The following is a 56,739-nucleotide window of genomic DNA, read 5'->3' as shown; positions in this document are numbered from 1 at the left end:
CTCGTCGACGGGCACGGACAGGTTGGCGAGACCGATGCGCTCGGCCTCGTCCGCGTGGACGAAGCGGCCGGTGGCGCAGATCTCGAGCGCGCGGGCGTAGCCGACGAGCGAGACGAGCGGGTGCGTCCCGGTGAGGTCCGGGACGAGACCCAGGCTGGTCTCGCGCATGGCGAACTGCACGTCCTCGGCGACGACCCGCAGGTCGCACGCGAGGGCGAGCTGGAAGCCCGCGCCGATGGCGTGGCCCTGGACGGCCGCGATCGACACGAGGTCGCTACGGCGCCACCAGGTGAACGCCTCCTGGTACTCGGCGATGACCGCGTCGAGGTCCTCGTCGGAACCGCGCGCGAGGTCGAGGAAGGACGGCTCTCCGTCGAAGCCCTCGGGCGTGAACGCCTGCCGGTCGAGCCCGGCGGAGAAGGACTTGCCCTCACCGCGCAGGACGACGACCCGCACGCTGCCCGGGAGTGACCGGCCGGCTTCCGTCAACGCCCGCCACAGAGCGGGAGACTGAGCGTTGCGCTTCGCCGGGTTGGTCAGGGTCACCGTGGCAACGGCGTCTTCGACGGTGAGCCGTACACCGTCCTTGTCGAATACGAGCTCAGAGTCTTCGAGCGTAGTCATGGGGGCGCCTCCGGTTCCGGTGCAGCACTGCATGCGAAATGCTAAGTGACTGCACAGTAACCACCCGGCCGACCGCAGGACCGACCGGGTGGCCACCGAGAGACCCGGTGGCCCGGTCGAGCCGCCCCGATGTCAGACCGAGGCCGCCTTCTTGCCCCGTGTCGCTCCACCACGTCCACGCAGAGTGACTCCGGACTCACTGAGCATCCGGTGGACGAATCCGTAGGAGCGGCCGGTTTCCTCGGCCAGCGCCCGGATGCTCGCACCGGAGTCGTACTTCTTCTTCAGGTCTGCCGCGAGCTTGTCGCGCGCGGCGCCGGTCACCCGGCTGCCCTTCTTCAGAGTCTCGGCCACCCGTGCCTCCTCATGGGAAGTGCGCTCTGGACTTCTCATGATCACCCCTCCCCGGCCTCCTGGCCACCCATTCGACAAGGTCCGTGCCGCCGGGTTTGCGGAGGAGTACGGCGTCATCACAGACGGAACCATTCATTCCGCAGGGGTGGGGCGGCTCATCCGTACCGGTCGGGACGGGAAGTGCCAGGTCAGCGATGCCGTGGGAACACACGTGCGGCGCGGGTCTGCCGGAAGGATTCCGCAGAGCACCGCGCCGGGATGTACCAGAGACCCTCACTCAGATGAAGGATCACCGATGAGCCGAATGATCCAGCTCCACATGATCGATCCGGTCCCCGGAAGCACCCCTTCGGGCGCATCCGGGGCCGCCGACGGGGTCAGGCCAGGGCCACCAGGTCCGCGTAGTCCGCGCCCCACAGGTCCTCGACGCCGTCCGGGAGCAGGATGATCCGCTCCGGGTCGAGCGCCTCGACGGCGCCCTCGTCGTGGGTGACGAGGACGACGGCGCCCTTGTACGTCCGCAGGGCACCGAGGATCTCCTCGCGGCTGGCCGGGTCCAGGTTGTTGGTCGGCTCGTCGAGCAGCAGCACGTTCGCCGAGGAGACGACCAGGGTCGCGAGCGCGAGGCGGGTCTTCTCGCCGCCGGAGAGCACCCCGGCCGGCTTGTCGACGTCGTCGCCGGAGAACAGGAAGGAGCCGAGCGTCTTGCGCACCTCGACGAGGTCGAGGTCGGGCGCGGCCGAGCGCATGTTCTCCAGGACGGTCCGCTCGGGGTCGAGCGTCTCGTGCTCCTGGGCGTAGTAGCCGAGCTTCAGGCCGTGGCCGGGGGTGACCTGGCCCGTGTCGGGCTGCTCCACGCCGCCGAGCAGCCGCAGCAGGGTCGTCTTGCCGGCGCCGTTGAGACCGAGGATGACGACGCGGGAGCCCTTGTCGATGGCGAGGTCCACGTCGGTGAAGATCTCCAGCGAGCCGTAGGACTTGGAGAGCCCCTCGGCGGTCAGCGGGGTCTTGCCGCAGGGCGCCGGCTCCGGGAAGCGGAGCTTGGCGACCTTGTCGGAGACGCGGACGGCGTCGAGGCCGGAGAGCAGCCGCTCGGCGCGCTTGGCCATGTTCTGCGCGGCGACGGTCTTGGTGGCCTTGGCGCGCATCTTGTCGGCCTGCGAGTTGAGGGCGGCGGCCTTCTTCTCGGCGTTCTGGCGCTCGCGCTTGCGACGCTTCTCGTCGGCCTCGCGCTGCTGCTGGTAGAGCTTCCAGCCCATGTTGTAGACGTCGATCGTGGAGCGGTTGGCGTCCAGGTAGAAGACCTTGTTGACCACGGTCTCGACGAGGTCGACGTCGTGGGAGATGACGATGAAGCCGCCGCGGTAGGTCTTCAGGTAGTCCCGGAGCCAGACGATGGAGTCGGCGTCGAGGTGGTTCGTGGGCTCGTCGAGGAGGAGCGTGTCGGCGTCCGAGAAGAGGATCCGGGCGAGCTCGACGCGGCGGCGCTGACCACCGGAGAGGGTGTGCAGCGGCTGGCCCATGACCCGGTCGGGCAGGCCGAGGGCGGCGGCGATGGTGGAGGCCTCGGCCTCGGCCGCGTAGCCGCCCTTGGTGAGGAACTCGGTCTCCTGGCGCTCGTACTGCCGCATGGCCTTGTCGCGGGTGGCGCCGGAGCCGGTGGCGATGCGCTCCTCGTTCGCCCGCATCTTCTTGAGGAGGGTGTCGAGGCCGCGGGCGGAGAGGATGCGGTCGCGGGCCAGGACGTCGAGGTCGCCGGTGCGCGGGTCCTGCGGGAGGTAGCCGACCTCGCCGGAGCGGGCGATGGCGCCGGCGGCCGGCTGGCCCTCGCCCGCGAGGCACTTGGTGAGGGTGGTCTTGCCCGCTCCGTTGCGGCCGACGAGGCCGATGCGGTCGCCCTTGGCGATGCGGAACGAAGCGGATTCGATGAGGATGCGGGCGCCGGCGCGCAGCTCGATACCGGAAGCGGTGATCACGGACAGACTCCAGGGCGGTGGGAAACGGCGGAAGGACGACTGGTGGCGGGCTTCGACGCCGCTAATGCACCCAAAGGAGAATGGCCATACAGCCAGTCTAACGGGCTTCTGCAACTGGTTTTCGGCCATGTGGGGCATGGGAGCACTTCAGGATCTTCTTCATATACCGCCGATGCCGCCCAAAAGGAGCGATGCGTTCGAGATCATCCGATACTCGGCGCAGGGCGGCGGCCACTGCCGCGGCAGTGACGCGGAGGGTGGTGGACCGTGCAGTTCGACGACGACGCCGACCTGGACACATCGGAGGTGCGGGACGTCCGCGGCAGCCGCGTCCCGGGCGGCAAGGCGACCGTCGGCGGCGGCGTCATCGGCCTCATCGCGCTGATCCTGGGCATCCTCTTCGGCGTGGGCCCCGACCAGCTCGGGCTCTCCGGCGGCGGAGACCAGCCGGTGGCGAGCTCCTCGTCCGCGACGCAGGTGAACCAGGCCTGCCGGAAGGGCTCGGACGCCAACACCCGCGAGGACTGCCGGATCGTCGCCGTCGTCAACAGCCTCCAGGACTTCTGGCGGACCGAGTACGCGCGCCGCGGCGGCACCTACGGGAGCGCCGCCACCGTGATGTTCACCCAGCGAGTCGGGACCGCGTGCGGCTCGGCGACCTCGGCGGTGGGGCCCTTCTACTGCCCCGGCGACCGGCAGGTCTACCTGGACCTGGGCTTCTTCGAGGAACTGCGCGCCAAGTTCGGCTCGACCGGCGGGCCCTTCGCCCAGGCGTACGTGGTCGCGCACGAGTACGGCCACCACGTCCAGAACCTGATGGGGACCCTCAGCCGCGCCCAGGACGGCCGGACCGGCGCGAACTCCAACGCCGTACGCGTCGAGCTCCAGGCCGACTGCTACGCCGGCGTCTGGGCGCGCCACGCGACGACCACCCCCGACGACAGGACGGGCCGACCGCTGCTGACCCGGCTCACCGACGACGACATCCTGGACGGCCTGGACGCGGCGGCCGCGGTGGGCGACGACCGGATCCAAGAGCGGTTCCAGGGCCGGGTGACGCCGGAGAACTGGACGCACGGCTCGGCGGCGCAGCGGCAGCAATGGTTCCACCAGGGCTACAGGACCGGCGACATGGCCCAGTGCAACACCTTCCGGTGAGTTGTCGGTGGCGACTGCAAGACTGAGACCCGGGTCACATTCGGCTGGATCGAGAGGGAGTGGTCGGGATGCCCGAGACACCGCACATCTGTCCGACGCTGACGTACGAGGACGCGAAGGCGGCGATCAAGCAGCTCACGGAGGGCTTCGGTTTCTCGGCGACCGCCGTGTACGAGGCCGAGGACGGTCGGGTCGCGCACGCCGAGCTGTCCTTCGGCAACGGCATGGTGATGCTGGGCAGCAAGGGCACCGGCAGCGAGTTCGACAAGCTGATGGCCGGCGCGGGTCCGGTGGGCGTCTTCGTGCACGTGGACGACGTGGACGAGCACCACGCGCGGGCCGTCGCCCACGGCGTCGAGGTCGTGCTGCCGCCCACGGACCAGGAGTACGGGTCCCGGGACTACACGGCCCGGGACGTCGAGGGCAACATCTGGAGCTTCGGGACGTACACCCCCGGCGCCGCGGAGTAGCCCGGCGCCGGGAGGGGGCGTGCGCGGGCCGTCAGGATCCGCCGGTGTGGACCTGGAAGGCGGCCCGGCGGACCGCCTTGGCCAGGGCCGGGTCCGGGTGGGCGGCGGCGAGGGCGACCAGGACCTGGACGGTACGGGGATGGCCGACGGCCCGGACCTCGTCGAGCAGGGCCGGGACCGTGCCCTGCACGGCGGAGTCGAGGTGGCGGACGAGCAGGGCGCTCTCGCCGTGGTCGGCGACGGCGGCCGCGGTGTCCACCCAGAGCCAGGTCGCCTCCTCACGGGTGAGCACCTCCTGGGCGTCGTCGGGGTCGGCGCCGTCGTACTCCGCGAGCCACAGCAGCGCGTACGGGCGCAGCGAGGGCTCGGCGACGGTGGCCCTGACCTCCGCCTCGGCGGGGGCTCCGACGACCCGGAGCGCCTCGAAGGCGAGCCCGCGCAGCAGGGCGTCCTCGCCGCGGGCGACGGCGAGGAGCTCGGTGACGGCGCTGGACAGGGTCCGGGCCGCGAGCCAGGCGCGGTACTCGTCGCGGGCCGGGCCCGGGGTGAGCCGGGCGCAGCCGCGGAGCATGTCCTCGGCGGACTGCTCGATGTTGCCGGCGGGGCTCTGCGCGGCGACGCAGATCTGCTCCAGCTTGACCCAGACCGCCCAGTTGCCGAGCGGGGTCAGGGTGGCGTGACGTCCGTCCGTGCCGGGGTCGAGGGTGAGCGCGCCGACGGCGGCCAGGCCCTCGAGCGCCCAGTCGAGGAGGGTGGGGAGCCCGTGGGTGCCGGGGGCTCCTCCCGTCTCGGGGGCGGGTCCGGCGGCGGGGACCTCGCAGCGCTCCTCGCGGAGTTCCTCGACCCGCTGGCCGAGGAGGTCGAGGAGGGCCGGGACGAGGACCGGGCCCTGGGAGAGCTGGAGCAGCGAGAGGACCTGCGGGACGGCCTCGACGACCTCGGCGACGGCGCTCGGCTCGACCCCCTCGGGGGCCGGGTGGACCAGGGACCAGGCGTCGAAGAGGGCGACCCAGCCGCGCAGCACGGCGGAGTCGTCGCGGTCCCAGGCGTGCAGCCGCCAGCCGGGTCGGACGGCGTCGCCGTGCAGTTCGACGAGGCCGGCCAGCCGGGCGCGGTCCCAGCAGGCCCGGACCTGGCCGGGCGTCAGGTTCAGTGCGGCCGCGGCCCGTTCCCGGGCGGGGGCGGGTTCCGCGCCGGTGCGGAGGGCGGTCTCGGCTCCGCGTTCGACGGCGGCCCAGCGGGCGAGCCGTACGGCGTCGGCGAGGACCTGCCGGGCCTGGCGGGCGAGTTCCGCGCGGGGCGGAGTGCCCTCGGGCGGCCGCGGCGCCGGCCGGGTGCGCCGGGTCGTCACGGCCCGTCGGGCGGTGGCCAGCGCCCGCGGGCGGACGAGTCGGAGTCTGGAGTTGCGCGCCAATGGTTCATCGGGCTTTCGAGACGTCACGGGGGCAGTCTTCCCGCTGACGGCCCGAAAGCCCAATCGGAATCCGCAGCCCCGTCAGAACGACCGCCGAACCGCCGTTCGGGGCGGCCTCCCGGAAGGCTCCCGGGGGCGCCGTCAGAGCAGCGGGGTGAGGAAGCGGCGCAGGGCCTCCTCGTAGCGGACCGGGTCGGCGTTCCACATCGCCGCGTGCGGGGCCTGCCGGATGGTCTGCAGGCTGACGAGGTCGGGGCGGCGAGCGGCGAGTTCGACCGAAGACTCCCAGGGGGCGAGGGTGTCGTCGGGGCCGTGCAGGAGGAGGACCGGGACGCGCAGGGCGTCCGGTTCGGAGGCGGCCCGCAGACGGTCGGCGTGCGGGCCGGTCCTGCCCTGGGCGGCGCGGACGGCGAGCGGCAGCAGCGGGCCGGGGACGTGGCGCGCCGCGGCGAGGTTGCGGACGGTGGCCTCCCAGTCGAGGACCGGGGAGTCGAGGACGAGGCCGGCGATCCGGTCGCGGACCCCGGACTCGGCGGCGGCCCGCAGGGCCATCGAGGCGCCGGTCCCCCAGCCGTGCAGGACGACCTGGCCGGCGCCTCGGCGCACGGCGTAGCGGATGGCCGCGTCGACGTCCCGCCACTCGGAGTCGCCGAGGTGGGCGAGGCCTTCCGGGGACGGGGGCGCGCCTTCGTCGCCGCGGTAGGCGGGGACGAGGACGGGGATCTTGCGCCGGTTGTAGAAGGGGACGAGGTTCAGCGGGTGCTCGCGGGTGACGCCGAGGCCGTGCAGGGCGATCACCCAGATCGAGCGCGGGCCGGGGACGAGCCAGGCGGGCAGGGGGCCGAGCTCGCCGGGGATCTCCAGGTCCTCGTGGGGGAGGCCGAGGGCGGTGGTCGGGGTGCCGCGGTGCAGCTGGGGGGTGAGGCGGACGCGGGCGCCGGGTCCCGGGGTGCCGAGCTCGACCCGCTCCAGGCGCCGGACGACGGTGTCGGCGGTGTGGGGGACGCGGTCGAGGACGGGGCCGACGACGGCGTGCAGGCCGGGGGCCTCGATTCCGTACGTGCCGGGGCGGAGCGAGGCGAGGCTGCGGGTGAGGGTGATCCGTTCGGGTCCCGTGGCGTGCACGGTCAGTCTGGGGTCTCCGGGCAGGGGCCGTCCGGGCGGCGCCTTGAGGGCGACGTCGCTGGCGTACCGGCCGGCCGCTACCGCGGCCGCGCCGACACCGATCAGGGTGGTGACGGCCGCTGCCGTCGCTGTAGCCGGGCGCACGCTCCCAGTGTCGGCAGGGCGGCGGCCGGGTGCCACCGGACGGACCCGGGCGGGGCAGCGGCCGGACGCCGCCTCCGGGGGATCGGGCCGGCTCGCGCCCCCCTGGGGAGTGACGTGGGTCTCCTCGACGGGGTCCCCCGGTCGGATGGTCCGGTCCAGGGAGCGGAACGGGGTGCCGGGGGAGGAAGCGGGGCAGGTCGCATGTGCCCGGCAACGGCCCGGATTACCCGGGGTTGCGGGGCGACCGCATCGTGGACAGCGCCCCCGTCCGGGACCTAAGCGGAATCCCTTGACACCGGATAGGGACACCACCCCGCCCGCCCCAGTTCACCTTCCGTTCACCCAGGTTGCCTACGTTCGACGAGCCACTGACGTCAAACGATTGCCTGGGTAAATGGAACACATCACGCTGCTGCTCGCCATTGTGGTCGTGACAGCTCTCGTGTTCGATTTCACGAACGGTTTCCACGACACCGCCAACGCGATGGCCACGACCATCTCGACCGGTGCACTCAAGCCCAAGACGGCGGTGGCCATGTCCGCCGTGCTGAACCTCGTCGGGGCGTTCCTGTCCGTGGAGGTCGCCAAGACGATCTCCGGCGGGATCATCAACGAAGAGGGCATTCGCACAGAAGTGATCTTCGCGGCGCTCGTGGGCGCCATCCTGTGGAACCTGCTGACCTGGCTCCTGGGCCTGCCGTCCAGCTCCTCCCACGCACTCTTCGGCGGCCTCATCGGTGCCGCGGTCATGTCGGCCGGCTGGTCGGCCGTGAACGCCCCGACCATCGTCACCAAGGTCCTGATCCCGGCCGTCGCCGCGCCGATCGTCGCCGGCCTCGCCGCGATGCTCGCCACCCGGCTGACGTTCAAGATCGGCGCCAAGACCGACGAGAAGCACACCGCCAAGGGCTACCGGGTCGGCCAGATCGCCTCCGCCGGCCTCGTCTCCCTCGCCCACGGCACCAACGACGCCCAGAAGACGATGGGCATCATCACCCTCGCCCTGGTCACGCAGGGCGTCGTGAGCCCCGGCTCGAACCCTCCGCTGTGGGTCGTCGTCTCCGCCGGTGTCGCCATCGCGCTCGGCACCTACCTCGGCGGCTGGCGCATCATCCGCACCATGGGCAAGGGCCTCACCGACCTCAAGCCGCAGCAGGGCTTCGCCGCCCAGACCAGCGCCGCCACGGTCATCCTGGCCTCCTCGCACCTCGGCTTCTCCCTCTCCACCACCCAGTCCTGCTCGGGTGCCGTGATGGGTGCCGGCCTCGGCCGCAAGGGCGGTGTCGTCCGCTGGTCGACCGCGACCCGCATGTTCGTCGCCTGGGGTCTGACCCTGCCCGCCGCGGGCCTGGTCGGCGCCGGCGCCGAGTTCCTCACCAAGCAGGGCACCTGGGGCATCGCCGCCGTCGCGGTCCTGCTGGTCGCCGGCTCCGCCGTCATCTGGACGCTGTCCCGCCGCAAGCCGGTCGACCAGCACAACGTCACCGCCGACGACCTGGACGCCGACGCCGAGCCCGCGGGTCTGGTGACCACCGCGATCGCGGCCGTCACCCCGCCGCCGGCCGGCTCCGTCGCCGCCGTCGCGGACGAGGACCTCAAGACCACCATCCCCGCGCCGGCTCCCATCGACCCGGCCGCTCCCCCGGCCCCCGCCGCAGCGGTGTAAGGAACCAACGACATGAAGATCGACTGGGCAGCTCTCGGCTCCGTCTTCGGAGTCAGCCTCGTGGCGACCGTCGCCCTGGTGGGCCTCTTCACCCTCGGCATCATCGGCCTCTCCAAGCAGGAGCAGGCCGCCGCCCAGGGAGGCTCCGCCACCCTGGCCCGCACCGGCGCCTACGCCTGCTTCGCCCTGTGCCTGGCGGCCGTGACGTACGGCATCTACCTGATCGTCGTCTGACGGTCCCCCGGTACCTCGGCCGGGCGGTCCGCACCTCGGGTGCGGGCCGCCCGGCCGTCGTGTTTGTGGTGCGCCGCACAGTGACGCGACGCAGGTCAAGGGTGAGTTGACGGGTGTTCTCGGGCCGTGGTGGACTGCCGAGGCCATTACGGCGGCAGCAGAGGAAGCCCGGTGCGAGTCCGGCGCGGTCCCGCCACTGTGACCGGATCCGACGGGTCCGGGAGTCAGGAACTCTCGCCGCCCGTCACGTCGATCCAGGGCGCGGACCCTGAGTGAGGACATAGCGCCATGCCCGGCTGCAGCCGCAGCGTCTCCCGAGCCACCGGTGTCTTCGCGTACGGAGCGGCCCTCGGACTCGCCGTCGACCGGCTCGTCGGCGATCCCCGACGCGGACATCCCGTCGCCGTCTTCGGCCGGGCGGCGGCCGGCGTCGAACGGGCCCTGTGGCGCGACCACCGCGGCTGGGGCGCCCTGCACACCGCCGTCTGCGCCGGCGGCACCGTCGCGGCCGGCGCCGTCGCCGCCCGTACGGCGCGGGGCAACCGCGCCGCCTCCGTCGCCCTGACCGCCGCGGCCGTCTGGGCCGTCGTCGGCGGTACGACCCTGGGGCGCGAGGCCCGCGCCATCGGCGGGGCGCTCGCCGCCGGGGACCTGGAGGTGGCCCGTGAGCGGCTGCCCCATCTCTGCGGACGCGACCCGCACTCCCTCGACGGTCCCGCGATGGCCCGCGCGGTCGTCGAGTCCGTCGCCGAGAACACCTCCGACGCCGTGGTCGGCGCCCTCTTCTGGGGCGCCGTCGCGGGCGTACCCGGGCTCGTCGGATTCCGGGCCGTCAACACCCTCGACGCGATGGTCGGGCACAAGTCCCCCCGCCACCGCCGCTTCGGCTGGGCCTCGGCCCGGCTCGACGACGTGGCCGGCTGGCCCGGGGCCCGGCTGACCGCCGCCCTCGCGACCGTCGCCGGCGGCGATCCGCGCGGAGCCGTACGGGCCTGGCGGGCGGACGCGGCCAAGCACCCCAGCCCCAACGCGGGCCCGGTCGAGGCCTCCTTCGCGGGCGCCCTCGGCGTGCGGCTCGGCGGCACCCTCGCGTACGGCGGAAGGGTCGAGCACCGGCCGGTGCTCAACGGGGAGGGGCGGGCCGTCGAGGTCGCCGACATCGAGCGGGCGGTCCGGCTGTCCCGCCGGGTCACCGGACTGACCCTGGCCGCCTGTGTGGGCGGCCGGCTGATCGTGAGCGCGCTGAAGCGGAGGAACGCATGAGGGGTGGCGGACTGCTCGTCGCCGGGACCACGTCGGACGCCGGCAAGAGCGTCGTGACCGCCGGCATCTGCCGCTGGCTGGTCCGGCAGGGGGTCAAGGTCGCGCCGTTCAAGGGGCAGAACATGTCCCTCAACTCCTTCGTCACGAGGGAGGGCGCCGAGATCGGCCGTGCGCAGGCCATGCAGGCGCAGGCGGCCCGGGTGGAGCCGACCGCCCTGATGAACCCGGTGCTGCTCAAGCCCGGCAGCGACCGGTCCAGCCAGGTCGTCCTGATGGGCAAGCCGGTCGGCGAACTGAGCGCCCGCGGCTACCACGGCGGCCGGCAGCAGGAACTCTTCGAGCCCGTCCTGGCGTGCCTGGAGGAACTCCGGGGCATGTACGACGCCGTGATCTGCGAAGGGGCGGGCAGTCCGGCCGAGATCAACCTGCGGCGCACGGACATCGTGAACATGGGCATCGCGCGGGCCGCGAAGCTGCCCGTGGTCGTCGTCGGCGACATCGACCGGGGCGGCGTCTTCGCCCAGTTCTTCGGCACGACGGCGCTGCTGAGCCCCGAGGACCAGTCGCTCGTCGCCGGATACCTGGTGAACAAGTTCCGGGGTGACGTGACGCTGCTCGAACCCGGCCTCGACATGCTGCACGGCCTCACCGGGCGCCGTACCTTCGGCGTCCTGCCGTACGCCCACGGGCTCGGCATCGACGAGGAGGACGGCCTGCGGGTCTCGCTGCGCGGCACCGTCCGCGAGTCCGTCGTCGCGCCGCCGGTCGGCGCCGACGTGCTGCGGGTCGCCGTCTGCGCCGTACCGCTGATGTCCAACTTCACGGACGTCGACGCGCTGGCCGCCGAACCGGGCGTCGTCGTCCGGTTCGTGGACCGGCCGGAGGAGCTCGTCGACGCCGACCTGGTCGTCGTGCCCGGCACCCGGGGGACGGTCAAGGCGCTGGCCTGGCTGCGGGAGCGGGGGCTGGCGGACGCCCTGACCCGGCGCGCGGCCGAGGGCCGGCCGGTGCTCGGCATCTGCGGCGGCTTCCAGGCCCTCGGCGAGCGCATCGAGGACGACGTCGAGTCGAAGGCCGGTGTGGTCGACGGGCTCGGGCTGCTGCCCGTACGGGTGCGGTTCGGGGTCGAGAAGACCCTCGCCCGGCCGGTCGGCGAGGCGCTCGGCGAGCGGGTCGAAGGGTACGAGATCCACCACGGCGTGGCCGAGGTGCTCGGCGGGGACGCCTTCCTGGACGGCTGCCGGGTCGGCTCCGTCTGGGGCACCCACTGGCACGGTTCGCTGGAGAGCGACGGCTTCCGCCGGGCGTTCCTGCGGGAGGTCGCGGCGGCGGCGGGCCGACGGTTCGTCCCCGCCCCCGACACCTCCTTCGGCGCCCTCCGCGAGGAACAGCTCGACCGCCTCGGCGACCTGATCGAGGAGCACGCCGACACCGACGCGCTGCTGCGGCTCATCGAGCGGGGCGCCCCCGCGGGGCTGCCGTTCGTGCCGCCGGGCGCGCCGTGACCGGCCTCGCCTCCCCGACTTCCGTACCTCTCGAAGGAGTGACCCCCCGATGAGCACCCGCTATCCGTTCACGGCCGTCGTCGGCATGGACGACCTGCGGCTCGCGCTGCTGCTGAACGCCGTCAGCCCGGCCGTGGGCGGGGTGCTCGTCCGGGGCGAGAAGGGCACCGCGAAGTCCACGGCCGTCCGCGCGCTCGCCGAACTGCTGCCGTCGGTGCCGGTCGTGGCGGGCTGCCGGTTCAGCTGCGACCCGGCCTCGCCCGACGCCGGCTGCCCGGACGGGCCGCACGACGCCGAGGCCGGAGCGGACGCGCGTCCCGCGCGGATGGTCGAGCTGCCCGTCGGCGCCTCCGAGGACCGGCTCGTCGGCGCGCTCGACATCGAGAAGGCGCTCGCCGAGGGCGTGAAGGCCTTCGAGCCGGGGCTGCTCGCCGCCGCGCACCGGGGGATCCTCTACGTCGACGAGGTCAACCTGCTGAGCGACCACCTGATCGACCACCTCCTGGACGCCGCCGCCATGGGTGCCTCGCACGTCGAGCGCGAGGGCGTCTCCGTGCGGCACGCCGCGCGCTTCCTGCTCGTCGGGACGATGAACCCCGAGGAGGGCGAGCTGCGGCCGCAGCTGCTCGACCGGTTCGGGCTGACCGTGGAGGTCTCGGCCTCGCGGGTGCCCGAGCAGCGGGTGGAGGTCGTGCGCCGCCGGCTGGCGTTCGAGGACGACCCGGCCGGCTTCGCGGCGCGCTGGGCCGGGGAGGAGACCGCCCTGCGCGAACGGATCGTCGCCGCGCGCGAGTTGCTGCCGCGGGTGGCGCTCGGGGACGCGGTGCTGCTGCAGATCGCCGCGACCTGCGCCGCGTTCGACGTGGACGGCATGCGCGCCGACATCGTGATGGCCAGGACGGCGACCGCGCTCGCGGCCTGGGCGGGGCGGACCGAGGTCACCTCGGAGGACGTGCGGCAGGCCGCGCTCCTGGCGCTCCCCCACCGGCGGCGGCGCAACCCCTTCGACGCCCCCGGTCTCGACGAGGACAAGCTCGACGAGACGCTGGAGCAGTTCAAGGGCGAGGAGCCCGACGAGGACCCGGAGCCCGACGGTCCGGGCGACGGGGGACCGGACGACGGGGGCCCCGGCGGGGGCGGCCCGGAGGGCGGTGGCATCCCGCCGCAGGGCGAGGGGCCCGCGCCCGAGGACGTACCGGCGCCACAGGACGCGCCGGCGGCCGACGACGCGCCCGCGCCCGAACCGGCGCCGGCCCCGCAGGGCTCCGGTGCCGCGCCCGGTGAGCGGGCCGCCGTCCAGGCCGCCGAGCCGTTCCGTACGAGGATGCTGAGCGTGCCCGGCCTCGGCGAGGGCGCGGCCGGACGCCGCTCCCGGGCCCGTACCGAGCACGGCCGTACCACCGGCTCGACCCGGCCGCGGGGCGCGCTGACCAAGCTGCACCTGGCCGCGACCGTCCAGGCCGCCGCCCCGCACCAGCGGGCGCGCGGCCGGTCCGGGCCCGGTCTGGTGGTCAGGCGGGACGACCTGCGGCAGGCGACCCGGGAGGGGCGGGAGGGGAACCTGGTGCTGTTCGCCGTGGACGCCTCCGGTTCGATGGCGGCGCGGCAGCGGATGAGCGCCGTCAAGGGCGCGGTCCTCTCCCTGCTCCTCGACGCCTACCAGCGGCGCGACAAGGTCGGCCTGATCACCTTCCGGGGACGGGACGCCGAGGTGGCGCTGCCGCCGACCTCGTCCGTGGACGCGGCCGCCGCCCGGCTCGAACAGCTCCCGACGGGCGGCCGCACACCGCTGGCGGCCGGGCTGCTCAAGGCGCATGACGTGCTGCGGGTCGAGCGGCTGCGGGACCCGTCGCGCCGGCCGCTGCTCGTCGTCGTGACCGACGGCCGGGCGACCGGTGCGAAGACGGCCGGCGACCCGGTGGCGCTCGCCGCCCGGGCCGCGCGGCTGCACGCCGCCGACGGCACGGCGAGCGTGGTCGTGGACTGCGAGACCGGACCGGTGCGGCTGGGTCTCGCCGGGCAGCTCGCCCGCGAACTCGCCGGCACCGCCGTGACCTTGGACGAGCTGCGCGCCGACTCGATCGCCGGCCTCGTCAGAGACGTACAGGCAGCAGGGCAGACAACGCAGACAGCATGGAGGGCCGCTTAATGCCGCAGGGACAGCCGACCGTCGTACCCGACGACGGTCTCACCACCCGCCAGCGCCGCAACCGCGCACTGGTGATGGTGCACACGGGCGTCGGCAAGGGGAAGTCGACCGCCGCGTTCGGCATGGCGCTGCGCGCCTGGAACCAGGGCTGGCCGATCGGGGTGTTCCAGTTCGTCAAGTCCGCCAAGTGGAAGGTCGGCGAGGAGAACGCCCTCAAGGCGCTCGGCGAGACCGGCAAGGGCGGCACGGTCACCTGGAACAAGATGGGCGAGGGCTGGTCCTGGATCCAGCGCGAGGTCGCCGAGGGCGAGCAGTCGCACGAGGAGAAGGCCCGTGAGGGCTGGGAGCAGGTCAAGCGGGACCTCGCCGAGGAGAAGTACAAGTTCTACGTCCTCGACGAGTTCGCCTACCTGCTGCACTGGGGCTGGATCGACGTCAAGGAGGTCGTCGAGGTGCTCCGCGACCGTCCCGGGCACCAGCACGTCGTGATCACCGGCCGCAACGCGCCGCAGGAACTGGTCGACTTCGCCGATCTCGTCACCGACATGTCCAAGGTCAAGCACCCGATGGACGCCGGTCAGAAGGGCCAGCGGGGCATCGAGTGGTAGCACGTCTCGTCATCGCCGCGCCCTCGTCGGGCGCGGGCAAGACCACGGTCGCGACCGGCCTCATGGCCGCGTTCGCCGGCCGTGGCCTGGCCGTCTCCCCGCACAAGGTCGGCCCCGACTACATCGATCCCGGCTACCACGCGCTGGCCACCGGCCGGCCCGGCCGCAACCTCGACGCCTACATGTGCGGTACGGGGCAGATCGCGCCGCTCTTCCTGCACGGGGCGCGCGGCTGCGACCTGGCCGTGGTCGAGGGCGTCATGGGCCTGTACGACGGGGCCGCCGACCAGGGCGAGCTGGCGTCCACCGCCCAGGTGGCGAAGCTCCTCAAGGCGCCGGTGGTGCTCGTCGTGGACGCCTCGTCGCAGTCGCGGTCGGTGGCCGCGCTCGTGCACGGGTTCGCGTCGTGGGATCCGGAGGTGCGGATCGGGGGCGTGATCCTCAACAAGGTCGCCACGGACCGGCACGAGCATCTGCTGCGGGAGGCCCTCGGGGAGTCCGGGGTGCCGGTGCTCGGCGTGCTGCGGCGTGCTCCGGCGGTCGCCACGCCGTCGCGGCACCTCGGGCTCGTGCCGGTTGCCGAGCGGCAGGCGCAGGCCGTGGAGGCGGTGGCGGCGCAGGCGGAGCAGGTGCGGTCGGGGTGCGATCTGGAGGCGCTGCTGGCGTTGGCTCGCAGTGCGCCCGAGCTGCACGCGGAGCCGTGGGTGCCGGAGGTCGGGGAGCGGCTGCACGCCGGTGGTTCCGGTGTGCCCACCCGTTCCGCCCCTGCGGAACGATGGCCCGCACCGCGGGTGGCCGTCGCCGGTGGCGCGGCGTTCACGTTCTCGTACGCGGAGCACACGGAGCTGCTGACCGCCGCCGGGGCGGAGGTCGTGACCTTCGACCCGCTGCGGGACGAGGCACTGCCCGAGGGGACGAGCGGACTCGTCATAGGCGGCGGCTTTCCCGAGATGTACGGGGAACAGCTGTCCGCCAACGAGCCGCTCAGGAAGGCCGTGGCCGAGCTGGCCGCGTCCGGGGCGCCGGTCGCGGCGGAGTGCGCGGGGCTGCTGTACCTGGCGCGGTCCCTCGACGGCAACCCCATGTGCGGGGTGCTGGACGCCGACGCGCGGATGTCGGAGCGGCTGACGCTCGGGTACCGGGACGCCGTCGCGGTGAACGACAGCGTGATCGCTCCGGCCGGGGCGCGGATGCGGGGGCACGAGTTCCACCGGACGGTGATCGAGCCGGGCGCCGGGGCGCTGGCGGCCTGGGGGCTGCGGCAGCCGGAGCGTCGGGTCGAGGGGTTCGTGCAGGGCGGTGTGCACGCGAGTTACGTGCACACGCACTGGGCGGGGACCCCGGAGGTCGCGGCGCGGTTCGTGGAGCGCTGCGGGTGAGTTCAGCCGCCGGAGAGGCCCACCACGAGCCAGATGAAGGCCACGCCCCCCACCGTGCACAGCAGGGTGGAGCGGGCGGGGTGTTCGTGGTGGGCCTCGGGCAGGATCTCGGCCGCGGCGAGGTAGAGCAGGGCGCCGCCGAAGAACCCGAGATAGGCCCCGAGGAGTTCCTCCGGAAGGGTGAACAGCAGGGTGGACGCGGCGCCGACGAGCGGGGCGACGGCGTCCGCGACGAGCATGGCGACGGCCTTGCGGCGCGCGTTCCCGTAGAGGCTCGTGATCGTGTACGTGTTGAAGCCGTCGGCGAAGTCGTGGGTGATGACGGCGAGCGCGACCGTGGCGCCCATGCCGCCGCCGACCTGGAACGCGGCGCCGAGGGCGATGCCGTCCATGAGGCTGTGGCCGACCATCGCGGCGGCGGCGGTGAGGCCGACCTGCGGGACCCTGTCGTGCGGGCCGACGCCGTGCGCCGCGCTGCGGACGGCGAGGAGACGCTCCATCACATGGGCGAGGAGGAAGCCGCCGACGAAGAGCAGCAGGGCCTCCGGCACGCCGAAGACCTCGTCGCCCGCGGCCTCCAGTGCCTCGGGCAGCAGGTCGAGTCCGACGACGCCGAGCATGAGTCCGCCGGCCAGGCCGAGGACGAGGTGGCGGCGGTCGGTGACGCGCTGCGCGACCCAGCCGCCGAAGAGCGTCATCAGGAACGCGCCGAGCGCGACGACCACAGCCATGGGGCTTTGCTATCCGATGGGGCGGCTTCCGTGCACCTCGGCGTCGGGGCCCGGTCGGGCGTGGCGGTTGACGAGGTCCTCCTCCTGGTCGACGCCGTGCTGCGGGAGGCGCGGCTGACGCGCGCCGACGTCCGGTCGCTCGCCACGCTGGACGCGCGGGCGGCGGAGCCGGGGATCGTGGGCGCGGCCGCGGCGCTCGGCGTGCCGGTCCGCGGCTTCGCGGCCGGGGAGCTGGCCGCCGTGTCCGTACCGCATCCCTCGGCGCTGCCGCTGGCCGCGACGGGCACGGCGTCGGTGGCGGAGGCGGCGGCCCTCCTCTCGGCGGCCGCGGGGACGGCCGGGGGGACGGGCGCGGACGCGGGTGCGGTGGCGGGGTCCGGGGCGGACGGGGACGACGGTACGGCCGCGGGCTCCGAGGTGGACGGGGACGACGGTACGGCCGCGGGCTCCGGGGCGGACGGGGGCGCGGGTAGGGGTGTGGCCGCGGGGGCAGGGGGCGGTGGGGGTGCGGGCGTGGGGCCCGCGACGTTAGCGGGCGGCGGCAGCGGGGTCGTCCTGCTCGTGCCGAAACGGAAATCGCGGCGCGCGACGTGCGCAATCGCCATGTACATCCCGTTTCGTCCGAACGAAGATGCCCCAGGCGTACGGTTGTTGCCCTCGGCTCACGGGTACATCGCTCGCGAGCCTGGCTCACCCCCCACCATCCCCACCCCCCACACGACGGCGGCCATGGACACCCACACGGATAGCGACGCCCACGACCTGCGCCACCACGGTGACGCCGAGGTCCGGGACGAGAAACTGATCGATCTGGCGGTCAACGTCCGGACGAACACCCCGCCGGACTGGCTGCGGGAGCGGATCGCCGACTCGCTGACCGGCCTGGCCGCCTATCCCGACGACCGGGCCGCCCGGGCCGCGGTCGCCGAGCGGCACGACCTGCCGTCGAACCGGGTGCTGCTGACGGCCGGCGCGGCGGAGGCGTTCGTGCTGCTCGCGCGGGCGCTCGACGTGCGGCGGCCGGTGGTGGTGCATCCGCAGTTCACCGAGCCGGAGGCGGCGCTGCGCGACGCCGGGCACGAGGTGGGGCGGGTCCTGCTGCGCGAGGCGGACGGCTTCCGGCTGGACCCGGCGGCGGTGCCCGAGGACGCGGACCTGGTGGTGATCGGGAACCCCACGAACCCGACCTCGGTGCTGCATCCGGCCGCGTCGATCGCCGCGCTGGCCCGGCCGGGACGGACGCTGGTGGTGGACGAGGCGTTCATCGACGCGGTGCCGGGCGAGCGGGAGTCGTTGGCCGGGCGGACCGACGTACCGGGACTCGTGGTGCTGCGGAGCCTCACCAAGACCTGGGGGCTCGCCGGGCTGCGGATCGGCTACGTGCTCGCGGAGCCGGAGACGGTCGCGGCGCTGGAGCGGGTGCAGCCGCTGTGGCCGGTGTCGACGCCCGCCCTGGTGGCGGCGGAGGCGTGCATGACGCGGGCGGCGCTCGCGGAGGCCGAGCACGCGGCGCACCGGGTCGGGGTGGAGCGGGCCCATCTGCTCGCCGGCCTGGCGGAGTTCGACGAGGTGCGGACGGTGGCGGGGTCGGAGGGCCCCTTCGTGCTGATCCGGATCGACGGCGCGGACGCGGTGCGGGAGACCCTGCGGTCGCTGGGCTTCGCGGCCCGCCGGGGCGACACGTTCCCGGGGCTCGACCGGAACTGGCTGCGGCTCGCGGTGCGGGACCGGGCGACGACGAACCGCTTCCTCCAGGCCTTGGACCAGGCGCTGCTGATCGGCGGCTGACGGGCGCGTACGCGAGGGTGCGGGGAGGGCGACGACGTCGCCCTCCCCGCACCCCTTCTCTCCCCCGCACCCCCCGGTGCCTCCCCCTCGGGCCGTCAGTCGCGCGAGCGGGCGCGCGAGCGGGTCAGCGCGAGGGCGCCGCCGCCCGCCACGAGCAGGGCGAGGGCGCCGCCCGCGAGGTACGGGGTGGCGGAGCTGCCGCCGGTCTCGGCGAGGTTCTCGGTGGGGACGGCGCCGCCGTTGTTGGTCTTGATGCCGTCCGTGTCGCCGGGCTTGACGGAGGGCTGCTGGGTGGGCTGCTCGGAGGGGCGCTCGCTGGGCTGCTCCGTCGGCCGCTCGGTGGGCTTCTGCGTCGGGGCGGCGCCCTTGGGCGTCTCGCAGGTCGCCTCGGCGAGCGTGACGGTGCCGTTGACCTCGGCGACTCCGAGCTTCAGCGGGTCGACCTCCACCTTGAGTTCGAGGGCGGTGGCGGCGGCGGTGCGGGAGGTCGTGGAGGTACGGGAGAGGTCCAGGGTCACCGCGCCGACGCCGGGGACGCCGACCTGGGTCCGGCCGCCGGTGGACACGGTGGTCTTCTTGCCGAAGACGATGACGTGGCCGAGGACGTTGGACTCGGCGACCGGCCGCTTGCCCTTCTCGCACACCGCCTTGGAGGTGACCTTCTCGACCTCGATGAGGGAGAGCGCGGGGATGCCGGGGACGTGCACCTGCGCCTTGACGAGGTTCACGTATCCCTCGGCCCTGTCCTCGTCGACGGTGGCCTTCGAGGTGGCGACGTCGGCGGCGAGGAGGTCGATCGGTTCCCCGCCCTCGGCCCCCTGCACCTTCACGGAGAGCGCGGTCTCGCTCTCGGTCCGCGGCGCCTCGACCTCGTTGAGGGAGGCCCGGACGGGCACGTCGACCGTCTTGCCGAGGAGGGAGACGTCGAGGCCGGTCCGCAGGACGACGGCGGTGGCACGCCCTTCGCCGCCCGTGGCGTGTGCCGCGGGGGCGGCGAGGAGCACCGGTCCGACGGTCAGCGCGGCGACGGTCGCGGCGGCGGCGGTACGGCGTACGGGCATGCCGAAGGTGTTGCTGTTCAAGATGGTGGAACCCCCACAGGAGACATGGCGTCGCCGGCCGCTCACCACGGGGACGGTGGGTCGGCGCGGCCTCGGCGACTTGAGACACCGGAATCTTTACGCACGGAGAGTGAACTGACAGTCGCCTGACGTGAGTTCACTCCAAAGGGCGGTTTCCGTGTTCATTTTCGATTCTTTAGGACACAACCGTTCCCGCACGCCCCGCTTCTTTCGCACGAACCGGAGGGCATGGATTGGATGAGAACGATCCACGGAGCCCGCACGTCACGGATCGTCAACCCGGTGCACGCCGCCCCACGGGTCTGCTGTAGATTAATTTAGGCCAGCCTAACCTAAGAAAATCTGCGAAGACATGGACGGGATCGGGGTCTCCGTGAGCATCGAGGTCTACCGGGACGCCTGGGGCGTCCCCCATCTGCGCGCCGCGGACCCGGACGAACTCTCCTTCGCCCAGGGCCGGGTCGCGGCCCGCGACCGCGCCTGGCAGCTGGAGGTCGAACGGCACCGGGCCCAGGGCACCACCGCGGCCTTCCTGGGGGCCGCGGAGCTCGGCTGGGACACGTTCGTCCGGCAGGCCCGGCTCGCCGACACCGCCCGGCGCTGCTTCGAGCGGCTCGACCGCACCGACCCGGCGACCGCGGCCTGGGTACGCGCGTACGTGGACGGCGTCAACGACGGCCTCGCGGAAGGGGCCCGGCGCGCACCCGAGTTCGCGGCCACCGGGCTCACGCCCGGCCGGTGGGAGCCCTGGACCCCGCTCGCCGTCTGGCTGTCCACCCACATCCTCTTCGCCGGCTTCCCCACCAAGCTGTGGCGGGACGAGGTCGCCCGGCGGCTCGGCGAGGAGTGGACGGAACTCTTCGCCACGGACGGCCCCGGCACCGCCGGCTCCAACGGCTGGGTGGTGGCCGGCGAACGGACCGCGAGCGGAGCAGCCCTGGTCGCCGGCGACCCGCACCGGTTCATCGAGGCGCCCGGCGTCTACCAGCAGATCCGGCTCGCCTGCCCCGCGTACGACGTGGTGGGCCTCGCCGTGCCCGGCATCCCCGGCCTCGCCCACTTCGGCCACACCGGGTCCGTGGCCTGGGCGATCACCAACGCGATGGCCGACTACCAGGACCTGTACCGCGAGCGGCTGCACCGGCTGCCCGACGGGAGCGTGGAGGCCCTCGGCCCCGACGGCCGGCGGCCGGCGGCCGTCCACACCGAGACCATCGAGGTCGCCGGCGCGGAACCGGTCGTGATCGAGGTGATCGAGACCGACCGGGGCCCGGTGATCATCGGCGTGGACGGCGAGCCCGACGACGACCGCCCCGCCTCCGGCTGGGAGGCGGTCAGCCTGCGGTACCCGCCCCGGGTCACCGGAGAGCTCGGCTTCGGCGTGCTGCCCGCGCTCCTGCGCGCCCGGACCGTCGCCGACGTGGACGCGGCCCTCGACGGCTGGGTCGAGCCGGTGAACGTCGTCCAGGCCGCCGACACCGGCGGCGGCCTGCTCCACCGGGTGGCCGGCCACGTCCCCGTACGGGACCGCGCCAACTCCCTCCGCGTGGTGCCCGCCTGGGAATCCGCGCACGACTGGCAGGCCGCACCCGCCCCGCTGCCCCGCGCCGAGGTCCGCGGCCACGCCGTGATGGCCAACGCCCGGGGGCTCGCCGCGCCCCTGGGCGTCGAGTTCGCCCCGCCGCACCGGGCGGCCCGGATCGCCGAGCTGCTCGACGCCTCGGCGGACTGGACGCCGGAGACGACGGCCGCGATCCACGCGGACACCGACAACCCCTCGGCGGCCCGGCTGCTGGACAAGGTGGCGGGGAACGGCGACGGCCTCTCCCCCGCCGGCTCCGAGGTCCGGCGGCGGCTGCTCGACTGGGACCGCCGGATGGACGCGGAGAGCGCCGACGCGGGCCTGTACGCGGCCGTGCGGGGGGCCGTGGTGCGCCGGCTCGCCGGCCACGAGGCCTTCGCCGCACTGCGCGGACCCGCCCCGTACCCCGAGGTGTTCCGGCCCTGGCTGGCGCTCGGCCCGCGGGTCGCCTACGCCCTGGAGACCCTGCTCACGGCGGGACCCGTACCGGCCGGGGACGTCGACCGGATCGTGCGCGAGGCGCTCGACGAGGTCGGCGCCGGGGAGCCGCCCGCCGCCTGGGGCGTGACGCACCGGCTCGCGCCCTGGCAGGCACTGCCCGACCCGGACGACGAGCGGTGGCCCGGGCTCGGCGGGGACCACGACTGCGTCCTCTCCACGTCCAGCGTGCCCGGCTGGACCGACCGCAGCGCCCGTGCGTCGGCCGCCCGGTACGTCTGGGACCTCGGCGACCGCGAGCGGAGCCGCTGGATCGTGCCGTTCGGCGCGTCCGGCGTCCCCGGCGACCCGCACCACCACGACCAGCTGCCCCTGTGGCTGCGGGGCGAACTCGCCCCCGTCACCACCGACTGGGACCGGCTGACCGAAGAGACCGAAGCGACCGAAGAGGAATCCGCATGACCACCGCCGTCCACGACCAGGCCGTCGAAGGCCTCGGCACCGTCCGCATCGCGCCCGTCGACCCCGACCGGGACGCCTCCCTCATCCACGGCTGGGTGAACGAGGACCGGGCCCGCTTCTGGGGCATGGGCGGCACGAGCGTCGAGCAGGTCCGGGAGATCTACGCGCACCTCGACTCGCTCACCACGCACCACGGCTACCTGGTCACCCGGGACGACGTGCCCGTCGCCCTCTTCCAGACGTACGACCCCGACGCCGACCGGGTCGGCGAGTGCTACGAGGTGCTCCCCGGCGACATCGGCGTCCACCTGCTCCTCGCGCCCAGCGCCGCGCCCGAGCCCGGGTTCTCGGGCCGGCTGCTCGGCGCCCTGATCGACTTCACGCTGCGCGACCGCACCCGGATCGTGGTCGACCCGGACGCCGGCAACGAGAAGGCGATCGCCCGGATGGTCCGGGCCGGCTTCGAACCGGGCCCCGTGGTCGTGCTGCCCGAGGTGGACCTGCCGGAGGTGTTCATCCCGGAGAAGAAGGCCCAGCTCGCCTTCTTCACCCGCTGACGGACCGGAGGGTCAGCCGACGACCCGGCCGTTGACGACGATCCGCCGCGGCGCCGCGAGGACGCGGACGTCCGCGCGCGGATCCTCGCCGTAGACGACGAGGTCGGCCGGGGCGCCCTCCTCCAGGGACGGGCGGCCCAGCCAGGCCCTGGCCCGCCACGCGGTGGCCGCGAGCGCGTCGATCGGCGGGATGCCGGCCCGGGTCAGCTCCTCGACCTCCTCGGCGACGAGGCCGTGCGCGAGGGAGCCGCCCGCGTCGGTGCCCACGAAGACGGGGACGCCGGCGTCGTAGGCGGCGCGGACCGTGTCGTACCGCCGCTCGTGCAGCCTGCGCATGTGGGCCGACCAGCGGGGGAACTTCCCCTGGCCGCCGTCGGCGAGGTGCGGGAAGGTCGCGATGTTGACCAGGGTCGGGACGATGGCGACGCCCCGCTCGGCGAAGAGCGGGATGGTGTCCTCGGTGAGTCCGGTGGCGTGCTCGACGCAGTCGATCCCCGCCTCGACCAGGTCGCGCAGCGAGTCCTCGGCGAAGCAGTGGGCGGTGACCCGGGCGCCGAGCCGGTGGGCCTCGGCGATGGCCGCCTCGACCTCCGGGCGGGGCCAGCAGGCGGTGAGGTCGCCCGCCTCGCGGTCGATCCAGTCGCCGACGAGCTTGACCCAGCCGTCGCCGCGGCGGGCCTCGCGGCCGACGTACGCGACGAGGTCGGCGGGCTCGATCTCGTGGGCGTAGTTGCGGATGTAGCGGCGGGTGCGGGCGATGTGCCGGCCGGCGCGGATGACCTTCGGCAGGTCCTCGCGGTCGTCGATCCAGCGGGTGTCGGAGGGCGAGCCGGCGTCCCGGATCAGCAGGGTGCCCGCGTCCCGGTCGGTGAGTGCCTGCTTCTCGCTGGTGGCGTCGTCGACGGGACCGTGCCGGTCGAGACCGACGTGGCAGTGGGCGTCGACGAGTCCGGGCAGCACCCAGCCCTCGACGGTCACCGCCTCGGCGGCGGGCCGGTCGAAGGTGATCCGCCCGTCGACGCACCACAGTTCGTCGCGTACGTCCTCCGGGCCGACGAGCACCCGCCCCTTCACGTGCAGCACCGCGTGATCGCTCATGCCTGCACTGTACGAGGGCGGCCGCCCGGGCAGGGCGGCAGGCGGGGTCCGGGGGTCGTCCGGGGGTCGCTGGGTACGCTGATCCGGAGCTCCACCCGCACCGAACCGAGTCGAAGAAGGCACCGCCGTGACCGTGACACATCCGCTCCTGGACCTGGCCCCGCTGACCGCCGCGCACTTCGCGTCGATCGAGCGGCGGGTGGCCGCGCTGCTCTCCACGGAGCAGGACGTGGTGATCACCCAGGGCGAGGCGCTGCTGCCCCTGGAGGGGTGCATCCGCAGCGGGGCGCGGGCCGGTTCGACCGCGCTGAACATCGTCACCGGTCCGTACGGGCAGACCTTCGGCAACTGGCTGCGGGACTGCGGGGCGACCGTGGTGGACCTGGAGGTGCCGTTCCACACGGCGGTGACGGCGGCTCAGGTGGAGCAGGCGTTCGCCGAGCACCCGGAGATCGACTTCGTGTCGCTCGTGCACGCGGAGGCGGCGACCGGGAACACCAACCCGGTGGCGGAGATCGGCGAGGTCGTGCGGGCGCACGGCGCGCTGTTCTACCTGGACGCGGTGGCGTCGATCGGCGCGGAGCCGGTGCTGCCGGACGCGTGGGGCGTGGACATGTGCATCATCGGCGCGCAGAAGGCGATGGGCGGGCCCGCGGGCGTGTCCGCGGTGTCGGTGAGCGCGCGGGCCTGGGAGCGGTTCGCCGCCAACCCGGCGGCCCCGCGCCGCTCGTACCTCTCCCTCCTGGACTGGAAGGAGCGGTGGATCGACGGCGGCCGCAAGGCGCTGCTCCACGCGCCGGCGCAGCTGGAGATGCTGGCCCTGGAGGCCTGCCTGGAGCGGATCGAGACGGAGGGCCTGGACGCGCTGATGGCGCGGCACGCCTCGGCCGCGGCGGCGACCCGGGCGGGCGCTTCGGCGCTCGGCGGGGGTCTCGAGCCCTATGTGTACGAGGCCCGGGACGCGGCTCCGGTGGCGACGACGCTGCGCGCGCCGGCGGGTGTGGACGCCTCGGAGCTGGTGGCGAAGGCCCTTGCCGCCGATCCGTCGCTGCCGCTGATCGCGGGCGGCGGAGCGCTGGCGAAGGAGATGGTCCGGGTGAACCACTACGGCGTGGACGCGGCCCCGGGCGCGGTGCAGTCCTCGCTGGCGGCACTGGGCGCGGCGCTCGGCGAGCTGGGCCGGCCGGTGGACCTGGAGGGTGCGCTGCGGGCGGCGACGGAGGCCTGGGGGCGGTAGTCACGGGTGACCCGGTCACGGGTGACCCGGTCACGGGTACGCGGAGGGGGCGGGGTCCGGTGCCGGACGCCGCCCCCTCCGCGTACCCGGGGTCGTGGCCGTGGCCGTGGCCGTGGCTCAGCTGACCGGCTCCAGGGCGGGGTAGTCGATGTAGCCGCGCTCGTCGCCGCCGTACATGGTGGTGGCGTCCAGCTCGTTGTAGGGGCCGTCGGTCCGCAGGCGGGCGGGCAGGTCGGGGTTGGCGATGAAGAGCCGGCCGAAGGCGACGAGGTCGGTGGTGCCGTCCTCGATCAGGGCGAGGGACGCGGCGTCGGTCTCCTCTTCGGTGGCCGGGTTGAGGATGAAGGTGCCGGCGAACCTCTTGCGCAGGTCGAGGACGAGCGGGCGCCGCTCGGGGGCGGTCTCCAGGACGTGGAGGTAGGCGATGCCGACAGGCTCGATGGCGGTGAGCAGGGCGGTGTAGAGCTCTTCGGTGTCGGTCTCGCTGATGTCGTTGTACGTGTTGGCCGGGGAGATGCGCAGACCGGTGCGCTCGGGGCCGATCTCGGCGGCGACGGCCTTGACGACCTCGACGGCGAAGCGGACGCGGTTCTCGACGGAGCCGCCCCACTCGTCGGTGCGGTGGTTGGAGCCGCTCGCGAGGAACTGCTGGATCAGGTAGCCGTTGGCGCCGTGGATCTCGACGCCGTCGAAGCCGGCCTCGACGGCGTTGCGCGCGGCGTTCGCGAAGCCGGCGACGGCCTCGTGCACCTGGTCGCCGGTGAGGGCGCGCGGGGTGACGAAGTCCTTGGGGCCCTCGGGGGTGAAGACCTGTCCGGCGGCGGCGACGGCGGAGGGGCCGACGGGGTGGAGGTCGCCGTCGAGGAGGTCGGGATGGCCGATGCGGCCGGAGTGCATCAGCTGGGCGAAGATGCGGCCGCCGCGCTCGTGGACGGCGTCGGTGACCCGGCGCCAGGCGGCGATCTGCTCGCGGCTGTGGAGGCCGGGGGTGAAGGGGTAGCCCTGGCCTTCGGCTACGGGCTGGACGCCCTCGGTGATGATGAGGCCCGCGGAGGCGCGCTGGGCGTAGTACTCGGCGACGGTCGCGGTGGGGGTGCGGAGCTCGGCGTCGGCCCGGCTGCGGGTCATGGGGGCCATGGCGATGCGGTTGGCGAGCCGGGTTCCGGCGAGGTCGACGGAGTCGAAGGCAGTAGGCATGGCGGTTCCCTCACATCAAATATGTGGTCGGCCAACTAATTGGGCCGTTGTCACTGTAACCCATTCATTGGCCGACCAAGGTAATCTTGTGGGAGAACCTTCCCGAGGAGCTTCGATGCCAGGAAACGACCCCGTCTGTACCGCCCCCGCGGGCGGTCCGCTGCCGACCGCCGCGCGCGGTGGACCCGTCAGCCACGCCCTCGCGCGCGTGGCGCGGATGCACCGGATCGCCATGGGGCGCAGGCTGCGGGACCTCGGTCTCTATCCGGGCCAGGAGCTGATGATGATGCGGCTGTGGGACTGCGGCGCGGTCCGGCAGTCGGAGCTGATCCAGTCCCTCGGCCTGGACCCCTCGACCGTGACCAAGATGCTCCAGCGCATGGAGCAGTGCGGGTACGTGCAGCGCCGCCCGGACCCGGTCGACCGGCGCGCGGTCCTGGTCGAGACGACGGAGAAGGGACAGGCGCTGCGCCTCGGCGTCGAGGGCGCCTGGTCGGATCTGGAGACGGCCACCCTGGCCGGCCTCGGCGAGGCCGACCGGGCGGAGCTCGCCCGCCTGCTCGGCGTCCTCGCCGAGAACCTGGCCGAGGAGGCCGGCGACGAGGGCGCCTGCCCGCCCCCGCCGGGCGCGGCCTGCTGAACCCCGCCCCGCCGGGCGCGGCCTGACGGGCCGGTGCGGGTCGGCGGGTCGGCGGGTCGGCGGGTCGGCGGGTCAGCCTGCGAGGACGTCCAGGGCGCGGTCGACGTCCGCCGTCGTGTTGTACAGGTGGAAGGAGGCGCGGAGGTTGCCCGCGCGGGCCGAGAGCAGGATGCCGGCCTCCCGCAGCGCGTCCGCCCGGTCGCCGAGGCCGGGGATCGCGACGACCGTCGAGTCGTCCATGACCGGCGCGTGGCCGAGGGCGAGGAGTCCGGAGCGGAAGCGGGCCGCGAGCCCCTTGTCGTGGGCCTCGATCCGCTCGATGCCGATCTCCTCCAGGAGGGCGAGCGAGCGGGCCGCCCCGTGGTACGAGAGGAAGGCCGCGGGCTCGTCGAAACGGCGTGCGGAGCGGGCCGGTTCGCGGACCGGGCCGTAGCTGTTCACCCACAGCTCCTCGCCCGTGACCCAGTTGGCGTGGATCGCGAGGAGCGAGTCCTGCGCCTCCTCGGTGACGGTGAGGAAGGACGCGCCGCGCGGGCAGAGCAGGTACTTGTAGCCGCCGGCGACCGTGTAGTCCCACTCCCCCGCGTGCAGCGGAAGCCAGCCTGCGGACTGGGTGGCGTCGAGGAGCGTGCGGGCACCGTGGGCGGCCGCCGCCTCCCGTACCGCCGCGAAGTCGGCCGTCCGGCCGTCCGCCGACTGCACGGCGGAGAACGCGACGAGCGCGGTCTCGGGGCGGACGGACTCGGCGAGCCGTTCCAGCGGCACGAACCGGGTCTTGAGGTCGCCGCGGATCGTGAACGGGGTGATGAGCGAGGAGAAGTCGCCTTCGGGGAAGAGGATCTCCGCACCCGAGGGCATCGACTGGGCGATCATCCCGCAGTGCACGGCGACCGAGCTGCCGACGGCCACGCGCTCGCGGGGGACGTGGGCGATCCGGGCGTACGCGGCCCGGGCCTCGTCGACGACGTCGAAGCTGCCGGCGCCGTCGGGGCGGCCGTCGGCGGTCTCCTCGGCGAGCAGCGTGACGGCCTCGATGGTCCGGCGCGGCAGCAGACCGCAGGCGGAGGTGTTCAGGTAGGTCTTCTTGGGCGCGAACTCGGCGCCGCCGAGCGGCTGGTCAAGGGAATCCATGCACCCACCCTGGGTTCCCCACGATCACCCGTCAATGACGTTTCGACCGTGGGGAGACCCAAGCCGCGCTTATCCGTGCAGGTCGGAACGTGCAGGTCAGGCGGTCAGGCCTGCGGAACCTCGCAGGCGCCGTCCGGGCCGCAGACCTCCGCGTCGGAGCCGACCGGCTGGAGCGCGCGGCCCTGCCAGGCCTGTTCGAGCGCCTGGGTGAAGACCTCGGCGGGCTGGCCGCCGGAGACGCCGTAGCGGCGGTCGAGGACGAAGAACGGCACGCCGTTGGCGCCGAGTTCGGCGGCCTCGCGCTCGTCCTCCCGTACGGCCGCGGCGTACGCGGTCTCGTCGGCGAGGACGGCCCGCACCTCGGTCTCGTCGAGACCGGCCTCGACGCCGAGCGCCACCAGGGTCTCGGCGTCGAAGACGGAGCGCTCCTCGGCGAAGTTGGCCCGGTAGGCGAGGTCGAGGAGCTCGCTCTGGCGGCCGCGCTCCTTGGCGAGGTGCAGCAGCCGGTGGATGTCGAAGGTGTTGCCGTGGTCGCGGCCCTCGGTGCGGTAGCCGAGGCCCTCGGAGTGCGCGTTCGAGGCGACGTGCGCCTCCATGGCGCGGGCCTCGTCGAGGGTGCGGCCGTACTTCTTCGCCAGCATGGCGAGGACGGGCCCGGTGTCGCCCTTGGCGCGGTTCGGGTCGAGCTCGAAGGAGCGGTGCACGACCTCGACGTCGTCGCGGTGGGCGAAGGCCGCGAGCCCCTTCTCGAAGCGGGCCTTGCCGATGTAGCACCAGGGGCAGGCGATGTCGCTCCAGATCTCGACGCGCATGTGACTTCTCTCCGGGGGTTGCCGATGGGGTCTTCCGTACGGTCGAACGCATCGCCCGTACTGCCTCATTCCGCTTCCGGCCCCGATGTGAGCCGGAGCACGAGGCGGCGGCGAACCCGTCAGACGGTCGCAGCGGCCGTCAGGCGGTTGAACGAGGCGCGGTAGGCGCTCGGGGTGAGGCCGGTGCGGCGGGTCAGGTGCCCGCGCAGCGAGTCGGCCGTGCCGAGACCGCTGGCGCGGGCCACCTGGTCCATGGCGAGCGGGGTGGTCTCCAGGAGCTCCTTCGCCCGCTCGACGCGCTGGTGCAGCAGCCACTGGAGCGGGCTGACGCCGGTCTCGGCATGGAAGCGGCGGGAGAGGGTGCGGACGGAGACCCCGGCGTGCCGGGCCAGGTCGGCGAGGCCGAGCGGTTCGTCGAGGTGCGCCATCGCCCACGCGCGCGTGTCGGCGAAGGAGACCCCTCGCTCGGGCGGCAGCGGGGTCTGGGTGAACTGGGTCTGGCCGCCGGGCCGTACAGGCGCGACGAGGGCGAGCCGGGCGACGGTGTTGGCGACGGCGGCACCGTGGTCGGTGCGGATGACGTGCAGGCAGAGGTCGATGCCCGCCGCGTATCCGGAGGACGTCAGGACGGGCCCGTCCTGGACGAACAGGACGTCGTCCTGGAGGTCGACGGACGGGTGCCGCTCGGCGAGTCGCTGCCGGTACGCCCAGTACGTCGTCGCCGCCCGGCCGTCGAGCAGTCCGGCCTCGGCGAGCGCGAAGGCGCCGGTGCAGATGGACGCGATCCGCTTGCCGTCGGCGGCGGCGCCGCGCAGCGCGTCCAGGATGCGCGGGTCGGTGTCCGTGGAGGAGCCGCTGCCGGCGAGGACGACGGTGTCGGCGGCGGCGACGGCGTCCAGGCCGTGCGGCACGACCAGGTCGAGGCCGCCGGTGGTGGTGACGGGCCCGGGGTCGGGGGCGCAGATGACGGTCTCGTAGCCGGGCCGGCCGTCGATCTCGACCTTGCCGAACAGCATCTCGGGGATGGCCAGGTTGAACATCGAGACGGGCGGGACGGCGATCACGGCGACCCGCCGGACCCCTTGGGGGCGGGACTCGCCGGGCATGGCCAGAACCTCCGGGCATATGGCATTCGGGCCACTACTGTACGTCCCCGCCGCTCACGAAGCTGGGGGCATGTCCTCGACAGTCCGTACCGAAGCCGCTGTTCTCCGTCACCCCGGACCCGCCGCCGAACGCTCCCCCGGCCCCGCCGCCGAACGCTCCCCCGGCCCCGCCCTGGCCGCCGCGATGCTGGGTTTCGCCCTCATCACCCTCGACACCTCGGTCGTCAACGTGGCGCTGCCCGCGATCGGCGCCGACCTGCGGGCCGGGATGTCCGGCCTCCAGTGGGTGGTCGACTCGTACACGCTGGCCTTCGCCGCGCTGCTGCTCTCCAGCGGGGCGCTCGCCGACCGGGTCGGGGCGAGCCGGGCCTACGGTGCCGGGGCCGTCGTCTTCACCCTCGCCTCGGCCGCCTGCGGCGTCGCCCCCGGCCTTCCCGCGCTGCTCGCGGCCCGTACGGTGCAGGGCGCGGCGGCGGCCGTGATGCTGCCCGCCTCGCTGGCCCTCGTGCGGGAGGCGTACGGCGATCCGGGGCGGCGGGCCCGCGCGGTGTCGCTGTGGGCGGCCGGCGGCACGGTCGCGGTGGCGCTCGGACCGGTGGCGGGAGGGGCGTTGACCACGGCCTGGAGCTGGCGCGGCATCTTCTTCATCAACCTCCCCCTCGGGCTCGTCGCCCTCGTCCTGCTGACCCGGGTGGTCCGCTCGGAGCGCCGGCCGGCGCCGCTCGACCTGCCGGGGCAGCTGACGGCGGTGGCGGCGCTCGGCGGCCTGACGTTCGCCGCCATCGAGGGCGGCACGGAGGGCCGGTGGGCGCTGGGGGTCGCGGCGGTCTCCTTCGCCGCGTTCCTCCTGATCGAGTCCCGGCGGCGGCACCCGATGGTCCCGCTCGGGCTCTTCCGGAACACGACGGTGGCGGTGGCGGTGACGGCGGGCGCGGCGAACAGCGTGGCCTTCTACGGCATGGTCTTCGTCTTCAGCCTCTTCTTCCAGCAGGTCCTGGGCCTGTCGGCGCTCGGCGCGGGGCTGATGTTCCTGCCCATGACGGGACTCCTGGCCGGGGTGAACGTCCTCTCGGCGAAGGCGGCGGCGCGGTACGGGGCGAAGGTGCCGATCGTGGTGGGGCAGGTCGTCGCGGTGGCCGGCCTGCTCGGCCTGCTCACCGTGGACGCGGATTCCTCCCGGGCGGCCCAGGCCCTGCTGCTCGTGCCGCTGGCGCTCGGCGCGGGCTTCTCCCTGCCTCCGCTGATCGCCTCGATGATGGAGGCCGTCCCGGCGGAGCGGGCGGGCACGGCGGCGGGACTCCTGAACGCGATCCGCCAGACGGCGGGCGGCCTCGCCATCGCCGTCTTCGGCTCGCTCGCGGCACAGGACCTGACGACGGCCCTGCGCACCGGCCTCCTCGTCAGCGCCGGCCTGCTGGCCCTGACGACCCTGGCCTCGCTGCGCCTGCCGGGCCGCCGGGCCTGAGCGGGCTCACGCCCCCTCGCGGTACCGCCCCGGTGCCATGCCGTACTCGCGCTTGAAGGCCTTGGCGAAGGCGAACTCCGATGAGTACCCGGAGCGTTGGGCCACGACGCGGAGCGGGACGTCGGCGGAGCGCAGGAGCCGGCCGGCCGTGGTCATGCGCCACCACGTGAGGTAGGCGAGGGGTGCGCGGCCCACGAGGGTGGTGAACCGGCGGGCGAAGGGGGCGCGGGAGAGGCCGCTGAGGGCGCCGAGCTCCTCGACCGTCCACGCTCTCGCCGGGTCGTCGTGGAGGGCGCGGAGGGCGCGCGCCACCGCCGGGTCTCCGAGCGCGGCGGACCAGCCGGTGGACCGGTCGGCGCGCTCGGTGAGCCACCAGGTGCGGAGCAGGTACAGGAGCAGGGTGTCGAGGAGGGCGGGGACGATGGCGTCGGATCCCGGCCGGGGCTCGGCGGAACCGTGCTCAGCGCCTCGGCACGTCCAGCGGGTTGCCGTCGCGGAGTTCCGGCGGGAGGAGGTGGTCGGGGGTCGACTGGTAGGTGACGGGGCGGAGCCAGCGCTCGATCGCGGTCGCGCCGACCGAGGTGCTGGTGGAGGTGGTGGCCGGGTAGGGGCCGCCGTGGTGCTGGGCGGGCGCGACGGCGACGCCGGTGGGCCAGCCGTTGACGAGCACGCGGCCGGCCAGCGGGGTGAGTTCGGCGAGCAGCGAGGCGGCGTCGGGATCCTCGGCGGCCTCCGTCGCGATGTGCAGGGTGGCGGTGAGGTTGCCGGGCAGCAGGCCGAGGACGGCGCTGACCTCCTCGCGCGAGGCGTAGCGGGCGACGACGGTGACGGGTCCGAAGCACTCCTCCAGGAGGAGGGGGTGGGCGCCTTCGGCGAGCCGGTCGGCGTCGACGTCGAGGACGCCGGCGCTGACGGTGTGCTCGCCGCCGGCGCCGGGGGTGACGGCGCTGCGCACCCCGGTGAGCGCGGCGCGCTCGGCGACCCCGGCGACGAAGGCGTCCCGCATCCGGTGGTCGAGCATCACGGAGGGCTCGGTCTCGCTGACCGCGGCGGTGAGCGCGGCGAGGAAGCGGTCGCCGTCCCCGCCGCGGGGGGCCAGGACGAAGCCGGGCTTGGTGCAGAACTGGCCCGCGCCCAGGGTCATCGAGCCGGCCAGGCCGCCGCCGATCTCCTCGGCCCGCTCGCCGGCGGCGGCGGGGGTGATCACGACGGGGTTGAGGGAGCCGAGTTCGCCGTGGAACGGGATGGGGACGGGCCGGGTGACGGCCGCGTCGAACAGCGCCCGGCCGCCGCGGATCGAGCCGGTGAAGCCGGCCGCCGAGACGAGCGGGTGACGGACGAGTCCGACGCCCGCGTCGAAGCCGTGGACGAGGACGACGACGTCCTCGGGGAGGCCGGTCTTGGCGGCGGCCCGGCGCAGCAGGGATGCGCAGAGCTCGGAGGTCGCCGGGTGGTCGGGGTGGGCCTTGACGACCACGGGGCAGCCGGCGGCGAGGGCGCTGGCGGTGTCACCGCCGGGGACGGAGAAGGCGAGCGGGAAGTTGCTGGCGGCGTAGACGGCGACGACGCCGAGCGGGATCTTCCAGCGGCGCAGGTCGGGCCGCGGCGGGGTGGCTCCGGGGTCGGGGAGGTCGATCCGGACGTCGAGGAAGGAACCTTCCTCGACGACGTCGGCGAACGCCCTCAACTGGGCGGTCGTACGGGCGAGTTCACCGCCGAGACGGACGGGACCCAGGGCCGTCTCGGCGTCGGCGGCCTCGGCGATCTGCTCGCCGGCCCCGTCGAGGAGGTCGGCGGCGGTACGGAGGAAGGCGGCCCGCACGACGCGGTCGGCGAGTGCCTCGCGGGTGGCGTGGGCGGACCGTACGGCCCGGTCGACCTCCTCCGCTGTGGCCTCCACCGCAACCTGCTCGCGCGGCTTCCCCGTCCTGGGGTCCACACTCCACACTGGTTCTGCCGCCACCGCCACGCCCCTGTTCGCTATTCTGAACACAGTTCCCGTAGATGAACGCATCTGGGCGGGACTCTATTGACGGCCCGGCCGTCTCCACAAGGGCACCGCTCGGCCGGGGCGTCCGGTGGGCGACGGGGTGGGCGACCGGACAACGGAAAAGGGGCGAGGGTCATGGCGACTGCCGACGCGGGTGGGGCACAGGTGAAGTCCGCGGTGCGGACCGTGGAACTGCTCGAGTACTTCGCCGGGCGCCCCGGCATGCACTCGCTCGCCGCCGTCCAGGAGGCCGTCGGCTACCCCAAGTCCAGCCTGTACATGCTGCTGCGCACCCTGGTCGAGCTGGGCTGGGTGGAGACGGACTCCACCGGCACCCGGTACGGCATCGGGGTGCGGGCGCTGCTCGTCGGCACCTCGTACATCGACGGCGACGAGGTGGTGGCCGCCTCCCGGCCCACCCTGGACCGGCTGTCCGACGACACCACCGAGACCATCCACCTGGCGCGCCTCGACGGCACCAACGTGGTCTACCTGGCGACCCGCCAGTCCCAGCACTACCTGCGGCCGTTCACCCGGGTCGGGCGTCGGCTGCCCGCGCACTCGACCTCGCTGGGCAAGGCGCTGCTCGCCACCCACAGCGACGAGCAGGTGCGCAAGCTGCTCCCGGAGACCCTGCCGGCGCTGACCGAGCACACGATCACCGACCGCGAGCAGCTCATCGAGGAGCTGGGCGTCATCCGCGAGCAGGGCTACGCGGTGGACCGCGAGGAGAACACCCTCGGCCTCCGCTGCTTCGGCGTCGCCATCCCGTACCGGACCCCGGCCCGGGACGCGATCAGCTGCTCGGTGCCGGTGGCGCGGCTCACCCCGGCCCACGAGCAGATGATCAAGGACGCGCTGTTCGACGCGCGCGACCGGCTGACGCTCGCGACGCGCCGACTCTGACGCAAGCGGCCCGCCGCCCGATCGCGCCGACCGCGTGGTCAGGCGCGGTCGGCGAGGGCCTGCTGCCAGACCGGGCTGTCGACGTAGTGGTTGTCGTACTGCTCCGAGGACGCCTTGATCTCCTCGAAGCTCGCCTCGCCGCGCATGACCCGGCCGAGGAGGCGGAGGTAGTCGAAGCGGGCCATGCCGGGCGTGAACGTGAAGAGCACGTCGGCCTCGGCGCCGGGCGCCGCCGCGAAGGCGTGCGGGGTGTGCGGCGGGACGAGGAGGAAGTCGCCCTGTTCCAGGACGGTCAGCTCCTCGCCGACCAGGACCTGGAGCGAGCCGCCGAGCACGAAGAACATCTCCGAGGCCTTGGTGTGGAAGTGCGCCGGGGCCCCGACCGCGCCCTTCGCGAACGAGGAGCGGTAGCTGGTGAGCTGTCCGCCGGTGGTGTCGGAGTCGGCGAGGAGGGTCATCACGCTGCTCGGGTCGGCGGCGGTCTCGGCGGTGGCGGCGCGGGTCAGGAGCGGGGCGAAGGTCTCGATCTCGTTCATGATCACTACTCTAGGGCGCCATTGACCCTTCGACAGGGGGCAATCGATCTTCGAATTGATGGGTCAATTCCTCGTGGCGCCCGCCCCCGGGCGGGGCGCGACTGCGAGCGAGGGGTCGTGGGCAGGGCGTCGGCAGCGGTCGGGGGCCGCGGAAGGAGGAGCCCCTCTCCCCCGGGCGGGGGAGGCGGTTCCCCTGTGGGAAGGAGGTAGGAGGGCCGGTCCGGGCGGGAGTCTGGAGCCATGACACAGACCGCGCACCTCCCCGCCCCGGCGCCCGGCGCCGACCACCGGCCCGGCACCCTCCGCCGCGTGCTGCGCGTCCTCGCGATCCTCGCCTGCCTCCCGTACATCACGCTCAAGGTCGCCTGGGTGGCCGGCAGCGAGATCGGCATCCCCGCCGGGAGCGCGCTCCTGGAACACCGGCAGATGATGGCGATCGCCAACTCGGTCTCCGTGGTCGCCGACGTCCTCGTCGTCGTCCTCGCCCTGCTGCTCACCCAGGACTGGGGCCGGCGCTTCCCCGCCTGGCTGCTCTCCCTCCCCATGTGGGCGGCGACCGGACTCCTCGCCCCGATCATGACCGGCTACCCGGTGCAACTCGCGGTCGCCCTCGTCTCCGGCGCCGAGAAGGCCGCCGCGCCGAGCGAACCCTTCCTGGACGACTGGGTCTTCGCCGTCGTCTACGGCGGCTTCACACTCCAGGGCCTCGCCCTGGGCACCCTCTTCGCCTTGTACGCCCGGGACCGCTGGGGTCACATCTGGCGGGGCAGGCTCGGCGAGCTGTCCGCCCGCACGTCCGGATCCGGGGCACGGGCCCTCGCCGTCGGCGGCGCGGTGGTCGCGCTCCTGCCCGCCTCCCTCCACCTGCTGTGGGCCGCCGGCTCGACCACGGGGCTGTCCGCCCGGCGCATCGCCGAACGCGACTCCGACTTCTACGTCCTGGAGGCCCAGTGGATCGCCTTCATCGTCGTCGCCGTCGCCTCGACCCTCTTCCTCGTCCTGCGCCGGCCCGCCCGGCTCCGGGTCCGCACCACGCTGGCGCTGGCCTGGACCACCTCGGGCACCGTGGGCTGCTGGGGCGCCTACCTGTCGCTCGTCGCGCTGCTGCCGGACCCCGATCCGACCAAGCGCGTCCCCGAGCTCGTACAACTGTCCTACGCTGGCGAAATGATCACCGGGTTCCTTCTCGCCGCGTGCGTGGCGCTGTTCCTGCGGCGCCGGAGCGCCGAGGCGTGAGACCGGTCGCGGCCCTGTTCGGGCAGCGGGCCAGACTCCGCTGGCTCCATCTGATCCTGGGCGGCGCGCTGTTCATGCCCTTCTGGATGGTCGGCTCGCTGGTGGTGGCGCCCCTGCTCGACGGCGGCGGCATCTTCACCGGCAGCCTGGGCGTCCAGTCAGGGGCGTACGCGGCGGGGCTGCCGCTCGCCGCCGTCACCGCGCTGTTCCCGCTGGCCCGGCCGATGTCGGTGGCGGCGGCGCGGACGCTGTGCGGGGTGCCGGCGGACCGGTTCGCGGACGGCCCGGCGCGCGGACGGACGGCGAAGGCCAGGACGGCCGGCTGGTTCAGCCTGCACCTGGGATGCGGGGCGCTGGTCAGCGGGGCGACCCTGGCCCTGCCGCCGTTCGCGGTCTCGGTGATGGCGCTGCCGTTCTCACCCGCGCTCCGGGAGTCCGAGCTCGGCCGGCTGTGGGGGCTCGACCGGCCCGGGTGGATCTGGGCGGGCCTTCCGGCCGGACTGCTCATGCTGCTCGCCCTGGCCGCCGTGGCGGCGGCCGCCGGTGCGCTGCTCGCCCGGCAGGCGCCCCGGCTCCTCGGGCCGAGCCCGGCCGACCGGCTCGCGGCGGCGGAGCGCCGGGCGGCGGAGGCGGAGTCCCGCAACCGCCTCGCCCGGGAGCTGCACGACTCGGTCGGTCACGCGCTGAGCGCGGTCACCCTCCAGGCGGGCGCGGCCCGCCGGGTCCTGGACGGCGACGGGGCCGACCTGGGGTTCGTCCGGGAGGCGCTGACCGCCATCGAGGAGACCACCCGGCGCACGGTCGGGGAGCTGGACTGGGTCCTGGGGCTCCTGCGGGACGAAGGGCAGGCGGCCGCGGCGGGCCCGGGCCCCGGGCTCGACGCCCTGGAGGCCCTGGTGCGGGGCGCGGGGCCGCGGGTGGCGCTGACCGTGGCGGGGGACCTGGACCCCGTATCCGAGGCGCTGTCCCGCGAGGCGTACCGGATCGTCCAGGAAGGGCTGACGAACGCGGCCCGGCACGCGGGCGGCGAGCCCGTCGCCGTACGACTCGACGCACGCACCGAGGAGTTGGAGATCACCATGGAGAACCCCCTGCCCGAACGGCCGCCGGTCGCCCGCCCGCACGGCGGGCGTGGCCTGCGCGGGGTCGGCGAGCGGGCCCGGCTGCTCGGCGGCACCGTCGAGGCGGGCCCGGTGGACGGCGTCTGGCGCCTCGCGGTCAGGATTCCCCGGTGAGCGCCCCGATCAGGGTCGTGCTCGCCGACGACGAGCGGATGGTCAGGACCGCCCTGCGGGTCATCCTCGACGCCGAGCCCGACCTGGCGGTCGTCGGCGAGGCGGCCACCGGCGCCGAGGCGGTCTCGGTGGTGCGCGCCGAGCGGCCCGACGTGGTGCTGATGGACGTCCGCATGCCGGAGATCGACGGCATCCGGGCCACCGAGCAGATCCTCGCCGGGATGGCGGACGCGCCCCGGATCGTCGTCGTCACGACCTTCGAGAACGACTCGTACGTGTACGACGCGCTGCGCGTCGGCGCCGCCGGGTTCCTGCTGAAGCGGGCCGCCGCGGAGGAGCTGGTGAGCGCCGTGCGCCTGGTCGCGCGCAGCGACTCGCTCCTCTATCCGGCCGCCGTGCGGTGCCTCGCCGCCGAACACGCCCGCCACCGGCCGCCGGCCGCGCCGGCCTGGGCCGCCCGCCTGACCGACCGCGAGGCCGAGGTCCTCCGGCTCGTCGCGACCGGTCTCACCAACGCCGAGATAGCCGACCGCATCGGTGTCGGCCCGGCCACCGTGAAGACCCACGTGGCGGCGGTCCTCGCCAAGCTCGGCGCCCGCGACCGCACGCAGGCGGTGATCCTGGCGTACGAGTCGGGGTTCGTCCGCACGGGGTGACGCGAGCGGTCACCTTTCCACCCGGCCCGGGCGCCGTCGCCCCACCGGGTCAGGAGCGTGTGGCGGTGCCGCAGCCGGCCTCGGCGTCGGCCAGTGGCGCCGTGCGGTCGTAGGGATCGACCGTGCGGCCGCTCGTGCCGGCGCCGGATCCTCCGCCGCCGAACTCGGGCCGGAAGTAGCCGGTGGGGTCGTCGCACCCGCCGTTGGTGGTGTCGGCCCGGTGCGAGAGGACGGTGAGGGTTCCCTTCTCCGTCTTCACCTTCGCCGGGTCGTCCCAGCTCACCACGGTCTCCCGCCGCACGATCACGCGCACGACCTCGTCGCCGCCGCCCGCCGGGGCGACCGGGTAGACGTAGGTGACGTCGGCGGTCACCTCCAGGGCCCCGCGCTCGCCCTCCCGGTAGGTGAGGTGCCCCCGGGTCCTGACGACGTCCCCGACGACACGGGCCTGTGCCGGGTCGAAGCGGCTGAAGAGCGACAGCGGGTCGTGGTCCGCGTCGGGTGCGCGCAGCGCGGTCGACACGAAGGCCTTCATGTCCGGCTGGTGCGGGTTGATGAGGGCGATCGCCTTCTCGGGGCGTCCGCCCCGCAGCACCGCCGGATCCAGGCTGCCGGCGGCGAGGAAGTCGCGGGTTCGCGCGAGCGCCCGCGCGACCTCCGTCTTCGTCATCCATCCGGTCGCCTCGGCGGCGGGCACGGTGATGCCGGCCGTGCCGTCCGCCCAGCGCACCGCGGGCGAGCCCTTGAATGGTTCGGCGAGGGTGGCCCGCCCGCCCGGCTCCGGGGGCGGTGCCTGCTCCGGCCGCGCCGTCTCCTGCGCCAGGGGCCGCGCCGGGCCGTCGTCGCCCGACCATCCGACGAACCCTCCCGGGTCCACGGCCACGACGAGCAGGGCCAGCGAGGCCACGAGCCCCGCCACGTACCAGCCCTTCCTCCGCCGGGGGCGTACGGGAGTGTGCGCGCGCCAGGCCGGTGGTTCCGCGGGCCTGGCCCGCAGCCGGGCCGCCGCCTCGCGGGCCCGCGCCGACGGCTCCTCCGGGGCTTCCGCCGTACCGTCGGCCGAGGTCCGCAGGAACTCCTCCCACACCTCGTCCGGCACGCCGGGACCGCCGCTGCCCGTACCCGTACTCACAACCGACTCCCCCGCCCGACGCGTCTCCGGCCCCTCCCCCGGGGCCCCAGCATGATCACATACGCGGGTCGGGGCGTCGTGACCGGCAGGGGGGACACGGGGCCGCCCGGGACATGAAGGTTCGCTGAGAAACGGGACACAGCCGGAACGTCCGCCGCCGGCCCGTTCGTCCCCATAGGTGCGATGAACAAGACGATCAGGCACACGTCGGTCTTCGTCCTCATCCTGGTGCTCGCCCTGCTGGGCCGGGCCACCTGGGTGCAGGCGTACGAAGGCAAGGCGCTCGCGGACGACTCGAAGAACCGGCGGAAGACGATCGCGCAGTACGCGCAGCCGCTGGGCGACATCGTCGTGACCGGTTCGCCGGTCACCGGCTCGAGGAAGACGAAGGGAGGGGACCTCGCCTACCAGCGCACGTACACGGACGGCGAGCTGTACGCGGCGGTCACCGGCTACAGCTCGCAGGCCTACGGCGCCACGCAGCTGGAGGGCATCTACTCCGACGTCCTGGACGGCACCGACGACCGGCTGAAGAGCCCGCTGGACGCCGTCACGCGCAAGCAGCAGGCGCCGGGCACGGTCGTCACCACGATCGACCCGGACGTCCAGAAGGCCGCCTACCGGGCGCTCGGGAGCAAGAAGGGCGCGGCCGTCGCGATCGACCCGGCGACCGGCCGGCTCCTCGCCATGGTGTCCACCCCGTCCTACGACCCGTCGAAGATCGCCGGGGCGACGGACGGCGACGCCTGGAAGGCGCTGACCACCGACGAGGACAAGCCGATGGTCAACCGGGCGCTGCGCCAGCCGCTGCCGCCCGGCTCGACCTTCAAGCTGGTCGTCGCGGCGGCGGCCCTGGAGGACGGCCTCTACGGCTCGGTGGACACGGCGACGGAGAGCCCCGACCCGTACACGCTGCCGGGCACCCGCAGGGTCCTGCCCAACGAGAACGCGTCCGCGCCCTGCGAGAACGCCACGATCCGCACGGCGCTGCGGTACTCCTGCAACAACGTCTTCGCGAAGATGGCCGTCGACCTGGGGCAGGACAAGGTGAAGGCGATGGCGGAGAAGTTCGGCTTCAACGACGACGCGCTCGACGTACCGGTGCGTGCCTACGCCAGCGTGTACCCCTCCGGCGTGGACAAGGCCCAGACGGCGCTGACCGGCATCGGGCAGTTCGACGTCACGGCCACCCCGCTCCAGATGGCGATGGTGTCGGCGGCGATCGCCAACGACGGCCTCCTCGCGGCCCCGCACATGGTGTCGAAGGTCGTCGACTCCGACGGCGACGCGCTGACCTCGTTCAAGGACGGGGACACCGAGCGGATCGTCTCCTCGTCGACGGCCGAGCAGCTGCGGAGCGCCATGGTGACCGTGGTCGAGCAGGGCACGGGCAGCAACGCCGCCGTGGCCGGCGCCGAGGTCGGCGGCAAGACCGGCACCGCGCAGCACGGCGAGAACAACAGCAAGACGCCGTACGCCTGGTTCACCTCCTACGCCAAGGACCCCTCCACCGGGAAGCAGGTCGCCGTCGCGGTGCTGATCGAGGACTCGGGCGCCGCCCGCTCCGAGGTCAGCGGCAACGGCCTGGCGGCGCCGGTGGCGCAGAAGATGATGGCGGCGGCGCTGAAGTGACGTGGGACGGGGGCCGATTGGCCGTCGGACCCCGTCCCGCGATATGCAGGGGCACTCCCCTCGATTCGAATGCGTACTCGGATCGCGGGGCGTGTCCCTGCTCTCGTCCCACGGAGGACCGCCGTGCGCCTGCCCCGTTCCCTTTCCGGCTGGACCATGGCGGTCTTCGGCGTGCTCGCCGCGGCGCTCGGGGTGGTGGGCCTCGTCGCCCCGGACGCCCTGCTGACCGTCATGGGCTTCGAGCCGGTGCCCGAGGGCCGCCGCGCGGACGGCGACCACACCCTGGTCTTCCTGACGGCCTCCTCCATGGCCGCCCTCAACATGGGCGTCTACTACGTGCTGGCCGCCCTCGCCGACTGGAAGCCCTTCTTCCGCTGGACCGTCCCCTTCCGCCTCCTCACCTGCGCCGTCTTCACCCTCGCGGTCGTCACCGGCCGCGCCCCCGCCGGGTTCCTCGGCGTCGGCCTGTGGGAGGGCCTGGGAGCGGTGGTGACGGGGCTCGCCCTGCGGTACGAGAAGCGGGAAGAGCGCGACCGGTGACGGGGGCCCAGGACGCGTCCCGCGGCTACTTCACGCCGAGCAGCCGCTCGACCGGGTCGATGGCGAAGTAGACGGTGAAGAGGGCGGCCGTCGCCCACAGCAGCCAGTGGACCTCGCGGGCCTTGCCGAGGACGGCCTTGATCACCACGTAGGCGAGGAAGCCGGCACCGATGCCGTTGGTGATCGAGTACGTGAAGGGCATCACGACGATGGTGAGGAAGGCCGGGATCGCGATGTCGAGGCTCGTCCAGTCGATGTGCCGGACCTGCGTCATCAGGAGGAAGCCGACGGCGACCAGGGCGGGCGCTGCCGCCTGGGCGGGGACGACCGTGGCGAGCGGGGTGAGGAAGAGGGCGAGGGCGAACAGGCCGCCGGTGACGACGGACGCGAAGCCGGTGCGGGCGCCCTCGCCGACGCCGGCCGCGGACTCGATGTACGAGGTGTTGGAGGAGGCGGAGGCGGCGCCGTCGACGAGGAGGATCCGGCCGAGGTGCGGGACCTTGCCGTCCTCGTCGAGGAGGCCGGCTTCGCTGGAGACGCCGACGACGGTGCCCATCGTGTCGAAGAAGTCGCTGAGCAGCAGGGTGAAGACGAGCAGGACGAGGGTGACCAACCCGATCTGCCCGAAGGCGCCGAAGAGGCTGAAGGAGCCGACGAGTCCGAAGTCGGGGGCGGCGACCAGGTCGTCGGGGACGGCGGGGACCGTCAGGCCCCACGCCTGCGCGGGGACGTCGGCCAGCTCGTTCACGACGACGGCGACCACGGTCGTGACCACGATGGACAGGAGGATCGCGCCCTTCACCTTGCGGGCCATGAGGGCGACGGTCAGCAGCACGCCCAGACAGAAGACGAAGACGGGCCAGCCGGAGAGGTGACCGCTCGCGCCGAGCTGGACGGGCACGGAGCCGGTCTCCCCGGGGATGCGGGTGACGAAGCCCGCGTCGACGAAGCCGATGAAGGCGATGAAGAGGCCGATGCCGACGCTGATGGCCTGCTTCAGCTGCTGCGGGATGGCGTGCATGACGGTCTCGCGCAGCCCGGTGACGACGAGGGCGCAGATCAGCAGCCCTTCCAGGACGACGAGGCCCATCGCGTCCGGCCAGCTCATCAGGGGCGCGAGCTGGAAGGCCACGACGGCGTTGAGGCCGAGCCCGGCGGCGAGGGCGAGCGGGAGGTTACCGGCGACGCCCATGATCACCGTCATCACGGCGGCCACCAGGGCGGTCGCGGTGACGAGTTGGGCCGGGTCGAGGTGGTGGCCGTACTTGTCCTGGGCGCTGCCGAGGATGATCGGGTTGAGGACCAGGATGTACGCCATCGTGAAGAACGTGGCGAAGCCGCCACGTATCTCACGGCCGAGGGTCGACCCTCGGTCACTGATGCGGAAGTACCGGTCGACGGGGGTGCTCGGGGCACTGGTTCTGAGCTCTGACATGACTCTCCTCGGGGACGGCTGGCTGGATTGTGCCCACCGGGCGGACACTTCAGGTGTCGTGCGCGTTACGGAGTCGACCGAGCACCCCTCTTAGGCCTGTCCGGCCCTGATCCGCCGGACAGGCCTAAGGCGGTTGACCGATCCGGGCGGGGCTCCTCAGACGCCAGGCTGCGGCCATGCGCTGGTATCTGACAGGTGTCGTCGTGTCCGGATTCGGTACGACGGCGATGTGGCTGGTCTCCGGGATCTGGGTGAAGTCCCTGACGGGGTCGGACAGTCTGGCGGCTCTGGCCGCGTTCGCCCTCTGGGCGCCGGTCCTCCTCGGGCCGCTGCTGGGCACGCTCGCCGACCGGGTGCGGCGCAGGCCGCTCCTGGTCGTGTCGAACGCGGCGATGGCGCTGCTGCTGCCGCTGCTCCTGTGGGTGGAGTCGGCGGACCGGGTGTGGCTGCTGTTCGCGGTGCTCGTCCTTTACGGGGCGCAGGGCACGGTGCACGAGGCGGCGGAGCAGGCCCTGGTGTCGACCGTGCTCGACGAGGAGCGGCTCGGCACGTTCAACGGGCTGCGGATGACCGCGAACGAGTCGATGAAGCTGATCGCCCCGCTGGTGGCCGCGGGGCTCTTCGCCCGGTACGGCGGTGGCCCCGTCGCCCTCCTGGACGCGGCGACCTTCGCGGTCGCGGCGGGGGTGTTCGCGCTGATGCCGGTGCGCGAGACGCGGCCCGCCCCGCCCGCGGCCCGCCACTGGTGGCGCGAGACGGCCCAGGGCGTCCGGCTGCTGCGCGCCTCGCCGGTGCTGCGGCCCCTGGTGGCGACGGGCTCGGTGACGATGCTGCTCGCCGGTGTGAACGGGGCCGCGATCTACGCCGTCGTCGACGGGGGGCTCGGCCGCCCGCCCGCGTACGCCGGTGTGCTGTACGCGGTCCAGGGCGCGGGTTCCGTCCTCGCGGGCCTGGTCACGGGCCCGCTGCTCCGCCGGATCCCGGAGCTCACGCTCGCCGGCGCCGGCCTGGCCCTGTTCTCGGTGGCGGTGGGGGTCCGCGCGTTGCCGTACGAGGCGACGGCCCTGGCGGCGAGCGCCGTGATCGGGCTCGGCCTTCCGTGGGTGCTCGTCGCCGTGGTGACGGCGGTGCAGCGCGAGGCCCCCGCGGAGGCGGTGGGGCGCGTCGCCGCGACCGCCCACACCCTCGTCCTCGCGCCCAACGCGGTGGCCCTCGCACTCGGCGCGGGCCTGGTCGCGGTGATCGACGTACGGGTCCTGCTGCCGCTGCTCGCGGTGGCCGGAGCGGCGTGGTCGGTGGGGCTCGCGGTGCGGGGCGGCGGCGCTTCGCCGCGCGGCCGGACCGGGGGACGTGGAGCATGGAGGGAGGCGTTCGGGCGCGGCGGGAGGAGGGCAGTGTGACGGCCGGTTCGTTCCCGGGGACGGCGGGGCACGTCGGTGTGCCCCTGGCCGGCAAGGGACTCCTCGACGTCCTGGGGGTCGCGGCCGTCGTGGTGGACGACCGGGGCCGGATCGTGCTGTGGAGCCCGCAGGCGGAGGACCTCTTCGGTTTCGGCGCGGACGAGGCGCTCGGCCGGTACGTGGCCCGGCTGATCGTCGGCGAGGAGCACCAGGAGGAGGCGCTGCGTCTCTTCGGCGAGGTGCTGCACGGGGGAACGACCTGGTCGGGCGTCTTCCCCGTACGGCACAAGGACGGGACCTACCGGCAGGTGGAGTTCCGCAACATGCGGCTCACCGACGACCGGGGGGATCTCTACGCGCTCGGGATCGCCGCCGACCGCTCCGCCGTGGAGCGCGTCGAGACCGAGCTGGCCCTCTCGGACCGGCTGGTCAGCCAGTCGCCGATCGGCCTCGCCCTGCTCGACACCGAGCTGCGGTACGTCCTGGTGAACCCGGCGCTCGAACGGATCAACGGCGTGCCGGCCGAACTGCACGTGGGCCGGCGGATCGGCGACATGCTGCCGATGCTGGACGCCGGCGGCCTGGAGGCGGCGCTCCGCACCGTGCTCGCCACGGGCGTGCCGCTGCTGGACCACGCCACGACGGGCCGGACCCCGGCGGATCCCGAGCACGATCACGTCTGGTCGGTGTCGCTGTCCCGGCTGGAGGCCGCCGAGGGCCGGGTCCTGGGGGTCGCGGTGTCGGTGATCGACGTGACCGAGCGGCACCGGGCGGACGCGGCGGCGGACCGGTCCCGGCGGCGGCTCGCCCTCATCGCGGACGCCTCGGCCCGGGTGGGCACCACCCTGGAGGTGGAGCAGACGGCCGACGAGCTGGCCTCGGTCGTGGTGCCGGAGCTGGCCGACATCGCCGCCGTCGACGTCCTGGACTCGGTGCTCGCGCTGCGCAGGCCCGGCGCGCCCGAGGAGGGGCCCGAGCTGTTCCGTGCCCTCGCGGTGAAGGCCGCGGGCCGGACGGAGGCGCTTCCGGCGGCGGACCCGCCCGGGGCGGTCGCGATGTACGGAGCGGACCGGCTGGTCACCCGGTGTGTGCACAGCGGTCTGCCGGTCCTGGTGGAGCACGTCGGCCCCGGTGACCTGTCCCGGATCGCCCGGAGCCCCCAGGCGGCGGAACTGCTCGCGCGGGCCGGTGTGCACTCGTACCTGGCGGTGCCGCTGATCGCTCGCGGCGAGGTGCTGGGGGCGCTCGACCTGAAGCGGGACCGGAACGCGCTGCCCTTCGACGGCGACGACGTGCTGCTCGCGACGGAGCTGGCGGCGCGGGCCGCGGTGAGCATCGACAACGCGCGCTGGTACCAGAGCGTGCGGAACTCGGCGGTGACGCTCCAGCGCAGTCTGCTGCCGGGTGCGCCGCCGGATCTCACGGGCCTGGAGATCGCGGCCCGGTACCAGCCGGCGCAGGCGTCGAGCGAGGTGGGCGGCGACTGGTACGACGTGATCCCGCTGCCCGACGACAAGACGGCTCTGGTCGTCGGGGACGTGATGGGCAGCGGGATCGACGCGGCGGCCACGATGGGCCGACTGCGCACCGCCACCTGCGCGTTCGCCGACCTGGACCTGTCGCCGGCGCAGGTGCTGCGGCACCTGGACCGGATCACGGAGGGTCTCGAGCACTACATCGCGACGTGTCTCTTCGCCGTGCACGACCCGGTCCGCGGCCGGTGCCGGATCGCGAACGCGGGTCATCTGCCGCCCGTCCGGGTCCCGGCGGACGGGCCGGCCGAGCTGGTGCGGTTGTCGACGGGGGTGCCGCTGGGGGTCGGCGGCGGCCGGTTCCACACCACGAGGGTGCCGTTCCGGCCCGGGGACCGGCTGGTGCTGTACACGGACGGACTGATCGAGACCCGTCACGAGGCGATCGACGAGCGGCTCGCGCTGCTGGTGGGTCTGCTCGACGAGGCTCGCGGGCCCCTGGAGGAGACCTGCGACCTGCTGCTGCGGTCGCTGCGGCGGCCGGGGGCGCCGGACGACGTGGCGCTGCTCATCGCGCGGAGCACCGGATGACGGCCCGTGACGGCTCCGGAGCGGGCCGGTGGAGGAACCGGGGACGGGGGCGGGCAAGGACGCACGGAGGCGGTCCGGGCGAGCGGGAGACGGGGCTGCGGAGCCTCGCCGGGCAGGTGTTCGCCCTGGAGGCGCTGATCGCGCTCCTGGTGATCGCGGCGGCGGTGTTCATCACGTTCCACCAGGCGCAGCGGGACACCGAGCGGGACGCCCGGATCCGCTCGCTCGCGGTCGCGGAGGCCTTCGCGCACGCCCCGGGCATCGACGCGGCGCTGATGTCGCCCGATCCGACGGCGGAGCTCCAGAACCGGGCGGAGGCGACCCGGCGGTCCACGGGCGTCGACTTCATCGCGGTGCTCAGCCCGGCCGGCGTGCGGTACACCGACTCGGAGCCGGAGCTGATCGGCCGGAAGGCCACCGGGGACCTCTCGCGGGCGGCCGTGGACGGCGAGTCGTTCACCGAGCTGTTCCGGGGCGCGCCGAACGACGCGGTACGGGCCGTGGTCCCGGTGGCGGACGAGCGGGGCCGGATCGTCGGCATGGTCAGCAGCGGCATCGAGGTGGAGAGCATCACGCACGCGGTGGAGGGGCGGCTGCCGCTGCTGATCGGTGCGGCGGGCGGCGCGCTCGCGCTGGCGGTGGGCGGGGCCGCGCTGGTGAGCCGGCGGCTGCGACGGCAGACGCACGGCCTCGGCCCGGCGGAGATGACCCGGATGAAGGAGCACCACGAGGCGGTGCTGCACGCGGTCAGGGAGGGCGTGCTGATCATGGGCCCGGACCGCCGGCTGCTGCTCGCCAACGACGAGGCCCGCCGGCTGCTCGGGCTCGGCGCGGACGCGGACGCGGAGCGGCGGCACGTCTCGGAGCTCGGTCTCGATCCCCGGACGGTCGAGCTGCTGGAGTCGGGGCGGTCGGCGACGGACGAGGTGCACCGGGCGGGCGACCGGCTGCTCGCGGTGAGCGTGCGGCCGACCGTCGCGGGCGGCAAGGAGTCCGGGTGCGTGATGACGATGCGGGACACCACCGAGCTGGCGGCGCTGACGGGCCGGGCCGCGGTGGCCCGCGGCCGGCTCCAGCTGCTGTACGAGGCGGGGGTGCGGATCGGGACGACCCTGGAGGTCGTACGGACGGCGGAGGAGCTGGCGGAGGTGGCGGTGCCGCGGTTCGCGGACTTCGCCACGGTGGAGCTCCTGGAGCCGGTGCTGCGCGGGGAGGAGCCGCCGGGGGCCGCGGCGGCGGCCGCCGGGCTGCGGCGCGCGGCGCTGAGCGGGCTGCGGCCCGACCAGCCGCTCCAGCCGGTCGGGGACACCGTCCGCTTCGACGTGCCCACCACGCCGATGGCGAAGGCCCTGCACGCGGGGCACGCGGTGGTGCAGGCGGAGCTGGCGTCGGCGGAGGGCTGGCGGGCGCAGGACCCGGAGGGCGCGGCGCGGGCGCTCGCGTACGGGATGCACTCGCTGCTGACGGTGCCGCTGCTGGCCCGTGGGGTGGTGCTGGGAATGGCGAACTTCTGGCGCGCGGACACCCCGGAGCCGTTCGGGGAGGAGGACCTGTCGTTCGCCGAGGAGCTGGCGGCGCGGGCGGCGGTGGCGATCGACAACGCGCGCCGGTTCACCCGGGAGCACGCGATGGCGGTGACGCTCCAGCGGAGCCTGCTGCCCCGGGTGCTGCCGGACCAGAGCGCGGTGGAGGTGGCGTACCGCTACCTCCCGGCGAAGGCGGGGGTGGGCGGCGACTGGTTCGACGTGATCCCGTTGCCGGGGGCGCGGGTGGCGCTCGTGGTGGGGGACGTGGTGGGGCACGGGCTGCACGCGGCGGCGACGATGGGGCGGCTGCGGACGGCGGTGCACAACTTCTCGACGCTCGACGTGCCGCCGGACGAGCTCCTCGGTCATCTCGACGAGTTGACGGGCCGGATCGACGACCGGGAGTCGGAGGGCCCGGACGGCGAGGGGCGGCGGCGGGACGAGGGCATCACCGGCGCGACCTGCCTGTACGCGATCTACGATCCGGCGTCGGGTCTCTGCACGGTGGCGAGCGCCGGGCATCCGGGGCCCGCGCTGGTGGCTCCGGACGGGCGGGTGGAGTTCCCCGAGCTGTCGCCGGGGCTGCCGCTGGGCCTCGGTCTCGGCGACGTGCCGTTCGAGGCCACGGAGCTGCGGTTGCCGGAGGGGAGCAAGCTGGTCCTGTTCACGGACGGGCTCCTGGAAGACCACGGGCGGGATCTGGACACGGGGATCGGGCTGCTGCGGTCGACGCTCGCCCACCCGGACCGGACGCCCGAACAGACCTGCGCGGACGTCCTGGCGACCCTTCTCTCGCCCACGCCCCGTGACGACATCGCGCTGCTCGTGGCCCGGACGCGGCTGCTCGACCGGGAGCGGATCGCCGAGTGGGAGGTGGCGCGGGACCCGTCGGCGGTCTCGCCGGTGCGGAACGCGGCGGCGGCGAAGCTGGCGGAGTGGGGGCTCGACGAGCTCGCCTTCTCGGCGGAGCTGGTCCTGAGCGAGCTGGTCACGAACGCGGTGCGGTACGGGGCGGATCCGGTGCGGGTGCGGCTGCTGCGGGACCGGACGCTGATCTGCGAGGTGTCGGACGGCAGCAGTACGTCCCCGCACCTGCGGCACGCGGCGACGACGGACGAGGGCGGGCGCGGGCTGTATCTGGTCGCCCAGTACGCGGATCGCTGGGGCACCCGGTACGCCCGGCGCGGGAAGACGATCTGGGCGGAGCTGCGGGTGGGCGGCGGTGACGCGGAGCCGGTGGCGGTGGCGGTGCCGGATCTGGACGCGCTGGAGGATCTGGGCTGGTGAGGGGCGGTGGGGCGGATCCCGCCGACGCCCGTGGTATACCAGATCGCGGTACCGTTCCCGGACCGTCCCTCGCCCCCGAGGAGCCCACGTGACCCCGCCGCCGCGCACCGCGACCCTCTTCCACGACGTACGCCCCTTCGGCGGCCCGGCCCGCGACCTGGTCGCGGTGGACGGCCTCCTGGCGGCGGAGGTGCCGGCGGACGCCCGGGTCGAGCGGGTGGACGGCGGCGGCCGGCTGGCCCTGCCGACCCTGGTCGACGCGCACATCCACCCGGACAAGACCTCCTGGGGCGAGCCCTGGCACAGCAGGCGCCCCGCGCACGGCATCGCCGAGCACGTCGCCGGGGACGTGGAACTCGCCCGCGCCCTGCCGGCCCCGGTGGGCGAGCGGGCGCTGCGGCTGATGTCCCACGCGGCGGCGCGGGGCACCCGGGCGATGCGCGCCCACGCGGACGTCGCCCCGGCGTACGGACTCGCCGGGATCGAGGGCGTCGCCGAGGCCGCCGGAAAGCTCGCCGGGGTCGTCGACGTGGAGCTCGTCGCCTTCCCGCAGCACGGCGTGGTCCGGACCCCGGGTGTGGCCGAGCTGCTGGCGGAGGCGGCGGCGAGCGGTCTCGTCACCCACATCGGCGGCATCGACCCGGCCGGTTTCGACGCGGACGGCGACCAGCTGGGCACGGTCTTCGCCCTGGCCGAGAAGCACGGGCTCGGGCTCGACATCCACCTCCACGACCGGGGCGAGCGGGGCCTCGCCCCGCTCCGGGACATCGCCGCCCGCACCCGCGCCCTGGGCCTCCGGGGCCGGGTGAGCGTGGCGCACGCCTTCGCGGTCGCCGGCCTCTCCGGACGGGAGCTCGACGAGACGGCCGACCTGCTCGCGGAGGCCGGGATCGCGCTCACCACGGTCGCCCTCTCGGCGACCACGATCCTGCCCTTCCGCCGCCTCGCCGAGCGCGGGGTGCGGATCGGGCTCGGCTCGGACGGCGTGCGGGACAGCTGGAGCCCGTTCGGCAACGCGGACATGCTGCACCGCGCCTGGCTGGCCGCCTGGGCCCTGGACGCCCGCCTCGACGAGGAACTCGAGGCCTGCTTCCGCCTCGCGGCCGACGGCGGCGCGGAGCTGCTCGGCCTGCCGAAGGCGGACCTCCGGCCCGGCTCTCCCGCCGACTTCATGCTCCTCGACGGCGAATGCCTCCCGCAGGCCGTCGTGGACCTGCCCCGCCGCGACCTCGTGGTCCGCGCCGGGCGCGTGGTGGCGCGGGACGGCCGCCTGGTGTGACCGTCCGCGCCGGCCGCGTGGTGGCTCCGGGACGGCCGCCCGGCGTGACCGTCCGCGCCGGCCCGCGCGGTGGCTCCGAGGCGGCCGGCGTGGTGGCTCCGGGACGGCCGCCCGGTGTGGCGCCGAGGCGGTGTGCCGGCCGCCGGGCGACGGCCGGCGGCCGGCGGCCCCTGGCTCCGCCGCCCTCGCCGAGCGGTCTGCGAAGATCGGGGGACCGCCCCGCGCGTCCCGACTGGAGCCCTCCCGATGACCACCTCCCGCCCCGCCGCCGGGGACGCCCACCCGTCCCTGCGCGAGCGCGTGTACGTGGAGCTGCGCGAGCGGATCATCGAGGCGGAGTACCCGGCGGGCACGCGCCTGGTGGAACGCGAGATCGCCGAGGAGCTGAGAGTCTCCCGGGTGCCGGTGCGCGAGGCGATGCAGCGGCTCGAATCGGAGGGCTTCCTCTCGGTGCAGCCGCGCAGGGGTGCCGTGGTGGCGGACTTCGGCCCGCGCGACGCCGAGCACCTCTTCGACGTACGGGAGAACCTGGAGGGCCTGGCCGCCCGCCTCGCCGCCCGGCACGCCGCCCCGGCCCAGCTCCGCGACCTGGAACGGCTGCTGGCCCGCGCCCGCGCGGCGGCGGAGGCCGGGCGCCTGCGCGACACGGTCTCCCTCAACGCCGACTTCCACCGGCGGATCGTCGAACTCTCCGGCAACCCGCTCCTGATGGACCTCATGGCCCCTCTCGACTCCCGGCTCCGCCGCCTCTTCCGGCTCACCTCCGCCCGGTCGGACGGCGAACCCATGTGCGGAGCCCACGAGCGGCTCTACGCGGCGGTCCGCGACCGCGACGAGGACGGCGCCGAAGCCCTCGCCCGCACCCACGTCGCCGACACCCGCGCCTCCGCACAGCGCCTGCTCGCCGCCCTCCGGGCCGACGAGCCCGCCCGCCGGGGAGACGCGCCGACGGTCGGGGAGGGACCGCCCGCCGGAGGGCGGTGACCCTTCAGCTCAGCTTCCGCAGCGCCGTACGGATCGCGCCCAGATCCTCGTCCGAGGCCAAGCCCGCGTGGTAGAGCCGCAGTTCGGTCGCTCCGGCATCGCGGGCCTCCTCGGCGTCCCGGACGAGGCGTCCGGGGGCGCCGCCCATGCCGGCGACGACGGAGAGGTTGGCGGCGAGGACGGTGCCCGGGCGGGCGTGGGCGGCGAAGCCGGCGATCTTCGGGGGGCGGGCGACGACGCCGTCCGTGAGCCCCAGGACGTGCGCCGGGTCGGTGCCGGCGTCGGCGCCGCAGCGGTGGGGGTCGGGGTCCGCGTGGAGCAGGATCCGGAAGCCGGGCGGGGCGGCGGCGCGTACGGCGCCGACGGCGGCCTCCTGGAACGTGCGGGCGGTGACGGCGCGCCAGGCCAGGGCCGGGGCCTCGAGGACGCCGAGGCCGCCCGCCGGCCCCGCGCCGGCCCAGACGGGCTCCAGGGCCCCGCGCACCGCGGCGGCCAGTTCGTCGGGGTCGGCGCCCCCGTCCCCGTACCCCTGTCGGCAGGCGGGGCAGAAGCAGAGCGACATGAGGTACTGGGCGCGCTCCCCCAGGGTGATCCCGCCGGTCTTGTCGTGGGCGTGCAGGTGGGCCAGGCCGTACCAGCCGCAGGACTCCAGTTCGGTGCCGGCCGCGCCGGGCCGTACGGCGGCCTCGGCGGCGAGGTCGACGAGCAGGGCGCGGACGTCGGGGCGGGCGACGCAGGGGGCCCAGGGGTACCGGTCGCCGTATGCGTTGACGACGGAGGTCTCCGGATGCTCGGCACCGAGGCGGGAGTTGTGCGCGAGGACCACCCAGCTGTGCACCTCGAGGCCGGTTCCGGCGAGCGCGTCGGCGGCCCGGCCGTACGCGTCGCCGGGTGCCCACTCCCCCGCCGGGTACGGGCGCAGCGCACGACCCGCCCAGCGGTCCGGGTCCGGCGGGTAGAGCACGGCCGCGTGCTCGGCGGTGACGATCCGGTGCGCCGGGTGGCGGGGGCTCAGCGCCCGGGTGGAGTGGTAGGCCGCGGCGAGGGTGACCTGGGCGACGCCGAGTCCGGCGAGGAGCGCGGGGGCGGCGGGGTCGCCGTCGACGTCCCACGGGTAGACGAAGGCTCCCGCCCTCATGCTCCCGCCTCCTTGAGGAGGGCCCGGCCGCGCTCGACGAGCAGGGCGAGTTCCCTGAGGTGCTCGGGGGCGGGCTCGCTCAGCGGCGGGCGCACCTCGCCGACGTCCGTCCCCGCCATCCGCACCGCCGCCTTGACGAGCGAGACGGCGTATCCCCGCCCCTGGTCGCGGAGTTCGACGAGCGGCCGGTAGAAGCCGTCGACGAGCAGGTCCACGGTGGCGTCGTCGCCGGCGGTGAGGGCCCGGTGGAAGGCGAGGGCCAGGTCGGGGGCGAAGCAGAAGACGGCGGAGGAGTAGAGGGTGACGCCGATGCCCCGGTAGGCGGCGCCGGTGAGTTCGGCGGTCGGCAGGCCGTTGAAGTAGAGCAGGTCGAGGCCTTCGGCGCGGACGGCGCTGACGATCCGCTGCATGAGGCCGAGGTCGCCGTGGCCGTCCTTGAGGCCGATGATGCCGTCGGTGCGGGCGAGGGCGACGGCGGTGGCGGGGGTGAGGATCGCGTTGTCCCGCTGGTAGACGATGACGTCGAGCGGGGTGGCGGCGGCGAGTTCGGTGTAGTGGCGGAGCAGTCCGGCCTGGTCGGCGACGACGAGGTAAGGGGGCATGGCGAGGAGCCCGTCCGCGCCCGCCTCCTCGGCGAGGCGCGCGTACCGGATCGCGAGCGCGGTGCCGTAGCCGGTGCCGGCGACGACCGGGACGCGGCCGGCGGCCTCCTCGACGGCGGCGGCCACGCAGTCCCTGAACTCCTCGGGGGTGAGGGCGTGGAACTCGCCGGTGCCGCAGCAGGCGAACACGGCCGCGGCGCCCGCGTCGACGCCGGCGCGGACGTGGGCGCGGAAGGCGTCGAGGTCGACGGAGCCGTCCGGCGCGAAGGCGGTGACGGGGAAGAAGAGCAGGCCGTCGAGCCGGCCGGCGAGCGGGGCAGTGGTCACGGGCGCTCCCAGGGAAGTCCGTCGTGCACAGCCTCTGTGCACAGTTATGACTGTCATCCATATTCTTGAACGATGCCGACACGCACGCTAGATCAGCCCCGAACAAGGGTCAAGGCGCATGCCCGTGTATGCCCCGCGCATGCCCCGCGCATGACCGGCCCTTGACGCTCCGTCGGGCCGCTCCCTAGCGTGTCCATGGTTGTGAACGACACTCAGCCGCATGGCACTCGACGGAGGAGACCCGCTCCATGTCCGTACCCCGCACCGTCCTGCTCACCGGCGCCGCCGGGGGCGTCGGCACGCTGATGCGGGAGCTGCTGCCCCCGTACGGCTACGAGCTCCGCCTGCTGGACGTCGCCCCCGTACCCGGGGAGCCGGACGCGATCGTCGCCGACCTCGCGGACCGCACGGCGCTGCGCGAGGCGGTCCGGGGCGTCGACGCGGTCGTGCACCTGGCCGGCATCTCCCTGGAGGCCGACTTCGACAGGATCATGGCCGCCAACATCGCCGGCACCCACCACCTCTACGAGGCCGCCCGTGAGGAGGGCGTGCGCCGCGTGGTCTTCGCCTCCAGCAACCACGCCGTCGGCTTCACCCGGCGCCCGCGCGAGGGCGAGCCCCTCGTCCCGGTCGACACCCCGCACCGGCCCGACACCTTCTACGGCCTCTCCAAGTGCTTCGGCGAGGACCTGGCCCAGCTCTACTGGGACCTGCACGGCATCGAGACCGTCTCCGTCCGCATCGGCTCCTGCTTCCCGGAGCCCACCTCCGTGCGGATGCTCTCGATGTGGCTCAGCCCGGCCGACTGCGCCCGCCTCCTGCACGCCGCGCTCACCGCCCCGGACGTGGCCCACACGGTCGTGTACGGCTCCTCCGCCAACACCCGCTCGTGGTGGGACCTCGCCTCGGCCAGGGCGCTCGGCTTCGAACCCCGGGACGACTCGGAGGCGTACGCGGAGAAGCTCGTCGCCGACAAGGGCCTCCCGCCCGAGGGCAGCGCCGACGACCTCTACCTGGGCGGCCACTTCACCGTGGACCCGCCCCGCTGGCCGCACTGAGCGGCAGGCGGCCAGGGGGGGTGTCCGCCGGGCGCGTACCCGGCGGGGGGACGGGGGTACGCAGGACCCGGCCGGACTGATACGGGGGAGCCGGCCGGGGCCCGGGTCACGGTGCGCGCTGGCAGACCGGACCCGTCCACCGTAGGTCGCGACGAAGATCATCGCGAGCCGCGGAACGCGGCCTCTGTCCGGAATGCGCGACGAGTAGACGCACAGGAGCACGACCGGCGCGCAGGGGGCGCATGCCACGCCCGGCCAGACCGACCGACTGGTCAGCGGCTCGGCGTCCCGACAGTCCGGCGGCTCAGCGGCCCGACAGCCCGGCGGCCCGGCGGCCCGACAGCCCGGCGGCCCGACAGCCCGGCGGCCCGACAGCCCGGCGGCCCGGCGGCTCAGCGGCCCGACAGCCCGGCGGCCCGGCAGGGTGCGGTCGGCGACCCGTCAGCGGGCCGCTCGCAGCGTCCGGGAGGGCGGTTCGCCGAACTTCTCCCGGTAGTGCGCCGCGAAGCGTCCCTGGTGGGCGAAGCCCCACCGCCAGGCCACCTCGCTCACGCTCACCTCGTCCGGGGCCGCCGCCCGCAGCTCCTCGCGGACCCGGTCGAGGCGGACCTCCCGCACGTACGCCATCGGCGACATCCCCACGTACTCCCGGAAGGACTCCTGGAGGCGCCGCACGCTCACCCGGGAGAGGGCCGCGAGCTCGGTGGAGGTGAAGGGGTGCTCGGGGCGCTCCCGCACCGCGTCCATCGCCCGCTTGACCGGGGCCGGGCGGCGCGGCTCCGCCGGGTGGGCGAGCGCCTCGCGCCAGGGGTGGTCCGCGGCCAGGAGCAGCCCGTTCAGGAGTGCCTCCTGAAGGGGCGCGGCCACCAGCTCGTGCCGGGCGAGCCCGTCGCCGGCGAGCGTCTCCGCGGCGACCTGCCGGGCGAAGCGCACCCAGCTCAGACCGGGGCCGCGGGTGATGTCCAGGCGGGGCGCGAAGGCGAGCGGGCCGCGCGGGGGACGGCCGATGAGCCGGCCCAGCCGGTCGTGGAGCGCGGCCGCCCCCACCTTCACGGACAGGGTCCGGCAGTCGCCGCTCCAGCGGTCGAGGTAGGTGTCACCCGCCGGGTCGAGCAGCAGCGCCTCGGCCGGCGTCGCGACGATCGTGGGGCCGCCGCCCTGGCGCATCTCCATCGTCCCGCTCAGCGGTGCGTTCAGGTGGTACGCGCCGAGCTCGCCGAAGCTCATCCGCACGTCGGCGCCGCAGCTCAGGTCGCCGATGACCAGCGGTCCGAGCGCGACGGTGTCGAAGCGCGCCGCGAACGGCCGCCGCTCCCCTTCGAGGACGTCCATCCGGTTCGCGTAGTAGCGGGCGTCGAGTTCCACCCGCGCCTCGTCCACGTCCCCCGTCCGGAACGAACTGCCACCCACCCCGCCCGCGGCACCCGCGGTCCCTACTGCGCCCATGGACCGAAAGAATATTCATATGACGGATCTGACCGGGAACGGCAGGATGCCCGGCATGCCACGACCTCATGGATTCACCTACGAACAGCGCCGGGACGGCACGGTCGTCCTCACCCACCAGGGCCGCGCCGCGGGCGTGCTGCGCGGCGGGCGCGCCGAGAAGTTCCTCGCGGAGGTGGAGGCGGGCGACGCCCAGCTGGTCATGGCCCGCTGGACGGGCTCGTACCGCTTCGGGAACGAGCGGCAGGCCAGGAACCACCCGCGCAACCAGAGTGGCCGGAAGTAACCAGGGTGGCCGAACCCGGTGCGGGTAAGGGAACGGCAAAGGGGCCCGGATCGTTAGCCCTGGCATGACCGCTATGACCCCCGGCTCGAACATCCCTCTCACCGCCGCGCGCGTGGCGGTGGACGTCGCCGCCCCGGTGCGGCTCGACGTCTCGGGCCTGCTGCTCGGCGCCAACGGCAAGGTGCGCTCGGACGACGACTTCATCTTCTACAACCAGCCGGCCGGGCCCGGCGTCGCCTACCGCTCCGGCGGCGGGACCGCGCCCGACGCCATCGTGGTGGACACCGGTGCCCTCCCCGCCGGCATCGAGCGGATCGTCGTCACGGCGAGCCCCGACGCCGCGGGCCAGACCTTCCAGGGCATCGAGCCCACCGCCACCCTGCGCAACGCGGACGACGGCAGCGTCCTGGCCACCTTCACACCGCCGCGCCTCGCCACCGAGACGGCGCTGGTCGTCGTCGAGATCTATCTGCGCAACGGCGCATGGAAGGCCCGTGCAGTGGGCCAGGGGTACGCGAACGGCCTGGCCGGCATCGCGACCGACTTCGGCGTCTCGGTGGACGAGGAACCGGCCGCCGCCCCGGCGCCCGCCGCCGTCGCGCCCCCGGCCCCGCCCGCGCCGCCCGCCGCCCCGGCGCCCGCCGCCGTCG

General features: G+C 74.3%; 48 protein-coding genes, 1 pseudogene and 1 riboswitch (1 of these 50 only partly in view). Of the genes and pseudogenes, 29 read left to right on the top strand and 20 right to left on the bottom strand.

The genetic code is table 11. The features are described 5' to 3' along the window. The 3 genes from OO54_RS17210 to OO54_RS17200 form a co-directional block, all read right to left on the bottom strand. On the bottom strand, window positions 1–624 hold the 5' portion of the coding sequence (locus OO54_RS17210) for an enoyl-CoA hydratase/isomerase family protein (protein WP_033204090.1). The gene continues 177 nt to the left of window position 1, outside the view; the window shows 624 of its 801 coding nt (coding positions 1–624); its start codon is at window positions 622–624; the stop codon falls past the left edge of the window. Between the two features lie 132 nt (window positions 625–756). Beyond that, the gene (locus OO54_RS17205; RefSeq protein WP_024756249.1) at window positions 757–978 is read right to left on the bottom strand and encodes a helix-turn-helix domain-containing protein; all 222 of its coding nucleotides are present in this window, start codon (window positions 976–978) and stop codon (window positions 757–759) included. 377 nt (window positions 979–1,355) lie between these two features. Next, complete coding sequence (locus OO54_RS17200; RefSeq protein WP_033204088.1) at window positions 1,356–2,954, bottom strand: ABC-F family ATP-binding cassette domain-containing protein; 1,599 nt, start codon at window positions 2,952–2,954, stop codon at window positions 1,356–1,358. A gap of 267 nt (window positions 2,955–3,221) precedes the next feature. On the opposite strand from OO54_RS17200, the gene ypfJ reads away from it, so the two are divergent. Together ypfJ and OO54_RS17190 are read left to right on the top strand one after the other, a co-directional pair. Continuing rightward, window positions 3,222–4,112: a KPN_02809 family neutral zinc metallopeptidase gene (gene ypfJ, locus OO54_RS17195; protein WP_033204086.1), complete on the top strand. Its 891-nt coding sequence runs from the start codon at window positions 3,222–3,224 to the stop codon at window positions 4,110–4,112. Window positions 4,113–4,180: 68 nt separating this feature from the next. Next, window positions 4,181–4,582, top strand: a complete 402-nt coding sequence (locus OO54_RS17190; protein WP_033204084.1) for a VOC family protein — start codon at window positions 4,181–4,183, stop codon at window positions 4,580–4,582. A 31-nt stretch (window positions 4,583–4,613) separates the two neighbouring features. On the opposite strand, the gene OO54_RS17185 is transcribed toward OO54_RS17190, so the two are convergent. Together OO54_RS17185 and OO54_RS17180 are read right to left on the bottom strand one after the other, a co-directional pair. Continuing rightward, window positions 4,614–6,023, bottom strand: coding sequence for a hypothetical protein (locus tag OO54_RS17185; protein WP_078905231.1), 1,410 nt, complete (start codon window positions 6,021–6,023; stop codon window positions 4,614–4,616). A gap of 114 nt (window positions 6,024–6,137) precedes the next feature. Next, a complete protein-coding gene (locus OO54_RS17180) occupies window positions 6,138–7,265 on the bottom strand; it encodes an alpha/beta hydrolase (protein WP_033204082.1) in 1,128 nt (375 codons plus the stop codon). Window positions 7,266–7,659: 394 nt separating this feature from the next. On the opposite strand from OO54_RS17180, the gene OO54_RS17175 reads away from it, so the two are divergent. From OO54_RS17175 to OO54_RS17145, 7 genes are all read left to right on the top strand, one after another. Then, window positions 7,660–8,931 carry an inorganic phosphate transporter gene (locus tag OO54_RS17175; RefSeq protein ID WP_033204080.1) on the top strand — a complete coding sequence of 424 codons (1,272 nt, stop codon included), beginning with the start codon at window positions 7,660–7,662 and terminating at the stop codon, window positions 8,929–8,931. A 12-nt stretch (window positions 8,932–8,943) separates the two neighbouring features. Next, window positions 8,944–9,165 carry a hypothetical protein gene (locus OO54_RS17170; protein WP_033204078.1) on the top strand — a complete coding sequence of 74 codons (222 nt, stop codon included), beginning with the start codon at window positions 8,944–8,946 and terminating at the stop codon, window positions 9,163–9,165. A 113-nt stretch (window positions 9,166–9,278) separates the two neighbouring features. After that, window positions 9,279–9,418: riboswitch (cobalamin riboswitch) on the top strand. A 35-nt stretch (window positions 9,419–9,453) separates the two neighbouring features. Continuing rightward, window positions 9,454–10,428: a cobalamin biosynthesis protein gene (locus OO54_RS17165; RefSeq protein ID WP_033204077.1), complete on the top strand. Its 975-nt coding sequence runs from the start codon at window positions 9,454–9,456 to the stop codon at window positions 10,426–10,428. Then, entirely contained in the window at window positions 10,425–11,933 is a 1,509-nt protein-coding gene (locus OO54_RS17160; RefSeq protein ID WP_033204076.1) for a cobyric acid synthase, read from the top strand. Before OO54_RS17165 ends, OO54_RS17160 begins: the two co-directional genes overlap by 4 nt. A 49-nt stretch (window positions 11,934–11,982) precedes the next feature. Beyond that, on the top strand, window positions 11,983–14,082 hold the full coding sequence (locus tag OO54_RS17155; protein WP_033204075.1) for a putative cobaltochelatase: 2,100 nt from the start codon (window positions 11,983–11,985) through the stop codon (window positions 14,080–14,082). Further along, complete coding sequence (gene cobO / locus OO54_RS17150; RefSeq protein ID WP_017238571.1) at window positions 14,082–14,690, top strand: cob(I)yrinic acid a,c-diamide adenosyltransferase; 609 nt, start codon at window positions 14,082–14,084, stop codon at window positions 14,688–14,690. Before OO54_RS17155 ends, cobO begins: the two co-directional genes overlap by 1 nt. Further along, on the top strand, window positions 14,684–16,069 hold the full coding sequence (locus OO54_RS17145; protein WP_033204073.1) for a cobyrinic acid a,c-diamide synthase CobB: 1,386 nt from the start codon (window positions 14,684–14,686) through the stop codon (window positions 16,067–16,069). Before cobO ends, OO54_RS17145 begins: the two co-directional genes overlap by 7 nt. A 2-nt stretch (window positions 16,070–16,071) precedes the next feature. On the opposite strand, the gene OO54_RS17140 is transcribed toward OO54_RS17145, so the two are convergent. Next, window positions 16,072–16,800: a ZIP family metal transporter gene (locus OO54_RS17140; protein WP_033204072.1), complete on the bottom strand. Its 729-nt coding sequence runs from the start codon at window positions 16,798–16,800 to the stop codon at window positions 16,072–16,074. Between OO54_RS17140 and cobC the strand changes: the two genes are divergently transcribed. Continuing rightward, the gene (cobC, locus tag OO54_RS43645) at window positions 16,717–18,588 is read left to right on the top strand and encodes an Rv2231c family histidinol phosphate aminotransferase CobC (RefSeq protein ID WP_425348021.1); all 1,872 of its coding nucleotides are present in this window, start codon (window positions 16,717–16,719) and stop codon (window positions 18,586–18,588) included. The two genes, OO54_RS17140 and cobC, sit on opposite strands and share 84 nt — an antisense overlap. A gap of 95 nt (window positions 18,589–18,683) precedes the next feature. Here cobC and OO54_RS17125 read toward each other — a convergent pair whose 3' ends face one another. After that, the gene (locus OO54_RS17125) at window positions 18,684–19,670 is read right to left on the bottom strand and encodes an SCO1860 family LAETG-anchored protein (RefSeq protein ID WP_033204066.1); all 987 of its coding nucleotides are present in this window, start codon (window positions 19,668–19,670) and stop codon (window positions 18,684–18,686) included. A 352-nt stretch (window positions 19,671–20,022) separates the two neighbouring features. Between OO54_RS17125 and OO54_RS17120 the strand changes: the two genes are divergently transcribed. Continuing rightward, a complete protein-coding gene (locus tag OO54_RS17120) occupies window positions 20,023–22,152 on the top strand; it encodes a penicillin acylase family protein (protein ID WP_078905229.1) in 2,130 nt (709 codons plus the stop codon). Then, window positions 22,149–22,709, top strand: coding sequence for a GNAT family N-acetyltransferase (locus OO54_RS17115; protein WP_033204065.1), 561 nt, complete (start codon window positions 22,149–22,151; stop codon window positions 22,707–22,709). The genes OO54_RS17120 and OO54_RS17115 overlap by 4 nt, the downstream gene beginning before the upstream one ends. Before the next feature lie 12 nt (window positions 22,710–22,721). Here OO54_RS17115 and OO54_RS17110 read toward each other — a convergent pair whose 3' ends face one another. Further along, complete coding sequence (locus OO54_RS17110; RefSeq protein WP_033204064.1) at window positions 22,722–23,807, bottom strand: amidohydrolase family protein; 1,086 nt, start codon at window positions 23,805–23,807, stop codon at window positions 22,722–22,724. Window positions 23,808–23,940: 133 nt separating this feature from the next. Here OO54_RS17110 and OO54_RS17105 point away from each other — a divergent pair, with 133 nt between their 5' ends. Then, window positions 23,941–25,044: a pyridoxal-phosphate-dependent aminotransferase family protein gene (locus OO54_RS17105; protein ID WP_033204156.1), complete on the top strand. Its 1,104-nt coding sequence runs from the start codon at window positions 23,941–23,943 to the stop codon at window positions 25,042–25,044. A gap of 117 nt (window positions 25,045–25,161) precedes the next feature. On the opposite strand, the gene OO54_RS17100 is transcribed toward OO54_RS17105, so the two are convergent. Further along, window positions 25,162–26,241 carry an alkene reductase gene (locus OO54_RS17100; protein ID WP_017238579.1) on the bottom strand — a complete coding sequence of 360 codons (1,080 nt, stop codon included), beginning with the start codon at window positions 26,239–26,241 and terminating at the stop codon, window positions 25,162–25,164. A 115-nt stretch (window positions 26,242–26,356) separates the two neighbouring features. On the opposite strand from OO54_RS17100, the gene OO54_RS17095 reads away from it, so the two are divergent. Further along, a complete protein-coding gene (locus OO54_RS17095; RefSeq protein WP_033204063.1) occupies window positions 26,357–26,881 on the top strand; it encodes a MarR family winged helix-turn-helix transcriptional regulator in 525 nt (174 codons plus the stop codon). 72 nt (window positions 26,882–26,953) lie between these two features. On the opposite strand, the gene OO54_RS17090 is transcribed toward OO54_RS17095, so the two are convergent. The 3 genes from OO54_RS17090 to OO54_RS17080 form a co-directional block, all read right to left on the bottom strand. After that, on the bottom strand, window positions 26,954–28,012 hold the full coding sequence (locus OO54_RS17090) for an aminotransferase class V-fold PLP-dependent enzyme (RefSeq protein WP_033204062.1): 1,059 nt from the start codon (window positions 28,010–28,012) through the stop codon (window positions 26,954–26,956). Between the two features lie 104 nt (window positions 28,013–28,116). Continuing rightward, window positions 28,117–28,824, bottom strand: coding sequence for a DsbA family oxidoreductase (locus OO54_RS17085; RefSeq protein WP_033204061.1), 708 nt, complete (start codon window positions 28,822–28,824; stop codon window positions 28,117–28,119). A gap of 119 nt (window positions 28,825–28,943) precedes the next feature. Then, window positions 28,944–29,930 carry a GlxA family transcriptional regulator gene (locus tag OO54_RS17080; RefSeq protein ID WP_033204060.1) on the bottom strand — a complete coding sequence of 329 codons (987 nt, stop codon included), beginning with the start codon at window positions 29,928–29,930 and terminating at the stop codon, window positions 28,944–28,946. Window positions 29,931–30,000: 70 nt separating this feature from the next. Here OO54_RS17080 and OO54_RS17075 point away from each other — a divergent pair, with 70 nt between their 5' ends. Next, complete coding sequence (locus OO54_RS17075) at window positions 30,001–31,395, top strand: MFS transporter (RefSeq protein WP_033204059.1); 1,395 nt, start codon at window positions 30,001–30,003, stop codon at window positions 31,393–31,395. A 6-nt stretch (window positions 31,396–31,401) separates the two neighbouring features. Here OO54_RS17075 and OO54_RS17070 read toward each other — a convergent pair. Both OO54_RS17070 and OO54_RS17065 read right to left on the bottom strand, forming a co-directional pair. After that, a pseudogene (locus tag OO54_RS17070) lies at window positions 31,402–31,842 on the bottom strand (helix-turn-helix transcriptional regulator); the annotation flags it as partial. A gap of 13 nt (window positions 31,843–31,855) precedes the next feature. Beyond that, window positions 31,856–33,358 carry an aldehyde dehydrogenase (NADP(+)) gene (locus tag OO54_RS17065; RefSeq protein ID WP_078905236.1) on the bottom strand — a complete coding sequence of 501 codons (1,503 nt, stop codon included), beginning with the start codon at window positions 33,356–33,358 and terminating at the stop codon, window positions 31,856–31,858. A gap of 162 nt (window positions 33,359–33,520) precedes the next feature. Here OO54_RS17065 and OO54_RS17060 point away from each other — a divergent pair, with 162 nt between their 5' ends. Continuing rightward, window positions 33,521–34,291 carry an IclR family transcriptional regulator gene (locus OO54_RS17060; protein ID WP_033204057.1) on the top strand — a complete coding sequence of 257 codons (771 nt, stop codon included), beginning with the start codon at window positions 33,521–33,523 and terminating at the stop codon, window positions 34,289–34,291. A gap of 38 nt (window positions 34,292–34,329) precedes the next feature. Here the strand turns inward: OO54_RS17060 and OO54_RS17055 are convergent, their stop codons facing one another. After that, window positions 34,330–34,827: a cupin domain-containing protein gene (locus tag OO54_RS17055; RefSeq protein WP_026058093.1), complete on the bottom strand. Its 498-nt coding sequence runs from the start codon at window positions 34,825–34,827 to the stop codon at window positions 34,330–34,332. Between the two features lie 240 nt (window positions 34,828–35,067). Here OO54_RS17055 and OO54_RS17050 point away from each other — a divergent pair, with 240 nt between their 5' ends. The 3 genes from OO54_RS17050 to OO54_RS17040 are packed head-to-tail and all read left to right on the top strand — an operon-like array spanning window position 35,068 to window position 37,954. Then, entirely contained in the window at window positions 35,068–36,063 is a 996-nt protein-coding gene (locus OO54_RS17050; protein WP_033204056.1) for a hypothetical protein, read from the top strand. Then, window positions 36,060–37,298 carry a sensor histidine kinase gene (locus tag OO54_RS17045; protein WP_033204055.1) on the top strand — a complete coding sequence of 413 codons (1,239 nt, stop codon included), beginning with the start codon at window positions 36,060–36,062 and terminating at the stop codon, window positions 37,296–37,298. Before OO54_RS17050 ends, OO54_RS17045 begins: the two co-directional genes overlap by 4 nt. An 8-nt stretch (window positions 37,299–37,306) precedes the next feature. Beyond that, window positions 37,307–37,954, top strand: coding sequence for a response regulator transcription factor (locus tag OO54_RS17040; protein WP_078905235.1), 648 nt, complete (start codon window positions 37,307–37,309; stop codon window positions 37,952–37,954). A gap of 49 nt (window positions 37,955–38,003) precedes the next feature. Here OO54_RS17040 and OO54_RS17035 read toward each other — a convergent pair whose 3' ends face one another. Next, entirely contained in the window at window positions 38,004–39,086 is a 1,083-nt protein-coding gene (locus OO54_RS17035) for a hypothetical protein (protein ID WP_234439604.1), read from the bottom strand. 183 nt (window positions 39,087–39,269) lie between these two features. Here OO54_RS17035 and OO54_RS17030 point away from each other — a divergent pair, with 183 nt between their 5' ends. Together OO54_RS17030 and OO54_RS17025 are read left to right on the top strand one after the other, a co-directional pair. Next, window positions 39,270–40,718, top strand: coding sequence for a peptidoglycan D,D-transpeptidase FtsI family protein (locus tag OO54_RS17030; RefSeq protein ID WP_033204051.1), 1,449 nt, complete (start codon window positions 39,270–39,272; stop codon window positions 40,716–40,718). Window positions 40,719–40,874: 156 nt separating this feature from the next. Beyond that, window positions 40,875–41,258: a hypothetical protein gene (locus tag OO54_RS17025; RefSeq protein ID WP_200146781.1), complete on the top strand. Its 384-nt coding sequence runs from the start codon at window positions 40,875–40,877 to the stop codon at window positions 41,256–41,258. Between the two features lie 25 nt (window positions 41,259–41,283). Here the strand turns inward: OO54_RS17025 and OO54_RS17020 are convergent, their stop codons facing one another. Beyond that, the gene (locus OO54_RS17020; RefSeq protein ID WP_033204047.1) at window positions 41,284–42,693 is read right to left on the bottom strand and encodes an NCS2 family permease; all 1,410 of its coding nucleotides are present in this window, start codon (window positions 42,691–42,693) and stop codon (window positions 41,284–41,286) included. A gap of 176 nt (window positions 42,694–42,869) precedes the next feature. Between OO54_RS17020 and OO54_RS17015 the strand changes: the two genes are divergently transcribed. The 5 genes from OO54_RS17015 (at window position 42,870) to OO54_RS16995 (ending at window position 51,232) form a co-directional block, all read left to right on the top strand. Beyond that, a complete protein-coding gene (locus OO54_RS17015; RefSeq protein WP_051786999.1) occupies window positions 42,870–44,093 on the top strand; it encodes an MFS transporter in 1,224 nt (407 codons plus the stop codon). Beyond that, window positions 44,090–46,156 (top strand): SpoIIE family protein phosphatase, encoded by a 2,067-nt coding sequence (locus OO54_RS17010; RefSeq protein ID WP_033204045.1) that lies wholly within the window; start codon window positions 44,090–44,092, stop codon window positions 46,154–46,156. The genes OO54_RS17015 and OO54_RS17010 overlap by 4 nt, the downstream gene beginning before the upstream one ends. Then, on the top strand, window positions 46,153–48,969 hold the full coding sequence (locus tag OO54_RS17005; protein ID WP_033204043.1) for a SpoIIE family protein phosphatase: 2,817 nt from the start codon (window positions 46,153–46,155) through the stop codon (window positions 48,967–48,969). The genes OO54_RS17010 and OO54_RS17005 overlap by 4 nt, the downstream gene beginning before the upstream one ends. Before the next feature lie 88 nt (window positions 48,970–49,057). Beyond that, complete coding sequence (locus OO54_RS17000; RefSeq protein WP_033204041.1) at window positions 49,058–50,248, top strand: amidohydrolase; 1,191 nt, start codon at window positions 49,058–49,060, stop codon at window positions 50,246–50,248. A gap of 246 nt (window positions 50,249–50,494) precedes the next feature. Then, window positions 50,495–51,232 carry a GntR family transcriptional regulator gene (locus OO54_RS16995; protein ID WP_033204039.1) on the top strand — a complete coding sequence of 246 codons (738 nt, stop codon included), beginning with the start codon at window positions 50,495–50,497 and terminating at the stop codon, window positions 51,230–51,232. A 4-nt stretch (window positions 51,233–51,236) separates the two neighbouring features. Here the strand turns inward: OO54_RS16995 and OO54_RS16990 are convergent, their stop codons facing one another. Together OO54_RS16990 and OO54_RS16985 are read right to left on the bottom strand one after the other, a co-directional pair. After that, window positions 51,237–52,370, bottom strand: coding sequence for a hypothetical protein (locus OO54_RS16990; RefSeq protein ID WP_033204037.1), 1,134 nt, complete (start codon window positions 52,368–52,370; stop codon window positions 51,237–51,239). After that, complete coding sequence (locus OO54_RS16985; protein ID WP_017238601.1) at window positions 52,367–53,299, bottom strand: 5-dehydro-4-deoxyglucarate dehydratase; 933 nt, start codon at window positions 53,297–53,299, stop codon at window positions 52,367–52,369. Before OO54_RS16985 ends, OO54_RS16990 begins: the two co-directional genes overlap by 4 nt. 248 nt (window positions 53,300–53,547) lie before the next feature. Here OO54_RS16985 and OO54_RS16980 point away from each other — a divergent pair, with 248 nt between their 5' ends. Next, entirely contained in the window at window positions 53,548–54,357 is an 810-nt protein-coding gene (locus OO54_RS16980; protein ID WP_033204035.1) for an NAD-dependent epimerase/dehydratase family protein, read from the top strand. A gap of 441 nt (window positions 54,358–54,798) precedes the next feature. Here the strand turns inward: OO54_RS16980 and OO54_RS16975 are convergent, their stop codons facing one another. Beyond that, the gene (locus OO54_RS16975) at window positions 54,799–55,803 is read right to left on the bottom strand and encodes an AraC family transcriptional regulator (RefSeq protein WP_234439603.1); all 1,005 of its coding nucleotides are present in this window, start codon (window positions 55,801–55,803) and stop codon (window positions 54,799–54,801) included. A gap of 55 nt (window positions 55,804–55,858) precedes the next feature. On the opposite strand from OO54_RS16975, the gene OO54_RS16970 reads away from it, so the two are divergent. Then, a complete protein-coding gene (locus OO54_RS16970; RefSeq protein ID WP_033204150.1) occupies window positions 55,859–56,089 on the top strand; it encodes a hypothetical protein in 231 nt (76 codons plus the stop codon). Window positions 56,090–56,153: 64 nt separating this feature from the next. Continuing rightward, a partial coding sequence (locus OO54_RS16965) for a TerD family protein (RefSeq protein WP_209440897.1) occupies window positions 56,154–56,739 on the top strand: 586 nt, incomplete at its 3' end.

The sequence above is a fragment of the Streptomyces wedmorensis genome, from assembly GCF_000716445.1.
GTDB lineage: Bacteria > Actinomycetota > Actinomycetes > Streptomycetales > Streptomycetaceae > Streptomyces > Streptomyces wedmorensis.
Note: the sequence above shows the minus strand (reverse complement) of the source record. Positions and strands in the feature narration are given on the sequence as shown.

What these genes read in the sequence shown, in the direction of transcription:
- OO54_RS16975 (WP_234439603.1), bottom strand. Translation starts at nt 55,803, where the DNA reads ATGGGCGCAGTAGGGACCGCGGGTGCCGCGGGCGGGGTGGGTGGCAGT.
- OO54_RS16995 (WP_033204039.1), top strand. Translation starts at nt 50,495, where the DNA reads ATGACCACCTCCCGCCCCGCCGCCGGGGACGCCCACCCGTCCCTGCGC.
- OO54_RS17190 (WP_033204084.1), top strand. Translation starts at nt 4,181, where the DNA reads ATGCCCGAGACACCGCACATCTGTCCGACGCTGACGTACGAGGACGCG.
- OO54_RS17060 (WP_033204057.1), top strand. Translation starts at nt 33,521, where the DNA reads ATGGCGACTGCCGACGCGGGTGGGGCACAGGTGAAGTCCGCGGTGCGG.
- OO54_RS16970 (WP_033204150.1), top strand. Translation starts at nt 55,859, where the DNA reads ATGCCACGACCTCATGGATTCACCTACGAACAGCGCCGGGACGGCACG.
- OO54_RS16980 (WP_033204035.1), top strand. Translation starts at nt 53,548, where the DNA reads ATGTCCGTACCCCGCACCGTCCTGCTCACCGGCGCCGCCGGGGGCGTC.
- OO54_RS17015 (WP_051786999.1), top strand. Translation starts at nt 42,870, where the DNA reads ATGCGCTGGTATCTGACAGGTGTCGTCGTGTCCGGATTCGGTACGACG.
- OO54_RS17055 (WP_026058093.1), bottom strand. Translation starts at nt 34,827, where the DNA reads ATGAACGAGATCGAGACCTTCGCCCCGCTCCTGACCCGCGCCGCCACC.
- OO54_RS17155 (WP_033204075.1), top strand. Translation starts at nt 11,983, where the DNA reads ATGAGCACCCGCTATCCGTTCACGGCCGTCGTCGGCATGGACGACCTG.
- OO54_RS17095 (WP_033204063.1), top strand. Translation starts at nt 26,357, where the DNA reads ATGCCAGGAAACGACCCCGTCTGTACCGCCCCCGCGGGCGGTCCGCTG.
- OO54_RS17115 (WP_033204065.1), top strand. Translation starts at nt 22,149, where the DNA reads ATGACCACCGCCGTCCACGACCAGGCCGTCGAAGGCCTCGGCACCGTC.
- OO54_RS17080 (WP_033204060.1), bottom strand. Translation starts at nt 29,930, where the DNA reads ATGCCCGGCGAGTCCCGCCCCCAAGGGGTCCGGCGGGTCGCCGTGATC.
- OO54_RS17175 (WP_033204080.1), top strand. Translation starts at nt 7,660, where the DNA reads ATGGAACACATCACGCTGCTGCTCGCCATTGTGGTCGTGACAGCTCTC.
- OO54_RS17030 (WP_033204051.1), top strand. Translation starts at nt 39,270, where the DNA reads ATGAACAAGACGATCAGGCACACGTCGGTCTTCGTCCTCATCCTGGTG.
- OO54_RS17050 (WP_033204056.1), top strand. Translation starts at nt 35,068, where the DNA reads ATGACACAGACCGCGCACCTCCCCGCCCCGGCGCCCGGCGCCGACCAC.
- OO54_RS17100 (WP_017238579.1), bottom strand. Translation starts at nt 26,241, where the DNA reads ATGCCTACTGCCTTCGACTCCGTCGACCTCGCCGGAACCCGGCTCGCC.
- OO54_RS17020 (WP_033204047.1), bottom strand. Translation starts at nt 42,693, where the DNA reads ATGTCAGAGCTCAGAACCAGTGCCCCGAGCACCCCCGTCGACCGGTAC.
- cobO (WP_017238571.1), top strand. Translation starts at nt 14,082, where the DNA reads ATGCCGCAGGGACAGCCGACCGTCGTACCCGACGACGGTCTCACCACC.
- OO54_RS17140 (WP_033204072.1), bottom strand. Translation starts at nt 16,800, where the DNA reads ATGGCTGTGGTCGTCGCGCTCGGCGCGTTCCTGATGACGCTCTTCGGC.
- OO54_RS17075 (WP_033204059.1), top strand. Translation starts at nt 30,001, where the DNA reads ATGTCCTCGACAGTCCGTACCGAAGCCGCTGTTCTCCGTCACCCCGGA.
- OO54_RS17165 (WP_033204077.1), top strand. Translation starts at nt 9,454, where the DNA reads ATGCCCGGCTGCAGCCGCAGCGTCTCCCGAGCCACCGGTGTCTTCGCG.
- OO54_RS17160 (WP_033204076.1), top strand. Translation starts at nt 10,425, where the DNA reads ATGAGGGGTGGCGGACTGCTCGTCGCCGGGACCACGTCGGACGCCGGC.
- OO54_RS17005 (WP_033204043.1), top strand. Translation starts at nt 46,153, where the DNA reads ATGACGGCCCGTGACGGCTCCGGAGCGGGCCGGTGGAGGAACCGGGGA.
- OO54_RS17085 (WP_033204061.1), bottom strand. Translation starts at nt 28,824, where the DNA reads ATGCGCGTCGAGATCTGGAGCGACATCGCCTGCCCCTGGTGCTACATC.
- OO54_RS17090 (WP_033204062.1), bottom strand. Translation starts at nt 28,012, where the DNA reads ATGGATTCCCTTGACCAGCCGCTCGGCGGCGCCGAGTTCGCGCCCAAG.
- OO54_RS17120 (WP_078905229.1), top strand. Translation starts at nt 20,023, where the DNA reads ATGGACGGGATCGGGGTCTCCGTGAGCATCGAGGTCTACCGGGACGCC.
- OO54_RS17025 (WP_200146781.1), top strand. Translation starts at nt 40,875, where the DNA reads ATGGCGGTCTTCGGCGTGCTCGCCGCGGCGCTCGGGGTGGTGGGCCTC.
- OO54_RS17110 (WP_033204064.1), bottom strand. Translation starts at nt 23,807, where the DNA reads ATGAGCGATCACGCGGTGCTGCACGTGAAGGGGCGGGTGCTCGTCGGC.
- OO54_RS16990 (WP_033204037.1), bottom strand. Translation starts at nt 52,370, where the DNA reads ATGAGGGCGGGAGCCTTCGTCTACCCGTGGGACGTCGACGGCGACCCC.
- OO54_RS17170 (WP_033204078.1), top strand. Translation starts at nt 8,944, where the DNA reads ATGAAGATCGACTGGGCAGCTCTCGGCTCCGTCTTCGGAGTCAGCCTC.